This is a genomic window from Pedobacter sp. JY14-1 (assembly GCF_029269825.1).
Classification (GTDB): domain Bacteria; phylum Bacteroidota; class Bacteroidia; order Sphingobacteriales; family Sphingobacteriaceae; genus Pedobacter.
The window spans coordinates 230687-288357 of sequence record NZ_JARJHU010000008.1 but is presented as its reverse complement, the minus strand read 5'-3'; the positions used below and the strand labels follow the sequence as shown (position 1 = coordinate 288357).

Genomic DNA, 57671 nt, shown 5'->3' with positions numbered 1-57671 from the left:
TCCGATGCAGCAGAAACAACTGGACTGGGAGAGTAATGACACCTTTAATCCGGCAGCAACGGTAAAAAACGGTAAGATCTATGTGCTTTACCGTGCAGAAGACAAGTCGGGCGTGGGTATCGGCCACCGGACTTCCAGGATCGGGCTGGCAGAAAGTACCGACGGAATCCATATGAAACGTACGGGAAAGCCCGTTCTTTTTCCAGCAGATGATGACCAGAAGGAGTTTGAGTGGACCGGAGGATGCGAAGATCCGCGCGTGTCGGTTACGGAGGATGGAACTTACCTGATTTTGTATACGCAATGGAACAAAAAGGTCCCCAGACTGGGCGCAGCGACTTCAAAGGACCTGGTGCACTGGAAGAAACATGGACCGATTTTTCAGGACGCATACCACGGTAAGTTCCACAACATCGCATCTAAATCAGCCTCGGTGCTGACTACGCTTAAAAAGGGAAAGCTGGTGATGGTAAAACATAAAGGTAAGTACTGGATGTATTGGGGTGAGCGGCATGTTTACGCAGCTACTTCCGATAACCTCGTTGACTGGGCACCCGTAGTTAACGAGAAGGGCGAGCTTAAGGAACTGGTTTCTCCGAGAAAGGGCTATTTTGACAGCGATCTCACGGAATGCGGGCCTCCGGCGATACTGACTTCAAAAGGTATTGTACTGATGTATAACGGGAAAAACAAAGGTGGAGCAGACCGTGACCCCAGTTATACCGCAAATTCCTATTGCGCCGGGCAAATGTTGTTCAGTGCCCAGGATCCGGGTAAGTTTTTGGATCGCCTGGACAAGCCGTTTCTGGTGCCGACCGCACCGTTTGAGAAAAGCGGCCAGTATCCGGCAGGTACGGTATTTATTGAAGGCCTGGCGTACCATAAAAGCAAATGGTTCCTGTATTATGGCTGTGCCGATTCAAAGGTTGCCGTAGCGGTTTTTGATCCCTCCAGGACCAGATAGGTTAACGGAAAAATTCTGTAGGCGTAAGGATGAGGCCGAAACCAGCATAGTCTGCCTCTGTCTTATGTACGTAGATTTTTGCCTGGACGGCGGCCCATTCTGTGAGGTTGTATTTTAAGCCGGCGGTCCAGTAAGTGTGGTTATTCCTGTAGCTGTTGTAATGCAGGTAATAACCATACTTGATCATCAGGGCAAGCCTGCCCATCCAGATGTCGGGCCCCAGTGCTGCACCTACCCGCCAATGGTCATAAGAGGTGGCAAATGACTGGTAGGTATGGTTAAAATTGGCCGGATCAAAGACAGAGTGGTAATAGACCGCGTCGATACCGGCGCTTGCCGCCAGTATGGAGCTGATCCGGTAGTTGTAGCCGGTATACAGACCTGTCCTGAAATAGCCGTCTTTGCTCTGATAGACGCCTCTTCTTCCAATATTGGCTGCGATATCAATGCTGTGCCGGCCTTGCTGAAAGTTCCTGACCGTACCGGAATCAGGTACAGTCCTGTCGCCTATGGCATGTACGATCCCCATACTGACGTTGAGCAGGTTCATGCCATTATTCGGCACGCGGAAGGCCGCATTTGAGTAATGCAGCACGTCCAGCCCCGCGGCAATGCCTGTTGAGGCGGAAACGGGAACCGATAATTTAATGCCTGCCTTGGAGGTGAAGTTGATGTGGCTGCCGATCAGTGGGTTCTTGTTGGTAAAATAGGTCTTTTGCGCATAGCCGATGCCGAACGCCGGGGTAAAGAGCAGTTCAGCACGGCTTATCTTCAGTAACGCGATGTTTAATCCGGCAAGGGCAGCATAGGTGTCTCCGAACAGGCCTTCCTCCGGATCGCCGGCGAGTTTAATATTGCCCATGTTTTTGTAATCCAGCATGACATCGATGCTTTTCAGGTGCATAGCCCTGACCCACTGTCGCGGTTCGTCGCTGACGTTGATGTGATAGATCAGTTCGCCGCCGAAAGATGTGCCGGTCAGTTTATGGTTGGCGGTGAATACTCCGAGGGATACCTGTGGGGTAAATTCTAGGGAATTGCGGCTGCGTTCCTGTCCGGAAGCCATACCGGAGATCAGTAGAACGGTTAAGAAAAGACTGAAAGATATCTTATACATGGGGCAAGTAAGGTGCCGCAAATGTAATCAGAAATTTGAGGAAGTAACGCGCCTGTTTAGGAAGCAATGGTCTTGGTGGTCCGGCTGATGGCAATTTTCCTGACGGTACTGATAATACCGGCAGTATCATAGCCACAGAGTGCCCAGAGCTCAGGCTGTTCACCGTGCTCAATGAATTCGTCGGGTATCCCCAGACGGATGACCTGTCCCTGGTAATGGTGATCGGCCATGAATTCCAGTATGGCACTGCCCACACCACCCTGAAGACAACCGTCTTCCACGGTAATGATATATTTATACCTGCTGAAGACGTCATGAAGCAGTGCAGCGTCCAGGGGTTTTGCGAAGCGGAGATCGTAATGTGCCGGATGAATGCCTTCGCTGTTCAGCTCTTTGCAGGCTTCCACCGCGAAGTTGCCTACATGACCGATAGTCAGTATTGCTACGTCTTCACCATCACAGATCTTACGGCCTTTTCCGATTTCCATGGCTTTGAACGGGCGCCTCCAGTCGGTGAGCACACCTTGCCCGCGCGGATAGCGGATGACAAAGGGCCCCATATCTTCCTGCTGTGCAGTAAACATCAGGTTGCGCAGCTCTTCTTCATTCATGGGGGCGGAAACCGTCATATTGGGGATACAGCGCATATAGGCAAGGTCATATGCACCATGGTGGGTAGCGCCGTCGGCCCCGGCCAGACCAGCACGGTCGAGGCAGAATATGACATTGAGGTCCTGGATGGCCACATCGTGAATGACCTGATCGTAGGCACGTTGCATGAAGCTGCTGTAGATGTTGCAGAAGGGTACGAGCCCTTGTGTCGCGAGACCAGCGGAAAAAGTAACGGCGTGCTGCTCAGCGATGCCGACGTCGAAGGCACGTTGGGGCATGGCTTTCATCATGATGTTCATGGAAGAGCCCGAAGGCATGGCAGGGGTAACACCGACGATCTTTTTATTGGCTTCGGCCAGCTCGACCAGGGTATGTCCGAATACATCCTGGTATTTGGGTGGCTGAGGCTTTTCGCTTACCGTTTTTTTAATTTCTCCGGTAATCTTGTCGAACAGGCCGGGAGCATGCCATTTGGTCTGGTCCTTTTCTGCAAGTGCGAAGCCCTTTCCCTTAACCGTTACGCAATGGAGCAGCTTTGGGCCGGGAATATCTTTAAGGTCACGGATGATCTGGGTAAGACGTATGACATCATGCCCGTCTACCGGGCCGAAGTAACGGAAGTTGAGTGCTTCAAAGAGGTTGCTTTGCTTGAGCAGGGTCCCTTTGATGCTTTTTTCAATCTTCTTGACGAATTTATGCGCATTGGGCCCAAGTTCGGAGAGCTTGATCAGCACGCTGGAAATGTCGTCCCGGAACCGGTTATAGGATTTTGATGTCGTAATGCTGGTGAGGTATTCCTTCAGCGCACCCACATTCGGATCAATAGACATACAGTTGTCGTTCAGGATGACCAGCAGGTTGGAGTTTTCTATACCGGCATGGTTCAGCCCTTCAAAGGCCAGGCCCGCCGTCATGGCGCCGTCGCCGATGACTGCCACATGCTGACGGTCTTTCTCACCTTTATAATGGGAGGCGACCGCCATACCCAGCGCCGCTGAAATGGAGGTGGAGGAATGGCCTACGCCGAAGGTATCGTATTCACTTTCACTGATTTTCGGGAAGCCGCTGATGCCGTTGAATATCCTGTTCGTATGGAATACAGATTTGCGTCCAGTAAGTATCTTATGCCCGTAGGCCTGGTGGCCCACATCCCAGATCAGCTTGTCGTAAGGAGTATTCAATACATAATGCAGCGCAACGGTAAGTTCCACAACACCCAGGCTGGCCGCAAAATGGCCTCCGTTTACACTAACTACATCAATGATATATTGCCTGAGTTCCTTGCAGATCTGCTCCAGGTCCTGTTCCTTATACTGCTTAAGGTCAGCCGGATAATTGATGCTTGGCAAAAGTTGAGGACCGTTGGTGTCTTCCATGCAGTGAATATAGAATAGAACTGCAAAGAAAGGTATTTTGTTACGTAACTAAGAAGGAAAATCTTAATTTTACAGAATTAAACTTCGATAAATGAATAGAGATACTTTAATTTTTGATCTGATTGACAGGGAATTGGACCGCCAGGAACACGGACTTGAACTGATCGCTTCAGAAAATTTTGTGAGCAAGCAGGTGATGGAGGCAGCAGGCTCTTGTCTGACGAACAAATATGCAGAGGGACTTCCGGGAAAGAGGTACTATGGCGGATGCCAGGTAGTAGACGAGATCGAAACGATCGCGATCGAGCGTGCAAAGCAGTTGTTTGGTGCGGAATGGGTGAACGTGCAGCCGCATTCCGGCGCGCAGGCCAATGCAGCGGTGATGCTGGCGGTGATCCAGCCAGGCGATAAGATCCTTGGGTTTGATCTTTCTCACGGCGGCCACCTCACTCACGGTTCTCCTGTGAATTTTTCAGGAAAGCTGTATCATCCTCTATTTTACGGAGTTAAAAAAGAAACAGGCTATATCGATTACGAAAAGCTGGAAGAGATTGCCCTTGCAGAAAAACCCAAGCTGATCATTGTGGGCGCTTCGGCTTATTCCAGGGAATGGGACTATGCCTTTGTACGCAGTGTCGCGGATAAGATCGGTGCGCTGGTGATGGCGGACATCTCACACCCTGCCGGACTGATCGCGAAGGGCTTGTTGAACAACCCGCTTCCACATTGCCATATTGTAACCACAACGACCCACAAGACCCTGAGAGGCCCCAGAGGCGGCATGATCATGATGGGTAAGGATTTTGAAAATCCGTTTGGATTAAAAACCCCTAAGGGAGAGACCCGCATGATGTCTTCGTTACTGGATATGGCGGTGTTCCCGGGAACACAGGGGGGGCCACTGGAGCACATCATTGCTGCCAAGGCCATTGCTTTCGGCGAGGCGCTGAGTGATGAATATGGTGATTATGTAAAACAGGTACAGGCCAATGCACAGGCAATGGCCAAGGCGTTTGTTTCCAGGGGATATGGAATCATTTCTGGCGGCACTGACAACCACCTGATGCTGATCGATTTGAGGAACAAGAATATTACCGGTAAGCTTGCGGAGGAGTCTTTGGGCAAAGCAGAGATCACTGTAAACAAAAATATGGTTCCTTTTGACGATCGGTCTCCCTTTGTGACTTCAGGCATACGCGTCGGAACTGCCGCCATTACTTCCCGCGGGTTTAAGGAAACGGAAATGGAACAGATCGTATCGCTTATTGACCGCGTGATTACCAATCCGGAAGATGAAGGTAACCTGCAGGCAGTCAGGGAGGAAGTAAAGGCGCTTGTCGGCCGGTTTCCTTTATACAAGTAAAACATACAACAAGCATGTCCGTGCCGCTTAATTCATCGGCTGGTGAAGATGAACGGGTAAGAGCCCTGCGTGATCACCATATCCTGGATACTCCTGCTGAGCATGAGTTTGACAATATTGCCAAATTAGCAGGATTGATCTGCAATGCGCCTATTGCGCTGATCTCCATGGTCGATGAGGCACGGATCTTTGTTAAATCGCTTGTAGGGGCATCTGCTGGTGATGTTCCCAGAGAGATGTCATTCAGCGAACATACCATCCGGGGAGATGACGTACTGGAGGTTGCAGATACTACACTTGATTCCCGCTTTCTTGCACACCCCAGCGTAGCGGGAGAACCTCATATCAGGTTTTATGCGGGAGCACCGCTGATCGACGGAGACGGGTACAAACTTGGGGTGCTTGGTGTTTTTGACACCAAACCCCGAAGGATCAGCCCGGAACAGAAAGAAGGGCTTCAGGTCCTTGCCCGGGAGATCATTACCCATATTGCCCTCCGCAGGAAAAGTGTTGAACTGGAGGCAAAGACGGCCCGTTTTGAGGAAATGCTTAACCTGTCAACGGTTTCCCCGGAAATTCATTGTATCCTGGACAGGCTGGGCAATCTTTTGTTCATTAATGATGCGGTGACCAGTATACTGGGCTATACTGCAGCTGAAGCCACGGGACTTAACATGTGGGGATTCTGTGATCAGGAAGATGTTGCTGTGGTGCTGGCAGAAATCGAAGCCGGATTGCGGGCGGGAAAAAAGCATTTTCAGGCAGAATTCCGGATCAGGAGTAAAACGGGGCAGATCAGCTGGCTGAGCTGGAATATGGTAGCTAAGGGTGACCGCTGGTATGCTTACGGGCGCGACATCACGGAGAACCGGAAGGTACAGGCTGAACTGACGAAGCTTTCGCTTGTGGCCAGCAAGGTAAATAATGCGGTAGTGATCAATAATGCGGATAACCAGGTTACCTGGGTAAATACGGCGTTTGAACAAATTACCGGCTATACACTGGATGACTTGAAAGGAAGGCAGCTGGGTGACCTGATTTCAGGGCCCGGCACGGATTTGCAACTGCTGGAGACGGCACGTGAAATGACCCGGCAGCATAAATCCTTTGCTGTGGACATTCTCGGTTACAGGAAGGATGGTAGTCCTATCTGGTTATCTGTTTATAACACCGTCGTCCTGAATAAGGAGGGTAATGCCGAGTTTGAAGTAGAGATCATTATTGATATTACTGAAAAGAAGGAGGCCGAACGGGAAATGACGGAAGCAAGGGAAAAGGCCATCCAGCTTGGGGAAGCGAAGGAAATGCTGTTGTCGGTAATGAGCCATGAGATCAGGACCCCGCTTAACGCGGTTATCGGAATGACACATTTGCTGCTGGGTAACGACCCTAAACCTTCCCAGCTTGCTGACCTGAATATTTTGCGCTTCTCTGCCGAAAGTCTTTTGGGTATCATCAACGACATTCTTGATTTTACAAAGATCGAGAGTGGGAACATGCAACTGGAAAGTATGCCGTTCTGTTTGCGGGAGCTTGCTATGGATATTGTTGAATCCATGCAACGCGGGGCATCTGAAAAGGGCAATAAGCTGGGACTTTCCTTTGATAACCGTGTGCCGGATACAGTAATGGGTGACAAGACCAGGTTGTACCAGGTCTTAATGAACCTGCTGGGAAATGCGGTTAAGTTTACAACTAATGGAGTGGTCGCGCTGCGGGTGAGGCTGGAAGAGGAAAATGACCAGTATGCCAATATTCATTTCGAGGTTGAGGACAGTGGCATAGGCATTCCGCAGGACAAGTTGTCTTATATCTTTGAAACGTTTACGCAGGCTGATACAGATATTTCGCGTAAATATGGTGGTACAGGCCTTGGCCTGGCCATCACTAAGAAATTACTCGGTCTGTTTGGAACCGAGATTGCCGTGCAGAGCAGGATCGGCGAGGGAACTACATTTTCATTTGATATCCGGTTTAAGAAGGCGGAGACTGAATCCAGGATGATTCCATCCCGTAACGAGGAGCAGATTTTTTCGGGGAGCCGCATCCTGGTAGTTGACGATAACGAGGTGAATATTCTCGTGGTCGTAAGAATGCTCAATAAATGGGGTATTGAAACGGAGTCTGTCAACAGTGGGGAACTCGCGATAGAGAAAGTGAAGCAACAGCATTACGATCTTATTTTTATGGATATATATATGCCTGGGCTTGATGGATTTGAAACCAGCAGTATTGTTCGTGCTATGGAAGGTGAATATTTTCGACGTGTTCCTATCGTTGCCTTAACTGCTTCAGGAATAGATGTTGAAGAACAAAGGTTTAAGGCTTCGGGGATGAATGGCTATATTTTAAAGCCTTTTCGCCCTGCAGAGATCAAGACCCTGATCTCCGGTTACTTATTAAAGTAAAGAGCCGATACTTCATAATGAAAATATCGACTCTTACCATCTAAATTAACGCTCTCAAATACATAAACGCAATTACGGATCAATTGTTTTATTGCAGGTGCATAATTTTTAAAAAGCACATGCAGCGGCAGCTATACTTATTCTCTTTACACCTGCCTGGTGCAATTTTGTAGCGCCGGCGATCAGCGTAGCCCCTGTGGTCACGACGTCGTCTATTAAAAGTACATGGCGTTCCTCCAGAAGGCCGGGGTGATTAACCGAAAATGTATTTTGAAGATCCTGGTAGCGCTTGTACCTGGTTTTAGTGGTCTGGCTTTCAGTGGCCGAGTGCCTGATCAGAAAATCCGTATTGAGGTCAAGACTTAACATGTCGGCGAGGCCCCTGGCGATGCAGGCACTTTGGTTATAGCCTCTCTTGCGAAGCTTATTCCTGTGTAACGGAATAGGAATGATCAGATCGACTCCTGTATGCCAGTCTGTTTTTTTGAATTGCGCTGCCATCATTTTACCCAGTTGAATACCGATGTCCTGCTGTCCCTTGTATTTCAGGGAATGGATCAACTGTTGGGTTTTGCTTCCTGTTCTGAAATAAAGCATCGCCATAGCGGAATGTACCGGCAGGTTGCCCCAGAAGAGCCTGGCGACGATATTGTCCGGATGCTGATGATGGTCTGTATAGGGCAGGTCATAAAGACAATGGGTGCAAATTGTTTGTTCGCCAAGGTTTAACTGCCGGTTACAGCCACCGCAAAGCCTTGGGAACAGCAGGCTGCAGAGGCTTTTAAAAGATTGCGCGAACCTGGGTTTCAAGTTATAGTGCCGCTTGTTCTTTAACCGCCAGTTGCCCGCAGGCAGCATCTATATCCTTCCCTCTGCTGCGCCGGATATTTGTGGTGATTCCCTGACTCTTCAGGTATCCGGAAAAGATATCTATTTTATCAGCCTGTGCATTGATGAAGCTGGCAAACTGTATAGGATTGTATTCAATGAGGTTTACCTTGCAGGGTACATGTTTGCAGAACCGTGCGAGTTCCATGGCATCAGAAATGTCGTCGTTAAAATCATTAAAAACGATATACTCATAGGTTACCGGATTTTTTGTCTTTGAGAAATAATATTTCAGCGCCTCTGCCAGGGCCTTTAGTGAATTTTGTTCATTGATGGGCATGATCTCGTTACGCTTCTGATCGTTTGCCGCGTGCAATGATAATGCTAAGTTGAATTTCACCTGATCATCTCCCAGCTTTTTGATCATTTTAGCGATGCCTGCTGTGGATACTGTAATGCGTTTATAGGACATATTCAGGCCATCCGGTGCAGTGATCCTTTCTATGGAGCGCAACACATTTGCATAGTTCAGCAAAGGTTCTCCCATGCCCATGTATACGATATTGGTGAGTGGCAGTTTGTAGTTCGCCCTGGCCTGTCCGTCTATAAGGACTACCTGATCGTATATCTCATCGGCATTCAGGTTACGCTTCCTGTCCATGTAGCCTGTTGCGCAAAACTTGCAGGTAAGGCTGCAGCCTACCTGGGAACTGACACATGCCGTCATGCGGTCGTCCATGGGAATCAATACCCCTTCCACGATATTGCCATCGTATAAGCGAAATGAACTTTTAATGGTATGGTCGGTGCTGATTTGCGACTGGTTGACCGTTACGGCATTGATGGTGAACTGCTCATCCAGTTTTTTTCTGAGGTCTTTGGACAAATTGCTCATTTCCCCGAAACTGTGTGCCGACTTTTCCCATAACCACTGATAGACTTGTTTAGCACGGTAAGCAGGCTCATTTAACGTCGTAAAGTGTTGCTGCAATTGGGCTAAGTCTAATGACCGGATGTCTTTTTTCTGGTGGGCAGGCATTTTCCGTCAGTTTTTGACTGCAAAGATACCTAAAATATTCTTAACCCCCGGGCATGCGGTTTTTTACGGGTGGCCTTTTGTCGCTGAAAGCTCGTAAAGCGTGTCGGTTTCTGAGGAGGACAGCTGACGCCATGACCCTGCGGAGAGATCATCAAGGTCAATGTTAAAAATGCGAAGGCGCTCGAAGTTTGAGATTTCAAAACCGGATTCTGTAATGACTTTTCTGACTTGTCTGTGAAGCTCCCGCTCCAGTACGAGTTTAAGTCTGTTGCCGGATATATGCGTTAAAGAAACCTTTTGCTTTCCCTCTTTCGCTTCCCGGAGTGCGCAGATCTCTTCTATTTGATTCAGGAGCTTTCTGTCGGGCAACTTGTTTAGCTCCAGTAAAAACTCCTTTGTTGCACCGGTTACAGGTCTGAGGATGTTCCCAGCCAGCTGCCAGTCATTGGTGTACAGCGTAAGGCCGCTTAAAAAGGAGTCGGTTCTGCCTACGGCCCGGACAAGGTCGTGTGCTTGTTCTGCGTCTTCATTTTTGGTTTTGTGATAAGCAAAGACGAGACGGCTTTCGGGCACTGGCGGAAGGACGGGCTTGCCTTCTACGGTTACAAGATCGCCAAATGCAACTGTGGTATTGGGTTTGGCAATCTGCCCGTTGACCAATACCGTTCCTGAGGAAATATACCGGTCGGCAGCGCGTCTTGGATAATTGCCATATTCACTGATGTATTTGTTCAGTCTGTTCTTGGGTTCGGGCATGTGGTATAAAATTAATATTTTACAAAAGAACCAATTTCTTTGCACAATTGCAGTATTGCAGGGCTTTATATCCTGGTTATGGGCAGTTGTGAAAGGCGTAACGCTTGTATCTGAATTTTTGGATAAAAGCTATACATTTTTTTAATTAGTCAGTGAATAATCGATATTTGTGAGACAAGGGAATGACCAGATATAACAGATATAGCGATGAGGAGTTGCTGAAGATGCTCAGGGCGTCGGATCACTACGCCTATACCGAAATTTATAATCGTTATCACTATATGCTGCTTCAGCATGCCTATACGAAACTGGGAGATGAGGAACAGGCCAAAGACGTAGTGCAGGAATTGTTTGTCAACCTGTGGCTCCGCAGAGAAAATGAGATGAACGCTGCAAATCTGGCCGGCTATCTTTATAAGGCGACCCGCAACAAGATACTGGATATCTTTGCACATCAAAAGGTGAGGGAAAATCATGTACAGGCCTCGTTAAATGATTTTGCAAGTAATTATAGCTATGCTGATACTGACCACCGGGTGCTGGAAAAGGAATTGAGCGCTTATATTGAGCGTCAGGTACAGGCCTTACCCAGAAAGATGAGAGAAATATATGAGCTGAGCCGGAAGGGGCATTATTCTCACAGGGAAATTGCTGAAATGCTGAATACTTCTGAGGCCAATGTGAGCAAACAAGTGACCAACGCGATCAGGATACTCAGAAAAAAGACAGATACTTTTATTATTATCTACTTTATTTACAATTCGTTATAATTTCCTGAAAAAAATTAAAATAATTCTTCCTGTTCCGTCCCGCTCAACCGTTTATGTATTGTAGACGATTTGGAGCGTACCCATGCAAAGGCCGGAAATAAAAGATTTGCTAAAAAGATATCTGGCAGGGACATGTACCCTGGCGGAACGGGCTTTGGTAGAACGTTGGTACATGCAGTTCAACGAAGATAGTAAAGACAAAGATATCTCAGAAGAGAGGCTCATTGAGATGGGCAAAGAAATTCGTAATGCGCTTTCATTACAGGAGGCTGTGGTAGGGACAAGAAGACGCTGGCTGGTGCGTACAGCAATTGCTGCAGCGGTTTTCGCGTCCCTGCTCGGCACCATTTTTTTTACTGTGTATTTCCCAGCGGTCAACAGGCAGGCAGCACGGGTTGCGTTGGATACAATAACTCCGATCCACTCGTTACGTCACAACACCTTGATCATAAATGGTCGTTTACAGATAGATTTGGATAGTGCGGGAGAAGGGGTGATTGCTGATGGAAATGGATTTGAAGTGGTTAAACTAGGTCCCGGAAGATTGATGTACCGGCGGAAAGGTAAGGATTTAGGGAAGGGGGAACGGCTTAACCATATGATCTCTACTCCGAAAGGAAGTAATCAATATGAAATAATATTGTCGGATGACACCAAAGTATGGCTTGGCGCCGCATCAACCCTCATTCTTTCCCCTATTGATTTCGCTCTGAAACGGAGCGTTTCTATGAGCGGCGAGGCCTACTTTGAAGTTTTTAAAGATCGGGACCGCCCGTTTTCCGTTCGTGCGGGCAGCCAGCATATCGAAGTGCTGGGTACTCATTTTAATGTAGAATCTTACCATGAACGGCAATGGACGAGAACTACACTTTTAGAGGGCTCGCTTCGTATAAAATCGGTAAAATCTGCGATACTCAGACCTGGGGAACAGGCGGAAAGTGATACACACCACCTTATGGTAAAAAAAGCAGATACGGATGAGGTTACTGCATGGAGAAAAGACGAGTACATTTTCCGGAATGAGCAACTGTCAAATGTGATGCTGAAACTGGAGCGGTGGTATGATATAGATGTGGAGTACCGGACCCCCGATCGTGCTGAAATAATTCTCGGTGGAAGTATTTCCCGCAGGGACAGATTAGAGGATGTTTTGAAGGTGCTGGGACTTACGGGTAATGTTAACTTCCGGCTAGAGGGGAAAAAGGTTATTGTGCGCTGATTTTTTTTCCTGAGTCTGTGGAAATACCTAATTTAGGGGTTATGAATTTCCGCATGAAGTATCTGATCAGTTTTTCTGTTGCGTTGGTATTTCTTTTGAACTCCTGTAAGCGGGACTGGTTGGATGCGAAGCCGGACCGGTTGCTCGTAGTTCCGCAAAAAATTACTGATTTTCAGGCTTTGCTGGATAACTCTACAGCGATATTTAATTTTTTCCAGGCTTCAGGGCTCGGAGAGATTGCTGCTGGTGATTTTTATATCCTTTATAATTCCTGGCTTACACTTTATGGTAATCAGGAACGGTCTGCTTATATCTGGGAGGAGACGGCAAAATTCTATGGAGGGGAGATAAGTAACGATTGGCAATATGCTTATAAACGGATACTTTCTGCAAATGTAGTCTTAAATGGCATTGAAAAAATTAAACCTTCTGAAGACCAGAAGGCGGCATGGTCTAATGTTAAGGGTAGTGCACTTTTTTTTCGCGCTTTTGACTTCTATGGTCTTACCCAGGAGTATTGCAGGGCTTATAGCGGGACTTCTGCTGCAACCGATCCCGGCCTGCCCCTGCGACTTGACTATGATGTCAACTTAAAAGTCTACCGTTCATCGCTCCAGCAGACTTATGATCAGATTATCAATGACCTGAGCGCTTCGGCTGTGCTTCTGCCAGATACCCCTGTTGCGTTGACCCGGCCTTCTAAAAAAGCTGCATATGCGTTGCTTGCAAGGACTTTTCTTGCCATGGAGAACTACCAAAGCGCAGGGCGTTATGCAGACTCGGCATTAAATATTGGTGATGAGCTGCTGAATTATTCATCAATTAATGTTGCTTCCTATCCCTTTAAGAAATTTAATAAGGAAGTGATCTTTCACAGTACGTTTACCTACGGAATTTTCAACGCGTCCCGCCTGCTGGTAGAGCCGGAACTTTATAAGAGCTATACTGAAGATGACTATCGTCGCACGCTGTTTTTTAATACGGTGGCAAATGGAGTTAACTTCAGGGGTAGTTACAGCGGTGACAGGACTTTGTTCGGCGGTTTGACCACAGATGAACTGTTCCTCATCAGAGCTGAATGCAATGCCCGAAACGGTGACGTGTCAAAGGCAATGGAAGATCTGAACCGTTTGCTGAGGACAAGATTTAAGGACGGATATACTGACCTTACGGCCGACAATGCAGAAAAAGCCCTGGAACTGGTATTGAGGGAAAGAAGGAAGGAACTGGTGTTCAGAGGAACGCGGTGGTCTGACCTCAGGCGGTTGAACCGGGACAGCCGTTTTAAGGTAACCCTGAAAAGAACCTTGAACGGAACCGAGTATGTGTTGAAACCGGATGACAAGCGTTATGTGTTTCCGATTGACGATTATGAGGTTGCCAGCGGCATTGTGCAGAATGACCGCTGATACTGAAAATTTTAACCTGATGTTATTTACAGCATGATTTCTTATCTGTCCGCGTCTTATGTTTATCCGGTTAGCAGTCCGCCGTTAAAGAATGGTGTTATCGGAGTAGGAGCGGATGGTCTGATAGCAGAAGTGCTGGATAGTGAGACAGCCCGTGCGCGCGGGTTGAAAGACGTGCACTTTCATGAGGGATTGCTGGTGCCGGGTTTTGTGAATGCTCATTGTCACCTGGAACTCTCCTGCCTGAGAGGAAAGATTGCGAAGCATACCGGACTCATCAGCTTTGTTCAGGAAGTGATGCGGCTCCGGACGGCCGATGAATACGAACTGGATGCCGCCATGCTTCGGGCAGATATTGAGATGCTGGAAAACGGGATCGTTGCGGTGGGTGATATTGCCAACCAGGCAGTGTCCCGCGTCACTAAACGGGGTAGTTTGATTCATTACCATACTTTTGTGGAGATCATGGGTTTTGACCCTGCCATGGCCCGGACGATACTGGACAAGGCTAAGGAGTTAAAACGTAGTTTTGGGCCGTTGCCGGCTTCTGTCACGCCACATGCTCCTTATTCCGTGTCGGAGGAACTTTTTTACGGATTGTCTGGTATGCCGGATGATGAAGGGGGATGTATCAGTATACATAATCAGGAGACTTCAGATGAAAATCTTTTTTTTCAGTACAAGACGGGGGGCTTTACTGAATTATTTGCCAGGTTGGGGCTGGATATAGGGTTTTACCAGGCAAGTGGTAAGACATCTTTACAGACTTACTTGCCATTTATACCTAAGGGAAAACGTCTGCAACTGGTACACAACACCTTCACGAGCAGGGAAGATGTGGTGTTCTCCGGGAAGCTGCACTATAAACTTTACTGGTGCCTTTGTCCTAATGCCAATCTTTACATTGAAAACCGGTTGCCTGATGTTGGAATGATGAGAGCGGAGGGATTAAGGATCACCTTGGGCACGGACAGTCTGGCCAGTAACGACAGCCTGAGTATTTTTTCGGAAATGCAGACGCTGCAGCAGCATTTTAAGGTGCCTGTAGAAGAGCTCCTAACGTGGGCATGCCTGAACGGGGCAGAATTTCTGGGCATTTCGGAGCGTTACGGTAGTTTTGAGCCAGGTAAACGTCCGGGAATTAATTTGCTGAAATTTAACGAACGGAACGGAGGACTGGTACTTGGCGCCTCTATGAGACGTCTGTATTGATTATGGAAAACAGGATAACGTCACTTTTTGGAGTAAAATATCCGGTAGTCCAGGCTGGTATGGTCTGGTGCAGTGGGTGGAGGCTGGCAGCTGCCGTGTCGGAGGCTGGTGGGCTTGGTTTAATCGGAGCCGGTTCCATGTACCCGGAGGTATTGCGCGACCATATCCGGAAATGCAGGGTTGCGACGGACCGGCCTTTTGGTGTCAATGTGCCCTTGTTATATCCGGACATTCAGGAATTGATGAACATCATCGCTGAAGAAAAAGTACTTATCGTTTTTACATCTGCAGGCAATCCTGCTGTCTGGACCGGCTGGCTGAAGGAAAGAGGAATTAAGGTTGCGCATGTTGTGGCCAATTCAAAATTTGCGCTAAAAGCTGAAGCCAGTGGGGTAGATGCAATTGTGGCTGAAGGGTTTGAGGCGGGAGGTCATAACGGGAGGGAGGAGACCACTACTTTTTGCCTGGTTCCGATGATCTGTGACCTGGTGAAGCTGCCGGTAATTGCGGCAGGAGGAATTGGGAGTGGTCGCGCTATGGCGGCGGCAATGGCCCTGGGAGCGGAAGGAGTGCAGGTAGGGTCGGCCTTTGCAGTCGCAGAAGAATCTTCGGCACATGAGCGGTTTAAAGCAAAGATCATTGATGCGTCGGAAGGAGATACCCGGTTGAGTATGAAGAAGCTTGTGCCCGTACGTTTGCTGAAGAATGAATTTTCTGAAGCGATAAAGGGGGCTGAAGCGCGGGGTGCTACCGTGGATGAGCTCAGCAGATTACTGGGGAAGGGAAGGGCCAGGCTTGGCATGTTCGAAGGTGATACCGCGCAGGGGGAACTGGAGATCGGGCAGGTTTCGGCGATGCTGAACAGGATCAGGCCAGCCGGATCTATCCTGGAGGAGATGATTGATGAGTTTAATGGCGTATCGGAAAAGTTGAAACGGTTGTATTTTTAATAAGCAAGCAGGGATATATGGAAACAGTACATCTGGATATTGTGGTAAACGGTAAGGTGCAGGGAGTAAGGTTCAGGGAAACCACCAAATATGTTGCCGACCAGGCGGGGATCAAAGGTTTTATACGGAATGAACCCGATGGTTCTGTATATATAGAGGCTGAGGCAGCCCGCTGGGAACTCGATGCATTTATGGAATGGTGCGGGGACGGACCTGACCGTGCACGGGTGGAATCCTGTACCTTTAAAGCAGGAGAACTGAAGCATTTCAAGGATTTTGTGATCGTTAAACGTTAACATGTCGGTATACAGAAAATTTGCCGGGCAAACGCTGATCTACGGGGTAAGTACGATCCTTTCCAGGATGATCGCATTTGCATTGACACCGGTCTATGCACGTGCGTTGCCGGTAGGTGGGAACGGAATCTTTACGGCGATGTATGGTTATGCCTCCATTATCAATGCCATACTGGCTTTTGGTATGGAAACTACCTTTTTCAGGTATTTGCAGAAACGTGACGATGACAGGGAGACCGTATATAATAATTCCTTTGGAGCAGTCTTTGTTGTTTCTATGGTATTTCTTGCCTTTTCCCTGTTTTTTCTGGACGATGTCATCCGTTTTTTGCTGGCAGGGGATACAGGGGCCTACCGCGATTATAAATTCTATGTGCAGTGTTTTCTGGCGATCCTGGTTACTGATGCGGTATGTGTGATCCCCTTTGCAAGGTTAAGGGCGGAGGGAAGACCGGTTCGGTTTGGTGTGGTCAAATGCCTCAATATCTTTATTGTGGTTTTTTTTAACGTGTTTTTTCTTTTCATCGTCCCTTTCATGATCAGCCGGGGATTGCCGGGAGGAGAATGGATGGCAGTATGGTACCGGCCAAAGTGGGTAGGCTATGTATTCCTGTCAAATTTGTTTGCGAGTGCATTGACGGTATTGCTGCTGTTGCCCGAGCTGCTGAAGTTAAGGTTGCATTTTAACATGCGGATGTTTTTGCAGATGCTGAATTATAGCTGGCCGATACTCATCGCCAATATATCATTCATTATCAACGAGTCGCTGGACAAGGCGATGCTGAAACACATGCTGCCGATTCAGATCGCAGACAGAGATGTCGCCATTTATGGAATGTGTGCAAAAATCGCATTGTTCCTCAATCTGTTTGTCCAGGCCTTCCGGTTAGGTGCGGAACCATTCTTTTTTAGCCAGTCCAAGAATAGTAACGCTGGTGAGACCTATGCCCGTATCATGGATTATTTTGTCATTACGGTTGCAGTAATCAGTGTTGCATTGGTCGCCAATGTAGACTTGCTGGCTAGTGTTATCGTGGGGGCCGAGACCCGGATAGTAAATGGTACGGTAATAAATAATGTCTACTGGGCCGGGCTAAACGTGATTCCGCCGCTCATATTTGGCTATATGAGCTTAGGGATATATATGAACTTATCCGTCTGGTATAAGCTTTCCGATCAAACCCGTTTCGGTCTTTATATCTCGGGTATTGGTGCGTTGGTTACGATCGTACTGAATTGGATTTTTATCCCCGAATATAGTTATCTGGCCTCTGCCTGGGCATCTGTGTCGGCATATGCGATAATGATGATTTTGTCCTATGTTCTCGGACAGCGGCACTATCCTATTCCTTATCATATCAGGAAAAATACAGCTTACATGCTCGCTGCCATTTTGATTGTATTTTTATCTTTCAATATTTTTAACCGGAATATCTACATTGGAAACATGTTGCTGCTGGTGTTTGCCGGTGCTGCTGTTTATCTGGAACGTAAAGGACTGAAAGCGATTTTAAAAGGAAAATGACGATTGGAATAGATAGTTGTAAGTTGTTTTTGCTGGCCCTGTTTTACGGACTTTCGATATTTTTTATGCAGGTTTCCGGGCAGACGGTGAAACCTGCAGCTATGGCAGACAGCAACACGGTCCGCTTGTTGTTTTTTGAAGGGCTTAGGGAAAAGCTGAACGAAAACTATGCAAAAGCTGAAGAATGTTTTAAAAAGATACTGGTTTCCCAGCCAGAGGATGCACCTGCGAATTATGAACTTGCAGTTGTGAGCTTCCGGCAGAATAAATTACTGGATGCCGAGATTGCGATCCGAAAAGCTACCGCTGCCCGCCCCGGCAATATCTGGTTTTTGCGCATGCTTGCAGAACTGTACAAACGTAAGGGAGATATGGATGCACTTGTTAATGTCTTTGACCGTATGATTGCATTAAGCCCGGAAGATGAATCATTTTATTATGACCGTGCCAATGCTTTATTGCTGGGAGGTAAGACAGGGGAGGCGACGAAGGCATACGTGGTGATGGAGCAAAAGTTCGGGCCTTCTGAAGAACTGGAAAAGGCAAGAAAAAGGATAACTGCCGGAAGCACTGTTTCCGATGAAAGCAGTGCCGCTGGAGTTACGCTGACGGCTCCTGAACAATTGCTCGCAGAAGGAGAGGTCTTGTTTAAGGCGGGTGACCTGAAAGGCGCGCTGGAGAAATTTGAGGCGACGGTAAAGCTGACAGACCAGCTGTATATGGCCTGGGAACACCTGATGAGGACTCAGCTTTTGCTGGGAATGTACCAGGAGGCAATTAAATCCGGAGATGAAGCGTTATCTCTATATCCCAGTCAGGCCGCGCTGTATTTTCATCAGGCAGTGGCCTTGTTGAATGCGGGACGTATTGATGATGCACTGCAGCAGATACAAACAGCAATGGGCCTGGACGAAGATAACCCTGCATTGCTGGAGTGCTATGGAGATTTGCTTTTTTTAAAGGGAAAGACCAGTGATGCGGTAGAGCAATGGAAGAAATCGAAGGCAGCAGGTAACCACACAGATAAACTGAAGAGAAAGATCAATGAGGAAAAATATATTAAATAGTACATTACTGCTGGCGGTCATAGGTTGCCTGGCGATGGCGTGCAAAACGAAGAAGGCGCTGGTAAAACCTCCGGAACGGCCGGTTGCAGCCGTCGATACCCGTAGCGCCGAGGTGCTTCGACGGTTACGCGAGAGGGACTTCAGCTACCGGACATTATCACTGAAGGCCAAGGCTTATCTGGATATAAATGGCAACGGGAATAATGTTGCGATGAATATCCGGATGCAGAAGGACGAAAAAATATGGGTAAGTATAACAGCGATTGCAGGGATAGAAGTTGCGCGGGCATTGATCACGCCGGACAGTATCAAGGTGAGGAACAATTTCCAACAGGTATATCTTAAGAAGCCATTTGCCTATATACAGAAATTTGCAAGCCCGGAAGTAGACTTTATGCTGCTTCAGTCCATGCTGACAGGGAACACTGTGGCTGCCTTTACTGATCAGAAGACCATTCCGGATACACTGAATGGAAACTGGGTACTAAAAGGCGTTCAGGGCGGATTGGGCTACCAGGTGTTGTTCAATACTTTGCTCAAGACCTCGGATTTGAACCTGAACGATGTAAAATCCGGAAAGGCACTTAAGGTTCAGTATGGGGAATATCAACTGGTAAATGAATTGTTATTCCCTTCTTCAGCAAAGATAAGCTCGGTTTCGGGCAAACAGACGGTAAAGATTGATCTGGATTTTTCTAAAGTAGAGCGAGACCTTCAACTGGAGTATCCTTTTAGTGTTCCGGCTAAGTTTGAGGTAATCAATTGATTTTTTTATACTTTTGACGCAATGAAGCCATACCATTTACTGTTTTTTCTTGTGTTGTTCCTGATGGGTGTTCCAAGAGCCTTTTCACAAAGCAGCGCGGAGTTGAAGAGAAAGAAGGAAGCGATACAGCGGGAAATAGACCTCTTACAAAAAAATGCAAATAAGGCGGCCAATAATAAAAAATTGACATTAGGGCAGATCAATGCAATAAATGCAAAGATCCGGCTGATGCAGAATAAGATCGGGGTCATCAACTCTGAAATCAAGAACCTCGACAACCAGATACACCAGAACACAAATACCGTAAATAACCTTAAGGGCCAGTTGAGTCAGTTAAAGAAGGAGTATGCGAGTATGATCCGGTTTGCACAGCGTAACCAGAATGCTTATGACAAGATGATGTTCATTTTTGCTGCCCAGGATTTTAACCAGGCCTATAAACGGATCAAATACCTTCAGCAGTTTGGACAGTACCGCAAGAAGCAGGCAGGTTATATTCAAGGGAAGCAAAAGGATTTGAATGCAGAGATCGTGGTATTGGACAAGAACCTGAAGGAAAAGAGCAGCTTACTTCAGGAACAGGAGCAGGAGAAAAGCAAGCTCGGTAAGAATAAATCAGAGCAGTCAGCGGTTTTCAACCGGTACAGCAAGCAGGAAAAGCAGTTGAAGCAGGACATTGCGGCAAGGGTTAGACAGCGTGCCCAGCTGGATCGAAGCATACGTGCTGCAATTGCCAGGGAAATTGAGATTGCGAGGCGAAAGGCAGAGGAAGAAGCCAGAGCGGCGGAACGGGCTGCTGCGGCAAAGGCGAAGGCGGAGAACCGCCCCGTACCTGTAACCGAAGAAAAGCCCAGGTCGAGCGGATCTTACCTGACTGCGACTCCTGAATCGGCACGTTTGTCTTCTCAGTTTGAAGGAAACAGAGGCTCGCTGCCATGGCCTGTGGCCACAGGAACTATCGTTGAAAGTTTTGGGCGGCACATGGAAGGACAGGCAAGTTACACCAATGACGGTGTCAATATTGAAACAACAGAAGGTGCGGCAGTGCGGGCGGTATTCAATGGAGTAGTCAGTGCAGTAGATTCGCAGCTTGGGAGATACTATGTACTGATCAAGCACGGAGAGTATTTTACCGTTTATCAGAACCTGAAATCTGTGAGTGTTTCCCGGGGCGATAATGTGACCACCAAACAGACGATCGGGGTTGTTGCAAATACTGACGGTACACCTCAGCTTCAGTTCCAGATCCGGAGAGGGATAGCCGCGCAAAATCCTGAAGGCTGGATTGCCAAGTAAATTGGGTGTTTAAATTCACTATATTTGTATAAAACCAATTAGATAAACAAGAAACGATGTATAGAGGGACGATTATTGAATTTCTGAATATGGGCGGCGGTGAGATTATGCTGATCCTGGCCGTAGTGCTTTTGTTATTTGGAGGTAAAAAATTACCTGAACTGGCAAGAGGCCTGGGGAAAGGGATCCGTGAGTTTAAGGATGCCTCGGAAGGCGTGAAGCGTGAAATCCAGAGAAACATAAATGCCGTAGGTATTGAAGAAGATGTCAATGCTATCGTAAACGAAGTGAAGGATACATCTCAAAGCAGATATCCGGGCAACGAAGATGTTGTTGCTCAAAACCTGCAGGACAGGGAAGATAAAATAGAAACAGATAAGACTAACCTTTAATTAAAATATCATGTTGAATACAACAATACTGGCTGCATTGGGCACTACGGAAATCGTTCTGATCCTTGTGGTTGTTTTACTGCTCTTCGGCGGCAAGAAGATTCCGGAACTGATGCGTGGCCTTGGCAAAGGAGTGAAAGAGTTTAAGGACGGAAAAGAAGGCGTGGATGACACCAACAAGCCAGCCTAAACAGAAGAAATATCAGTCCCTGGCGGAAATCAGGGCGCTTATCGCACAGAAGACACTTACTGTTCCTGAGCTCCTGGCACACTATCTGGAGCAAATCCGCGAAAATGAATACCTGAATGCCTTTAATGGCGTATTCGAACAGTCTGCAACAGCACAGGCTGAAAAGGTGCAGGCTAAGATTGATGCAGGAACTGCCGGGAAGCTGGCAGGTATGGTGATCGGTATTAAAGATAATATTTGTTACAAAAGCCATGAGGTAACGGCATCTTCAAAAATGCTTGAAGGGTTTGTCTCGCCTTATTCAGCCACCGTCGTTGAGCGTCTGCTTAAGGAGGACGCGGTAATCATTGGCAGGTTAAACTGCGATGAATTTGCAATGGGCGGGTCGAACGAGACCTCTTATTACGGTCCGGTGAGGAATGCGGCCGATACGGAAAGGGTAGCAGGCGGGTCTTCAGGAGGCTCTGCTGTCGCTGTCCAGGCGGGGTTGTGTCTTGCGGCCCTGGGCACAGACACCGGCGGATCAGTGCGTCAGCCTGCTGCGTTCTGCGGATGCCTTGGGCTGAAGCCTACATATGGGCGGATATCCAGGTACGGTGTAATCGCTTATGCCTCATCATTTGACCAGGTGGGCACGATTACGAATTCCGCAACTGATGCAGCGGTATTGCTGGAAGTGCTTGCCGGTGCTGATGACTATGACAGCACGGTATCAAGGTTAGCTGTACCTCCCTATACAGAACATTTGGAGAAAAAAACAGGAAGCAGGCGTATAGCAGTTCTTAAGGAGACTTTGGACAGCGGTGTTCTGGACCATTCTGTAAAGGATGCTGTAGAAGCTGCCCTGGAAAGGTTCAAGGCACAGGGCCATGTTGTAGAGTATGTTTCTTTTGACTTGCTTGACTATCTTGTCCCGGCCTATTATGTTCTGACTACAGCCGAGGCTTCTTCAAATCTTTCCCGGTATGATGGTGTACATTACGGTTTCCGCGATACTGAAGCCAGGAACCTGAATGAACTTTACCGGAAATCCCGGGCAGCAGGTTTCGGTGATGAAGTCAAAAAGAGAATTCTTTTAGGGACCTTTGTGCTGAGCGCCGGTTATTATGATGCCTATTACCAGAAGGCGCAGCAGGTGCGGCAGCTCATCCGTGAGAAGATGGAAGAAATGCTGGAGCATTATGATTTAATTGTTTCACCTGTCGCCCCGACCCCTGCTTTTAAGTTGGGTGAGCATATGGAAGACCCGCTGGTCATGTACATGGCAGACATTTTTACAGTTCTGGCTTCGCTGACAGGTATTCCGGCAATAGCTTTGCCGCTGGACAATAATCAGGAAGGTTTGCCGTTAAGTATTCAGCTGATGGCACGGCATTTTCATGAAGATACCTTACTTGCGTTTGCGCATCAGTTTATGAACGTGTATGTAAACTAAACAAAGACCAAAAGCGCTCTGCCTGCCTATGAACAAAAAAATACTACTGGTATGCTATTGTATCCTGGTGCTGCTAGGCTTTTCTGCGTCTGCCCAACAATCCTTTACCCTGAACGACACCGTTCCGCTGCCTGATGTAGGTGATGTCCCGAAATTCAACGCTTATCACTACGTCTTTAAAAAACGCCTGGATTCTATTCAGACGACGGTACCCTTGTCTTATAATGAATATGTTCAGGAATACATAGACATCTATGCGGGCCGGAAGGAGATGATTGGAAAGATGCTGGGCCTGTCAGACTATTATTTTCCGATTTTCAGCAAGGCACTTAAAAGTTATAATGTTCCTGAGGAGATAAAATATCTTCCTGTAATTGAGTCTGCAATGGATCCGTATGCGGTTTCAAGGGTAGGCGCGACAGGACTCTGGCAATTTATGTTTACAACCGCCAGAGGTTACGGTCTGAGTATAGACCGCTATGTTGACGAACGCAGGGATCCCATACAGGCGAGCTATGCAGCAGCGGCTTATTTCAGGGACGCCTATGAGGAACTGGGTGACTGGTTGCTTGCGATTGCAGCCTATAATTGCGGCATGGGCTGTGTAAAACGGGCTATGGAGCGTGGCAACACCGCAGATTTCTGGGAATTGAGAAACTATCTTCCAAAAGAGACACGTAACTACGTTCCGGCTTTTATCGCCGCTTTATATGTGATGAACTGTGCAGATAAACATGAGATCATCAAGCGCGCCGCTCCTTTCCGCCTGGAGACGGACACTATTCTTGTAAACCGTTTTGTATCTATTCCTGATCTGGCGAAGACGCTGGAGATTAGTGAGGCCGAACTTTGCAGCCTGAACCCTTCTTATAAGAAGAAGCTGGTTAACGGGACGAACGATGCCCCTAAGCGACTTGTCTTACCAAGGACAGGCTTTGAAGCCTTCGCACGTGTTTATGCGATACTGAACAGCGATGAACATCCTGCAGAAGCGAAACTGCTGCTGGCCGCAAACATGGATAGCGAACGCAGGAATCCGTTAAAGCAAAAGCCTGCCTTTATTTTGCACCGGGTATTGAAGGGACAGAACCTGAGCGTAATAGCGGACAAATACCATGTTGAAGTTCAGGATCTGAAGGTCTGGAATGGATTAAGGTCCGCTGCCATCATGCCCGGTCAAAAGCTGAAGATTTACCTCGAGGACAATTTCCGGGGGCGTAAGAGTTAGTGATACCGGACGCTTTTTGGTAAAACCCGAATTAAAAAGAATTGTAAATTTGCTGCTTGACATCTGAATCGCTATGAGTAAAACCAACAGGAAGCAGGATGCCCTGGACTATCATTCCCAGGGAAGACCTGGAAAGATAGAGGTTGTCCCTACAAAGCCCACCAATTCCCAAAGGGATCTTACGCTGGCCTACTCTCCCGGAGTAGCCGAACCTTGCCTTAAGATTGCTGAAAATAAGGAGGATGTGTATAAATATACCGCAAAGGGAAATCTTGTAGCCGTAATCAGCAACGGGACCGCTGTTTTGGGACTTGGTGATATAGGCCCGGAAGGCGGTAAGCCAGTAATGGAAGGCAAGGGGCTTTTGTTTAAGATCTTTGCCGATATCGATGTATTTGATCTGGAGCTGGATGTCCGCAGTGTAGACGATTTTGTAAGGACGGTTAAGGCGCTGGAGCCGACTTTTGGGGGAATAAACCTTGAAGACATCAAGGCGCCGGAATGTTTTGAAATTGAGCGGAGACTGAAGGAGGAAATGAATATTCCGGTCATGCATGATGACCAGCATGGTACAGCGATCATTTCTGCCGCTGCATTGTTAAATGCGTGTGAGCTTCAGAAAAAGAAAATGGACCGGATCAGGATTGTGGTCAACGGAGCGGGGGCCGCCGCGATTTCCTGTACGCGGCTGTATGTGTCCCTTGGGGCAAAAAAGGAGAATATTGTCATGTGTGACCGTTCAGGTGTAATCCGTGCGGACCGGCAAAAGCTCGATACTGTTAAAGCGGAGTTTGCGACCTTAAGGAACCTGCATACCCTGGAAGAGGCGATGAAGGATGCGGATGTTTTCATCGGCTTGTCTTCTGCCAATTGTGTAAATGGTGAAATGCTGAAGTCTATGGCGAAGAACCCGATTGTATTTGCTATGGCAAATCCTGATCCGGAAATTGCTTATGAACTTGCGGTAAACTCACGCAGGGACCTGATCATGGCTACAGGACGTTCGGATTACCCTAATCAGGTAAACAATGTACTGGGCTTTCCTTATATTTTCCGGGGTGCTTTGGATGTTAGGGCTACCGGTATTAATGAGGAAATGAAAATTGCTGCCGTCAGGGCAATTGCAGAACTGGCAAAGAAGCCGGTCCCTGAGGCGGTCAACATGGCTTATAACCAGAATAACATCAAGTTTGGAAAAGATTACATTATTCCAAAGCCGATGGATATCCGGCTGCTGACCAATGTTTCTATGGCGGTGGCGCGGGCAGCGATCGAATCAGGTGTGGCAAGGAAGCAGATTACAGACTGGGATGCTTATCAGGAAGAACTTGAGCGCAGGCTGGACGGGGAGAATGTGATCATGAGGGCCATTACAAACAAGGCAAAATCTGATCCTAAGCGCGTGGTATTTGCGGAAGCGGATAATTATAAAATACTGAGGGCTGCCCAGATTGTCAGGGATGAGCATATTGCGATTCCTATCCTGCTTGGCAACCGCGTTGCAATTGAAAAAATCATCGCTGAAAATGCGCTTGAACTGGAAGGAGTACAGATCGTCGATCCGGCTGAAGATCCGGAAAGGGTAACGAAATATGCAGAGGCACTTTACAGAAAGCGGCAGCGCCGCGGAGTGACCCTCACGGAAGCAGTTAAATTGTTACGTGACCGGAATTATTTCGGTGCTTTTATGGTAGAGTTTGGGGATGCAGATGCCCTGGTCTCCGGGCTTACGAAGAATTACGCCACGACCATTAAGCCTGCCCTGCAGGTTATCGGTACCGAGCCCGGTGTAAACCGTGTAGCGGGTATGTACATGATGATGACTAAAAAGGGGCCTGTTTTTTTTGGCGATACTACAGTCAATGTGAACCCATCTGCGGAAGAACTGGTTGATCTGACCTTGTTGCTGGAAAAGGCAGTCAGACGGTTTAATATACAGCCCCGGATCGCTTTGCTGTCCTATTCAAATTTTGGGTCCAACGACGGGGACATTCCGGAAAAGGTCCGTAAGGCGACCGGCATATTGCATGAGCGCCATCCGGATATTATAGCAGATGGGGAGATGCAGGCGAATTTCGCCATGAACAGTGCGATGATGCAGGATAATTTTCCATTCAGCAGACTTGCAGATGCACCGGCAAATACCCTGGTGTTCCCTAACCTGGAATCTGGTAACATCGCTTACAAGTTATTACAGGAGCTGGGTGAGGCTGAGGCAGTAGGGCCTATCCTGCTGGGACTTAAAAAGCCGGTACATATTGTACAATTGGGAAGTTCGGTAAGAGAAATAGTGAATATGGTCACTATTGCGGTATTGGATGCACAGGGAAAGGAAAGGGACCAGGCACCTGAAAAGAGCGGAAGATTAAAAAAGGATTCTAAGAAGTAGTTATGTTTGAATATATAGATGGCAGGCTCACCTTTAAGTGCCCCACTTACGTTATTGTTGAGGCCGGAGGCATTGGTTATCACATTAACATATCGCTGAACACCTACAGTAACCTCGGTGATGATGAGCGTTGTAAAGTATATACCTGGTTGCATGTGAAGGAAGATGCACACACGCTTTATGGTTTTGCGGATGAGGGAGAAAGGCGACTGTTCCTGCACCTGATCTCTGTTTCCGGGATCGGGCCGGGTACAGGACGGATGATGTTGTCTTCCATTACACCGGTGGAAATACAGTCGGCGATCGTCACCGGAGACCTGCCGCTGATCCAGCGAATCAAAGGCATTGGCGCAAAGACGGCTCAGCGCCTGGTGCTGGAGCTGCAGGACAAACTGAAGAAGGAAGGTCAGGGTTCGCTGATTGCGGCTCCGCTGAGAACAACTGCCCGTGAAGAAGCGCTTTCTGCTTTGATCATGCTTGGTTTTGCGAAACCCGCCTCTGAAAAAGTGCTCGACAATGTAATAAAAACCGGAGGACTTGAACTCCCTGTAGAACAAATGATAAAACTGGCCCTCAAAAATCTATAATTAACTCTACCCTTGAAAAATCTTTTAACGCTGGCCCTCTTCCTCACTCTCTGTTTTTACGGGGCAAGCGCTTATGCCCAGGTCAATCCTGTGAAAGCCCCTAGTGATACGGTGAAAAACCCATTCGGCCTCAGGGAGAAGCAGCGTCTGGGCATCAGGTCGCTGAACAGCCCTTTTTATCCTACACCTGAAAATGTTCGCAGAACGGTAGAGTATGATGCAGTGAACAAGCGATATATCATCAGGACGCTGGTGGGTGACCGGTTATATGGACCACCGCAGTATCTGACGGTAGAAGAGTATCAGCGACTCATCAACAGCGAGATCAAGCGGGAAAACTGGAGGCAATTTTCTGACCGGGAAGTAAATGAGGTGAGACGAACGGGGATAATCCCCAGTTTGCAGGTCAACAGCCGTGCTTTCGAAAGGATATTTGGGGGAACGACCATAGATATACAACCCAGGGGGGAAGCGGAGCTTACTTTTCTGGGACGCATCAACCGGAATGAAAACCCGCTGTTCAATGAACGGCAGCGGGTACAGGGAAATTTTGATTTCAATCAGCGCATACAGATGGATGTGATCGGCAACATCGGTACGAAGATGAAGGTCAATATGAACTACAATACCGAAGCGCAGTTTGACTTCGAAAACCAGATCAAACTGGATTATACCGGCGGTGAAGATGATATTATTAAGAAGATTGAAGCAGGTAATGTGAGCCTCCCGTTAAATACTACGCTGATCAACGGTACGCAGGCGCTCTTCGGTGTCAAGACACAGCTGCAGTTTGGCAAGCTGATGGTAAACTCCGTCTTTACCCAGCAGAAGTCTCAGTCAAGGGAGATAAAGATCAATAATGGGGCGCAGCAGAACGAGTACAGGATGAGCGCAGACAATTACGAGGCGAATAAGCATTATTTCCTGGCCCAGTATTTCAGAGATAACTATAATCGGGCGCTTTCCAATCCGCCGACAATTACCTCAGGGGTGATCATTACAAAAATAGAGGTCTGGATTACCAATAAATCCGGAAGCACCCAGGATTCCAGGGATGTGCTGGGATTTATTGATCTGGGCGAGAACAGACCCTATAATACTGCACAGCTTTCGGGTGCGGGGTATTCTGCACTCCCTTCCGGATTTACAAACCCTACTTTTCCAAGACCATCCAACAACCTGTTGGAACTGCTCCCAGCAGATGCCAGGCAGACCAATTCCAATGCAGTGATCTCATTCTTTCAGGGCAAGGGGGGGACAGATAACTTCGCTAAGCTGACTTATGCAAGAAGGCTGACCGAAAGGGAATTTACTTTTCATCCGAAGCTGGGTTATATTTCACTGAACAACGCATTGAACACGGACGAGGTACTTGCGGTTGCTTATCGCTACACCTATAATGGAGTGGAATACCAGGTGGGAGAATTTTCTACGGATATCCCTTTTGACCAGGCTGCCCCCAAAGTACTGTATGCCAAATTGCTGAAAAACGAAACTACAAAAACGAATCTGCCGACCTGGGACCTGATGATGAAGAATATCTATTCAATCGGCGGATATCAGATCAGTTCGCAGAATTTCAAACTGGATATTTTCCGGATAGATGAGCGGACTGGTATCGAACGCCCCGTAATTACCGAGGGCGAAAAACTGGACAAGGACAGGAAACCACTGAAGGACAAACTCTGGATACAGGTAACGGGACTTGACCGTCTGAACCAGCAGGATGAGGCCAGGCCCGATGGTATCTTTGATTTTAAGGCAGAAAACAGGCCCTTTGGTGAAAATACAAGCACTGCTTTAGGTGCATCGTCCGTAATACCTGGCAGTTTGAATGGCAACAATACGGCTGCGGCTGCAATGACCAATACGGTCAGTGGCTATGTCACGATAGATCCGTTGAACGGCCGGGTCATATTCCCGGTAATAGAACCCTTTGGTAAAGACCTCGCTGACCAGTTCCTGCCGACGGAACAGTCGCTGGCTGACAGATATGCATTTACTGCGTTGTACGATTCTACCAAAGTGATCGCTCAGCAACTTTTTACGAACCAGAACCGTTATATCATAAAAGGCAGTTACCAGTCCGAGGTTTCGTCAGAATTTAGCCTGAATGCAATCAACGTACCTGAAGGATCGGTAAAGGTGTTTGCCGGGACCATTCCATTGCAGGAAGGTACAGACTTTACTGTAGACTACCAGGGTGGAAGGGTGAAGATACTGAATACAGGCGTGCTGATGTCCGGGCAGCCCATCAGGATCTCTACGGAGAATAATGAGCTTTTCGGCCTTCAGCAACGGTCTTTGTTCGGTACGCGTCTTGATTATAAGGTGAATAACAAGCTGAATCTCGGCGGAACTTTTATGAGCCTTTCGGAGAAGCCGCTGACGCCTAAGGTAAACATCGGTGAGGAACCCATTTCCAATACGATCTGGGGTGTTGACCTGAATTACAGCTCTCCTTCCAGATTCCTTACAAGACTGGTGGATAAATTACCACTGATTTCTACCAAGGCTCCTTCGAGCATCGCTTTCTCGGGAGAATTTGCCCAGTTGCTGCCGGGGCATCCGAATGCATTGAATTTTGCCGGCGATAAAGGAGGAACAAGTTACCTGGACGATTTCGAGGCTTCCCGTTCGGTGATCGACCTCAAAAGTGCAGTGCCATGGCAGATATCCGGTACGCCGCAAATGTTCCCTGAATCGCAGGACATCGATAAACTGAGCTACGGATATAACCGGGCCAGGATCGCATTTTATAATATTGACCCGACCTTTTATAACCGCAACGCAAGTACTACTCCTGCAAACATCAGAAATAACAGGGCCGAGCTTTCTAATCATTATGTACGTGAGATCATTGAGCAGGAGGTATTTCCCTTTAAGGAAACCAGTACCGGTCAGGCAATCACCTTACCCACCCTCGATGTCGCTTTTTATCCCACGGTACGCGGACCATATAACTATACGCCTACCGGTTTCGGTGCAAACGGCGCCCTGAACAATCCCCGTTCAAGATGGGGCGGCATGTTCAGAAGGATCGAATCCAACGACTTTGAGGCACTCAACATTGAGTTTATAGAGCTATGGGTAATGGACCCCTTTATCTATAAACCCAATGCTGCGGGTGGGGATCTGTATTTCAACATCGGTAACATTTCAGAAGACATTTTAAAGGATGGCCGTAAATCATTGGAAAATGGTTTGCCTGCAGATGGCGATGTTTCCAAATATGATGAAACTTCCTGGGGCCGGGTACCCAAGCTACAGCCGGTGGTCCAGGCGTTTGACAATGACCCCAATGCGCGGCGGATACAGGATGTGGGCCTTGACGGCTTATCTAACCAGGACGAGCGCGTGAAATTCGCTGCGCAGATCGCTCAGATCAAAGCCCAGCTGAACCCCGACGCTGCCGCAGCCCTGGATAATGACCCCTCTTCCGATGATTATTCTTATTACCGGAGCAGGGAACTCGATGCCGCCAACGCAGGTATCCTGCAACGCTATCAGCGTTATAATGGCACCGAAGGTAATGCCAAGACGCCGCAGCAGAGCCAGGAAGACTTTGGCGTAGAAAATTCTGCTTCTACTTCCCTGCCGGACGGAGAAGACGTGAACAGAGATAATAACATGACCCAAAGCGACGAATACTTCCAGTATAAAGTTTCCATGCGTCCGGGAGACCTCATGGTAGGGCAGAACTTTGTAACGGATAAGGTGACCTCGCAGGTTAAACTGGCCAATGGCACGACGCAGCCGGTGACCTGGTACCAGATCAGGATACCTCTGGCACAATACCAGCAGCGGGTAGGCAATATACAAGACTTTAAATCAATCCGCTTCCTGCGATTGTTCATGACCAATTTCACCGATACCGCTGTACTCCGTTTCGGAAAGATACAGCTGGTGCGCGGCGAATGGCGGCAATACAACGCCGCTAATGATGCCGATAAGGTCATTGCAGACCAGAGCCTGGTCCCGGCCGCTCCCGATAATTCTACCATTGAAGTGGCCACTGTCAATATTGAGGAAAATGGTAAACGTACGCCGATCCCTTACGTATTGCCTCCCGGAATAGAGCGTGAAAGGGATTTTACCAATTACCGTGGTGATACCAGGCAGAATGAGCAGTCGCTTGCAGTGACTGTGAAAAATCTTCGCGACGGTTACGGACGGGCAACGTTCAAGACGGCGATCAATGATTTTCGTTCTTACAAGCGCCTGGAAATGTATGTACACCTGGAGGCACTGGGCAATTCCCCTTTGAATGACAATGATGTACATGCGTTCCTCAGGATAGGGACGGACAACCAGGACAATTATTATGAGTATTCGCAGCCGCTCAAAGTAACCAATCCGGGAACCAGTGACCCGTATGCGATATGGCCCGACCAGAACAAACTGGATATAGCGCTGGAGCTGTTTCAGAAGGCAAAGATTGAAAGGAACAGGGCCTTGCTGAACGGTCAGCCCTGGCCGGTGAATATTCCTTTTGATTACGTGGTGAACGGGAAAAAAATCACCATTAAGGGCCAGCCGGATATGAGTAAGGTCCGGGTGTATATGCTGGGGATCAAGAATCCGCTCCGTAACGGTGCGAGCCCGGTCGGAGATGACGGGCTGGATAAAAACGCGGTGGTATGGTTCAATGAACTCAGGCTGACACACTTCGACGAACGTGGCGGATGGGCCGCTACGGCAAGGATGAACGCACAGCTTGCGGATTTTGCTGACGTTAATGTTTCGGGAAGTAAGTCGACCGTCGGTTTCGGTTCGCTGGAATCCCGGGTAAGCGAACGTAACCGGGCCGACAACGTCTTCTTTGATATTTCTTCCAGTATGGAGCTGGGCATGCTGCTGCCTAAACGGAGCGGGGTAAAGATCCCGATGTTCGTCAGTTATTCAAATCAGGTCAGCACACCGCAGTATGATCCCAGGACGCCGGATATTGAATTGAAGACCGCACTGGAGGGTGCAACCCAGGCACAGAAGAAAGAAATCCTGGATTATGCCCAGGATTATACCAGACGTAACAGCATCAGTTTTACGAATGTGAGAAAGGAGCGGACAGACCCTGATAAAAGACCGAAGCTCTGGGATGTGGAAAACCTCAACGCCAGTTATGCGTATACCAAGTTCTACCATCGGGACTTTATCAACCAGAATAATGTCCAGGAAACTTACCGGGCGTCTCTTGCCTATAATTACGCAGGACAATCGAAAAGCTACCAGCCTTTCAGCAAACTGATCAAGTCCAACCTGATGGCGCTTCTGAAGGACTTTAATTTTACCTTGCTGCCCAACGCCATCAACTTCAGGATTGACGTAGAGCGGTATTTTTCAGAAAACAGCCTGAGGAACAATGACCCCGCAAATTCAATACCCGTCAATACCACGTTCAACAAGAATTTTCTGATCACCAGGGTATATGGCATTTCCTGGAACCTGACGCGGTCGCTGACCCTTGATTTTGACGCGACCAATTACTCCATAGTAGATGAACCTGAAGGCAGGGTAAACGGCTTGAAACGCGATACGGTATGGGAAAACCTGAAGAAGCTCGGGCGTACCACAGACTATAGCCATACCATGAACATTACCTATAACCTGCCGGTCAATAAGATACCGGGTATGGAATGGGTAAATGTGGCCACACGTTACGGAACGAATTTCAACTGGCAGACAGAACCGCTGTCGACGTTGAGGAACCCGGAGATCAACCTGGGCAATACGATCCAGAATTCAAGGATCATACAGGTAAACCCTAATCTGAACTTTGCGAGCCTGTATAACAAATTTGGGTTTATCCGGAAAGCCGGTAAAGATGGCTCGGGGCCCGGATTCTTGCTGGGCCTGTTAACCGGTATCAAGAACATTACAGGAAGCTACGTAGAGAACAAGGGCATTTATCTGCCTGGCTTCCTGCCCAGGAGCAGTTATTTTGGACTGGATGAGGCAACAGGAGCACCGGGACTGGCCTTTGTACTGGGTAGCCAGCGTGACATCAGGGCCGAGGCCCTGGCTGGTGGCTGGATCACCAGGGATAGCTTACAGACCCAGCTTTATGTCAATACCCTGCGCGAAGACCTGGCTTTCACAAGCTTGGTAGAGCCATTAAAGGACCTGACCATCACGCTGACAGCGACTAAGAACAGGACACTTAATTTTTCTTCAAACCTGAGGTATAATTCCGATGCCGCTGCATTCCAGAATCAAAGCCCCTATACCACGGGAGATTACAGTATATCTTTCATTACCCTTCGCACCGCATTTTCGGAAAATTCGGGCAGTACAGTCTCCCGGTTGTTCAATCAGTTCATGGCCAACCGGGAGATCATTTCCCAGCGGCTGGGCACATTAAACCCAAATTCCTCCGGGAGCACCGGAGGTTTTGCCGATGGCTATGATAAGAATGCCCAGGATGTTGTCGTTTCTGCCTTTATTGCGGCCTATACCGGGAAAGATGCTTCATCGGTAAGTTTAAATGCATTCCCCAAGATTCCTTTGCCTAACTGGCGGCTCAATTACCGCGGCCTTACCCGGATCGGGTTCCTGGCCGATCGCTTCTCTTCAATAGACATCAGGCATTCCTATCGTTCCATATACAGTGTAAACAGTTTCAATTCGCTGATCAGGTATGGCGAGACCAATGGATATTCCAGTGTAAGGGATGCTAACGGTAACTTTTTGCCGGTTTATCAATATAGTCAGGTAACCATTGCCGAGCAGTTTGCCCCCTTGGTAGGAATCGATACCCGGTTCAAGAATAACCTGACGGCAAATTTTGAACTGGGCAGGTCGAGGATGCTGGGGCTTAGCCTCGCCAATAGCCAGCTGGCCCAGCTTTCTGAAAACAACCTCGTCTTTGGACTGGGTTACCGCACCAATAAGTTCAGGTTTCCTTTCGGACTTTTCAAGGGACTGAAAATGGACAACAACATGGACTTTAAACTGGATGTAGCGGTGAGGGACAACAAAATGGTAATTTTCAGGCCGGATGTCACGGAGGCCGAGGTATCTTCAGGTTCGCAGAACATTACTTTCAGGCCAAGTGTAGATTATATCCTGAACCAGCGCTTCAATATCCGCCTGTTCTATGATTCCAATATTACCAGGCCTTACACGTCTCAGACATTCAATACTTCTTTCAGCAATTTCGGGTTCAGTTTAAGAATTACGCTGAATTAAGATTGTGAGTGATTATCAGATTATTTACCTTTGGCGCGTGCATAAGTAATTAACTTAACAACATAAAATAAGACAAATGAATTTTCCAGCAGAATTAAAGTATACCAGAGATCATGAGTGGATCAGGGTAGAAGGGAACGAAGCCTACATCGGCATTACAGATTTCGCACAGCGTGAGCTGGGTGATATTGTTTACATCGACATCAATACTGTCGGTGACGAGGTAGGTAAGGATGAAGTTTTCGGTACTGTTGAAGCCGTTAAGACCGTTTCTGACCTTTTCATGCCTGTAACGGCTACGGTACTGGAATTCAATGCTGAGCTTAATGATGATCCTGAACTTGTAAATTCTGATCCCTACGGAAAAGGATGGATGGTAAAGGTCTCGGTTGCCGATCTTGACAGTGTGGATGGCCTGCTGAGCGCAGCGGCTTACCAGGAATTGGTCGGCGCTTAGCGATGAATATGTTGGAACGCATTAAATCCCAGATATGGGCCATTCTCTGGACGGCCGTTATCCTGGTCATGTGCAATATGAAAATGCCTGATACCTCCGGATCAGGCTTTTTTTTTGAGGGATTCGATAAAATGGTGCACCTGGGCTTTTTCTATGTGCTGACCATTTTTCTTTTTTTTGGTAAGATCAGGTACCAGCATAATTATAGTTTCAGGTCGCTGACCATTTTTAAGGTTATCCTCATCGGAGCTGCCCTGGGCGGTTTTATCGAGCTTGTGCAATGGAAGATATTTACCTATCGGTCTGCAGAGTGGTGGGATTTCGGTTGCGACATGGTGGGTGTTTTCATGGGTGTGTTCAGTTTCGTACTTTTACACCTGTTCAATTACGAGAAACGGTAACGACACATGAGAAAATCAGCCATTTTACTTGCCATCCTGTTATCCTCGGCTATGCTGTCCGGTTGCGGGCTGTTCAGACCGGGATGTAAATGCCCTAAGGTAAGCTATCGGCAAATTCCGGCAACAGCTTCAACTCCCGCACGCTGATTATCCGGACTCTTATTTGGAATTATTATAGATAAAGGTTAAATTGCCGCTTTATTTATACCTGATAAAAAGATGAAACTTTCACAGCTAAATCCGGGAGAACGCGCAACCATCGTATCCTTCACTGATCTTGAAATGTCGGTCAAACTGATGGAGATGGGGTGTCTTCCCGGCGAACAGGTGGAAGTGGAGCGGTTTGCGCCTATGGGCTGCCCGATTGCGATCCGGGTATCCGGCTATCAGCTCTGTCTGCGCAAAAGCGAAGCATCTATTATTATAATCGAACAATAAGTTGGCGGATAATTTAAAAATTGCATTAGTCGGAAACCCGAATACCGGGAAATCTACGCTCTTTAACCTGCTTACTGGATTAAACCAGAAAATTGGTAATTTTCCAGGCATTACGGTTGATAAGAAAGTAGGTTATACCCGGCTTGCCGACGGCAGGCAGGCAGAGGTTACCGATCTTCCGGGCACTTATAGCCTTTATCCCAAAAGCGGCGATGAAAAGATCGTGCTGCAGGTGCTGGCCGATCGGAACAGCCCAAATCATCCCGATATTATCGTTGTAGTAGCAGATGCCACTAACCTCAGGAGAAATTTATTGTTGTACACCCAGGTAGCAGATCTGGGCATACCGTTGATATTGGCGCTGAACATGACCGATATGGCCACGAAGGAGGGAATTGACATCAATGTCGATAAACTCTCCGAAAGACTGGGCGTCCGGGTAGTCCCGATATCGGCCAGGAGCAATATCGGCCTCGATCAGTTGAAGCAGGCCATCAGTAACACCAACAAGATCCCTACACAGGCTCCGGGTGCAGACCTTCATACCATTGCTCCGCTTGCTATCGAAGCAGCGAAAAAGATACTGGCTACAGACAATGCCTACCTTGCCCTGCAGTTGCTCCACCAGCACCAGTCATTAAACCTGCTTAGTCCGGAACAGCACGCTGCATTGGAAAAAATCAGGACAGAACATGTGTTTGAATCTTCGGCACTACAGGCCGCTGAGACGATTGCCCGTTACCGGTATCTCGGGTCGGTGCTGAGCGGTGTCATTACAGATACCGGGGCGAAACGTAAATTTGCCACGAGCGACCGGCTGGACACCATACTGACCAACCGCTTCTGGGGCTTCATTATATTTATCGCCATCCTCTTCTTTATCTTCAACTCTATTTTTTCCTGGTCGTCCTATCCAATGGACCTGATCGAATATACGTTTGTATGGCTCACCGAATATGGTCATCGGCACCTTCCGGAAGGTATACTGACAGACCTGCTGCTGGACGGTATTGTAGCCGGCCTGGGGGGTATCGTGATCTTTATTCCGCAGATTGCCATTTTGTTTGCCTTCATTTCGATCCTGGAAGATACGGGCTATATGGCCAGGGTTACCTTTATGATGGATAAGATCATGCGCAAGGTCGGATTAAGCGGTAAATCCGTCGTGCCGATGATCGGTGGTCTGGCCTGTGCCGTGCCTTCTATTATGAGTGCCAGGAACATTGAGAACTGGAAGGACAGAATCATCACCATTATGGTTGTTCCGCTGGTCAGCTGCTCTGCCAGGCTTCCTGTTTATACACTGCTGATCTCGCTGGTGGTCCCGGAGAAAAATGTCTGGGGATTTATTAACCTGCAGGGCCTCACGCTGATGGCTATGTATGTGATCAGTATCCTTGCGGCTGTAGTTGTGGCCTATGTGATGAAGCTGATTGTCAAAGCGAAAGAACGCTCTTATTTTATCATGGAGCTTCCGGTTTACCGTATGCCGAGATGGAGTAATGTATTGCTGACGATGTATGAGAAGTCGAAGACATTTGTTTTTGAAGCCGGAAAGGTTATTATTGCCATATCCATCGTATTATGGGTACTGGCTACGTACGGGCCTTCAGATAGATTTGAAAAAATAGACCGGAAGTATACGGCTATTGAGGCTGGAAAGGACAGCGTGCTGATCAGTACACTGGAAAGGGATAAAGCTGCCGAGCGTCTGGAAAATTCCTATGCAGGCATTCTTGGACACGTGATTGAGCCGGTCATCAGGCCACTCGGTTTTGACTGGAAGATCGGTATCGCACTGATCACTTCATTTGCTGCCAGAGAGGCTTTTGTAGGTACTATGGCAACAATCTATAGCGTAGAGGGCGACGATGCAGTAGATACCATCCGCAATAAAATGCGTGGCGCGCGTGATCCGGATACCGGGCTGCCGGTGTTTACCTTTGCAACGGCTTTCTCACTGATGCTGTTCTACGCATTTGCCATGCAGTGTATGAGTACCGTTGCAATCGTATACCGTGAAACCAAGTCCTGGAAGTGGCCGGTTATTCAGCTGGTCTACATGACAACGCTTGCCTATGTAGCCAGCCTTATTGCTTATCAGCTTTTGAAGTAATTACTTATATTGGCTTCATGGAAAAGAAAGATATCCTGGCGCAGTACATGCCTGCGGGGGCAGCCCCTGTAATCGCACGCTGGATAGATTATTTCCAATGTGAATTTAAGATATCGCGTAACCGGAGAACCAAACTTGGGGACTACAGGCACCCGTTCAGGGGTGAAGGTCATAAGATCTCGGTGAACAATGACCTCAATTCCTATGCGTTCCTGGTTACCACAGTACATGAGTTTGCCCATTTGTTGACATGGAATGAATATAAAAATAAGGTAAAACCACATGGAGACGAATGGAAACGTAATTTCAAACGCATGATGGTACCTTTTCTGAACCAGGATATATTCCCCGAGGATATCCGGGTGGCCATCCATCATTACCTGAATAACCCCGCTGCGGCAAGTTGCACCGACCTGAGGCTTTCACGTGCACTGAAGGCCTACGATTTCGGGAAGGAAGACGCTAAGAGACTTGAAGAGCTGCCTGCAAATGCCATATTCAAAATCAAGGATGGCAGAAGGTTCAGAAAAGGAGAGCGCCTCAGGAAACGCTACCGCTGCGTGTCCCTGGATAACGGGAATACCTATCTTTTTAATCCGCTGGCAGAGGTTTCGCCGGAATTATCGTCTGAGGAACTGTTCCTTTCCGTCCATTGACGCGCAAATGACTTTTCCGCAACGACAGGCATGTCCCTGTATTTGCCCCATTTTCTTTTGAACAGGTACTTCAACAGGAAATTCTTGATCTTGCCGCCCACAGCATCCATTCGCGATCGTTTTTGCATACCCACATTCCATGCTTTCCAGCCAATATCTTCTATTTTGGTGTTTTCATGCGCCTTGACGGCGTCCCGCCTGTTGAGCAGCAGCATCTTGTGGATGTCTATTTTTACCGGGCAGACTTCAGAACATTTCCCACAGAGGCTGGACGCATAACTCAGGTGCTTAAAATCTTTCATCCCCTTAAAATGGGGCGTGATTACTGATCCGATCGGACCGCTGTAAGTGGTGTCATAAGTATGCCCGCCGATGTTTTTATAAACCGGGCATGCATTCAGGCAAGCGCCGCACCTGATGCAATACAAGCCTTGTCGCTGCTCCTTTTGTGCCAGGAGATTCGAGCGGCCGTTGTCCAGCAGGAGCACATACATTTCTTCCGGACCATCCGTCTCTCCAGGCTGTCTCGGGCCACTCAGGATACTGTTGTAAACGGTCAGGTTTTGACCTGTGCCATGACTGGCCAGCAAGGGCCAGAATAAGTCTAGATCAGCTATTGAAGGAATTATCTTTTCTATACCTACAATAGCGATATGTACCTTTGGGAAAGTGGTACACAGCCGGGCATTCCCCTCATTTTCAGTTAAAGCAATACTTCCGGTATCCGCTATCAGAAAATTTCCGCCGCTGATTCCAACATCTGCCCTCAGGTATTTTTCCCTCAGGAGCTCACGTGCCTTTTGTACAAGTTGCTCCGGTGTATAATCCAGGGGAGTGCCGAACTTATCGTGGAATACCTTTGCAATTTCCTCCTTGCTAAGATGCATGGCCGGTGTTACGATATGGTAAGGAGGCTGACCCAAAAGCTGCACAATATATTCCCCGAGGTCACTTTCCAGCGATTCGATACCCTGCTTTTCCAGGAAGTCATTGATGTGTATCTCCTCGGTGGTCATCGATTTTGACTTGATGACGGTCTTGCCGCCAACCCTGTTGATAATGTTCAGGATCTCTTTCTGTGCCTCAGCGGCATCATTAGCCCAGATCACCTTACCACCCCGCCGCTGGAAATTTGCCTCAAATTCCGGCAGGTATTTGTCCAGGTTTTCCATGACCCGCCATTTGATCACATGCGCCTTCTTTTTGGAGTTTTCCAGATTCTCAAATTTAGACAGACCGCGTTCGACAGCCATATTATACCTGCCGATATTATAGTTGATGGTTTTGCGGTGCCCCGCGTCGAAAGCCTTCTCATCCGCCTTTATCAAAAAATCTTCAGCAATCTTCGTCATAGCTCTATTTATTATTCAAAACCCCTATTTCTTAGGACTGCCATCCTCATTCTTATCTACTGCCGGGCGTTTCGCAGCATTCGCAAGTTCCCAGGCGGTAAAATATACCAGCCGGCTCCTTTTTGCAAGCATTGGAAAGTCGATCTTGCTCACCTCGTCTCCAGGCTGGTGATAGTCCTCATGAACCCCGTTGAAATAAAAGATGACCGGAATGCCATGTTTGGCAAAGTTATAATGGTCAGAGCGGTAATAAAACCGGTTAGGATCAGTACGGTTGTTGTATTTCTCGTCCAGTTTAATGTTCACGTAATCCTTATTCGCCTTTTTCCCGATCCGGTCGAGGTCAGAACTCAGCATGTCAGATCCGATAATGTATACGAAGTTATTGTCCTGGGCACGCTCCTTGTCCCCCCGGCCGATCATATCAATATTTAAATTGGTAATGGTTTTTTCCAGTGGAAAGACCGGGTTTTCAGAATACCACTCCGATCCGAGCAATCCTTTTTCCTCGCCGGTCACCGTCATGAACAAAATGCTTCTTTTAGGACCGTACCCCGCTTTTTTTGCCTTTGCAAATGCTTCGGCGATCATCAGTACGCCAGTCGTCCCCGAACCGTCGTCATCGGCACCGTTATTGATCTTATCGTCTCCTTTGGCGTCCGGATTTATACCGATATGGTCATAATGTCCTGTAATGACCAGTACTTCATGTTTTAACTTAGGATCACTGCCTTCCAGGAAGCCCAGAACATTTTCTGCCCTTACTTTATTTTCCTTTTTGCCGGCACAAATGCTCAAAGGCACCCTGACTTCCGTTGCAGCAGTTTTACCTTCAGCCAGCTTTGCCCTCAGGGCCGCGAGCCCAGATCCGGAGACACCAAGAATCTTATCTGCAATGGCACTTCCTATATTGATTACAGGCGTGGGCTGGGTGCTATTCAATGTCTCCAGGTATTCCTTACTCTTCATCACCAGCTGTTCGGACTGCAGGTATCTTTTAAGATTATCCGGCATATCATCCACCTGGGGGTCGACAACAAGGACTGCGGCTGCCTGATGCGCTGCCAGATACTTCAGGCGGGCGTTCAATGCAGGTAAAGCTTCACCACCTTGCTCTCCCGAAGGCCTTGACTTCAGGATCATGACCACTTTTCCGGAAATTTCGTTACCCTGAAAGTCATCATAACCTTCCTTTACGAGCCCATATCCGCCGAAGAGAACTGAAGGGACACTCAGCGTAAAGCCTTTAGGTAAAACGATCTGCGGATTCACATAAAAATCCTTCAGGGGTTCTGCAGGGTCACCATCGACAGTAAGTACCTGGGAAAGTTCAAACTTTGCCATATCCACCGGTTGAAAATATCCACCGCTTACCGGTCCCTTCAGCCCCGCTGCTCTGAAATGCTCCCGGATATAATCGGCTGCTTTCCAGCCTCCGGGAGTACCCGTCTCCCGGCCTTCGTACTCGTCAGAAGCCAGAACAGAAAGGTGCTTATAGGCATTGTCCTTGTTGATCGTCTGACTAAACTTAATCGCGGTTTTATTCTGTGCAACTGCCGTTGCGCTTAGCAACAGTCCGGCAACCGAGTACAAAAGTGCTTTTTTCATCGCTAACAGGATATTTTTCCGACACGGCCCGCATGCCGGCCACCCTCAAAGGCAGTAGTTATAAAAGTATCGGCCATCTGTTTTGCCAGATCTTCTGAAACGAAGCGCGCAGGTATGCACAACACGTTTGCATTGTTATGTTGTCTGGCCAGCGCGGCCAATTCATTGAGCCAACAAATGGCAGCACGGATTTGTTGGTGTTTGTTTGCCGTAATTGCTACGCCATTGGCGCTTCCGCAGACCAGAATACCAAAGGTAAATTCCCCATTCTCCACAGCCGAGGCTACAGGATGGGCAAAGTCGGGGTAATCCACGGAATCCGGCGAATAGGTCCCGAAGTCCTTTACTTCATAATCTGCAAGATACTCACGTAACAGCTCCTTGTATTCAAATCCGGCATGGTCTGCCCCAATGGCAATTTTTATCTTTTCTGTTGACATGTTATTTTAGTGCTTTATTTCTTTTACGTTCTATGTTTGCCGAAATGTAGATACTCATTTCATAAAGCACAAATAACGGCGTGGCTACCACCATCATGGTAAACGGATCAGCGGTAGGAGTTACTACCGCCGCTACGATCAGAATAATTACGATAGCATATCTTCTGCTTGAGCGCATAAATGCCGGAGTCATTATCCCCAGCTTTGAGAGAATAAAGATAATTACCGGCAGCTGGAAGATCACACCAGATCCGAGTGTGAGCGTCATTACAGATGACAGATAGGAATCTATTGTAAACGTATTCTGTATATCCGGGCTTACTGTAAAATTAGTCAGGAAGTTGATCGAAAGCGGACATACGATGTAATAGCCAAAGAGTATACCTACGAAAAATAAAACCGAAGCAAAGGCAACAAAGCCACTGGCAGATTTTCGTTCATTGTCATGCAGCGCTGGTTTCACAAAAAGCCAGAGCTCAAACAGCAGATAGGGGATACCTAGTACGATGCCTACCATCACACATGAGTTTAACTGTAAGGTAAACTGTCCGGCCATTTCGGTATTGATGATCTTTGCATCGATCTTGGTGATACAGAAGTCCGGGCCCAGCTGCGGGAACATTTCCACCAGTTTGCACATCATTCGGTAAGTCCAGAAACCAGGATTTTTAGGCCCCATGATTACTGTGTTAAAAATGAAATCCGTGAAGTAAAAGGCTCCGAGTGTCAGGACAAAGACTACGGCAAGCGCACGGAGCAAATGCTTCCTGAGTACGTCAATATGATCAAAGAAGGACATTTCCGCTTCCAGGTTCTTTCCTTTTTCCTTTATGGCCCCGATCAGGTCTCTTTTATTTGAGTTGCTCATGTATCTTATTTGTAAACAAAAATACCATTCTGTTTTATTTAGAATGGTATTTGCGTTTTAAATGTTAGAATTCGTACCTATTTTGATGCTATTCTGAAAATTCAAAAGTCTCCATAAATTTGGTGGTAAAGTTACCTGCCCTGAAATTCGGGTCCTTCATCAACTTCAGATGGAAAGGGATCGTTGTCTTGATACCTTCTATTACAAACTCACTTAATGCACGCTCCATGGTGCTGATCGCTTCTTCACGCGTCTGCGCTACACAGATCAGTTTGGCAATCATTGAGTCATAGTTAGGCGGAATCTGATAGCCTGAGTATACGTGTGTATCCACACGGACACCATGACCGCCGGGAGAATGGAAGTTGGTGATCTTTCCCGGGCTGGGCCTGAAGCCATTGAACGGGTCCTCTGCATTGATCCTGCATTCGATCGCATGCATATCCGGCATATAATTCTTTCCGGAGATCGGAACACCGGAAGCTACCTTGATCTGCTCTTTGATCAGGTCATAGTTAATCACTTCTTCAGTAACCGGGTGTTCTACCTGAATACGGGTATTCATCTCCATAAAATAGAAATTGCGGTGTTTGTCTACCAGGAACTCGATGGTACCCGCGCCTTCGTACTGAACAGCTATTGCGCCCTTAACAGCAGCTTCACCCATTTTCTCGCGAAGCTCTGGCGTCATGAACGGAGAGGGAGCCTCTTCTACCAGCTTCTGATGCCTGCGTTGTATTGAGCAGTCACGTTCAGATAAGTGACAAGCCTTTCCGTACTGGTCACCGATAATCTGTATTTCAATATGGCGGGGATCTTCGATATATTTCTCAAGGTACAGGCCGTCATTTCCAAATGCAGCTCCAGATTCCTGACGGGCGCTGTCCCATGCATTCTCGAAATCTTCATCCTTCCAGATCACCCGCATGCCGCGGCCGCCACCACCTGCAGTCGCCTTAAGGATTACCGGATAGCCCATTTCATTCGCCAGCTTTATGCCTTCTTTCACACTTTCCAGCAAACCTTCAGAACCCGGAATGGTAGGTACACCGGCTTTTTTCATGGTGTCCTTGGCAGAAGCCTTGTCGCCCATTGCGTTGATCTGCTCCGGTGTAGCACCGATAAACTTAATACCGTAATCACGGCAGACGGAAGAGAACTTTGCATTCTCAGACAGGAACCCGTATCCGGGATGGATCGCATCAGCATTGGTTAATTCCGCGGCAGAGATGATATTAGGAATGCTCAGGTAAGAGTCCTTGCTGGGAGGAGGGCCGATACATACCGCTTCGTCAGCGAAACGGACGTGTAAACTTTCCCTGTCGGCAGTAGAATATACAGCTACCGTCTTAATACCCATTTCCTTACAGGTCCGGATGATACGCAAAGCGATCTCGCCCCTGTTGGCAATTAATATTTTTTTAAACATAGTTTAGTTGATATCGTGCAGTTTGCCTGCGGCAATATTAAATCGGTTCTACTAAAAATAAAGGCTGATCATACTCTACAGGAGAAGCATTATCAACAAGCACCTTTACGATCTTTCCGGACACTTCACTTTCAATCTCATTGAACAGTTTCATCGCCTCGATGATGCAGATTACCTTTCCGGCAGAAACTTCATCGCCTACATTCACAAAAGACGGCTTTTCAGGGCTTGAAGAGCGGTAGAAAGTACCGATCATCGGAGATTTGATGGTGATGTATTTAGAAGTATCTTCAGCTGCCGAAGGGGCTGCAGACTTGGTTTCCGCTGTAGCCGGTACCGCTTGCGGTGCTGCCGCCAGGGCTGCTGCAGGAGGAACCGGAGCCGCAACCGGAACTGTCGCATGAACAACAGTAGGTGTTTGATTGGTCTTTATTGTTATCTTGAAGTCCTGCTGCTCAATAGCCACTTCATTTACTCCCGAACGAGAAACAAATTTAATGAGTTCCTGAATTTGTTTAATATCCATTTTTTGGTGTTATTAAGAAAACAATGTGTTTAGAATCAACGAATGTATGATATAATTATGATAAATGTGACTAATAAGCCCACTTTAAGTAGACAGAGCCCCAGGTAAAGCCACCGCCAAACGCGGCAAGAATAATATTGTCTCCTTTTTTCAGCTGACTCTCCCATTCCCACAGGCAAAGCGGTATCGTACCATTGGTGGTGTTTCCGTAGCGCTGAATATTGATCATCACCTTTTCGGGTCCCACGCCCATTCTGGAAGCCGTCGCATCAATGATCCGTTTGTTTGCCTGGTGTGGCACCAGCCATGCGACATCTTCTGAGACCAGGCCATTGCGGTCCATGATCTCAGCAGCTACATCAGCCATTTTGGTTACCGCAAACTTAAATACAGTCTGGCCTTCCTGGTAAACCGAATGTTCATGGTTATCTACCGTTTCATGAGAGGCGGGCCTTACCGAACCTCCCGCTTTCTGGTGTAGAAACTGCATGCCAGATCCGTCGGTCTTGAGTATGGAATCCATCACCCCGTAGCCTTCCGCATCAGGTTCCAGTAAAACCGCTCCGCAACCGTCCCCGAAAATAATGCAGGTCGTACGGTCATTATAATTTACGATGGAAGACATTTTATCTCCACCTATAACCAGCACCTTTTTATGCTTTCCGGATTCAATGAACTGCGCACCCGTAGCGAGACCAAAGATAAAACCCGAACAGGCTGCCTGCAGGTCATATCCCCAGGCATTCTTCGCACCGACCTTATCTGCCAGGATATTCGCCGTGGCAGGGAAGGGCATATCGGGAGTTGTCGTGCAAAAGATGATGAGTTCTATTTCTTCGGCACCGATGCCGCGTTTCTTCAGAAGGCCGTTCACCGCCTCAACAGCAAGATCAGATGTGCCCAGACCTTCCCCCTTCAGTATCCTGCGCTCTTTTATCCCGGTCCTGGTCGTTATCCACTCGTCGGTCGTATCCACAATAGATTCCAGTTCCTTGTTCGTCAATACATACTCAGGAACATAACCATTAACCGCAGTAATCGCAGCGTGAATTTTACTCATCTTATCTTTTAATTATTAAATGCGGCCTGTATCTTACCCACCAGGCCGGTGGTTACCATATCCCTAGATTGTAGTATGATATTTTTTATGGCCATGGGGCTCGATATGCCGTGGCCAATAACAACCGGTGCATTTACACCAAGAACAGGACTGCCGCCATAGGTTTCATAATTGAAACGGTCAAAGAATTCGTCCTTCAGCCCCCTCTTCAGGGTCAATACATAAAAAGATTCTGCAAGCTTAAGCATCACATTGCCCGTAAAGCCGTCACATACCACAACATCTGCCTTATCATTGAAAAGGTCTCTCCCTTCCACATTTCCCACAAAATTGAAAAGCTTGGTTTCCTTCATCAACGGGAAAGTGGCCATGCTCAGCATATTGCCTTTCTCATCTTCTTCGCCGATATTCATCAGCGCGACTTTAGGATTATTGATGTGCATTACATTTTCTGCATACAGGCTGCCAAGGACGCCAAACTGCAGCAACACATCAGGTTTGCAGTCTGCGTTTGCGCCAACATCCAGCATAAGGCCTATGCCGCCGCTCAGTTTAGGAAGAAAAGTGGTAAGACAGGGTCTGATGATGCCGGGTATCGTTTTTACACTGAATACCGCACCAACAAGCATGGCGCCAGAGTTACCGGCGCTGGCAAAAGAATCCAGTTCGCCGTTTTTCAGCATTTCGAACCCTATTGAAATGCTGGAGTTAGGCTTTTGTACGATAGCCTTGGTCGGATGCTCGCCCATACCGATGACCTCTTCAGTATGAATATACTCGAAAAGGCCGGGATCAAAACCGTTCTCTGATATCAGCGGTTTAATCTGTTTGGTGTCACCGATCAGCACAATCTGCTCATCCGGTGATAACAATGGATGGGCTGCTATTGCTCCCAAAACATTTGCTTTGGGAGCATAGTCCCCGCCCATTATATCGAGACCTATTTTCATAGTAAAAATCAGTTTGCGCAGAGGATTTTGGGCCCTCGTTCAAGTCCCTAAGTTAACCTTTAGATGACTTAAAACACAAACTATTTTTTAGAAAAATTAACCTATAGAGGTGTTTTCAATAACCAGTTTACCGTTGTAATACAGGTTGCCGTCAACGTTATAAGCGCGGTGTGGGACATGGATCGCACCAGTTGTCTGGCATGTTGCCAGAGAAGGGGCATCTGCCTTATAGTGCGTTCTTCTTTTATCTCTTCTGCTCTTAGAAACCTTGCGTTTTGGATGTGCCATTGCTAGTTTATTTAATTATTTTATTTTAATTTCTTTAATGCGTCCCACCTCGGGTCCTCATCTGTTTCCTCTTCTTCCTTTTGTGCGCCCGTTGACAGGCTTTCCAGCCTTGCAATCATTTCCTGATCGCATTGCTGTCCGTCCCCGTTTTCCTCACAGAACTTAACGTAAGGAACGGCAACAGTGATGAACTCGTAGATAAGCCCTGAAATATCAATTTCAGTCTCCTTCTTGTGCAGTACGATGATTTCCAGGTCATCGCTCTGCAGTTCATCCTCGGCAAACTTTACGATCTGCCGCTCACGGATGCTCACCGGTGAATTGAACGCTGCCAGGCACTTGTCGCAATCCAGCACGATCGTTCCGTCTATACGGAACTGCAGGATCAGCATGGTTTCCTGTTTGTCCAGCTCAACCTCAGCTTTCAGGTCGCCCTTTTTTACAAGGGAGTACTCAAAAGCGTCAAAAAAATTGTTATCAATCTCGAAATCAAACTGATGTTTGCCAATTTTTAAGCCGGTAAACGGTATTGAAAATTGTTTTAAAGCTTTCAATTGTAACAAAATTTTAGCCCGCAAATGTAAGGATTAATTTAATAATCCTAAAATGTTATTTAAAAAATGCTAGCTCGCATCGTCCTTAAGGTCGAAGGCCGTTTCCACCACTTTTCCGCCGCCCCTCAGCTGATTGGACAACATCGCTTCCTGTTCCCTCCGGCGTTTCACGATATGTATGGCCGAGTAAACCGCTTCTGCAAAAGAAGAAGGGTTGGCAAGATTTTTACCTGCGATATCATAACCTGTTCCATGGTCAGGTGAGGTGCGTACAAATTTCAGCCCTGCCGTAAAATTTACGCCTGTGCCAAAAGCAATGGTTTTGAACGGGACCAGGCCCTGGTCGTGATACATGGCCAGCACCGCGTCAAACTGCTTATAGGTGCCGTTGCCGAAGAAGCCGTCAGCAGGGTAGGGGCCAAAACAGATCACCCCTTTATCGAAGGCATCCTGTATGGCCGGGATAATTATCTTTTCTTCTTCCGTACCCAGAAGGCCGTTGTCGCCTGCATGAGGGTTCAGCCCAAGTACCGCTATTTTTGGCTTCCCGATCCAGAAGTCCTTCTTCAGGCTTTCGTTCATCATCATCAGCTTTTTCACGATCTTTTCCCTGCTTACGCTCTGGGCCACCTTTTCTACCGGGATATGCCCCGTCACTACGCCTACCTTTAAGTTGTCGGTGATCATGAACATCAGCACATCATTGCCACCGCTTCTTTGCTGCAGGTATTCTGTATGTCCCGGAAACGTGAAAGTTTCCGATTGTATGTTGTTTTTGTTGATCGGAGCAGTTACGAGCGCATCAATATGCCCTTTTACCAGATCGTCCGTTGCCCTCTCCAGTGACAGCAACGCGTACTTTCCACCAGTTTCATTGGCTGTCCCGAGGTCTATCTTCACATCTTCTTCCCAGCAATTGATCAGGTTGGGCTTTTTGGCACTGGCCGCTTCGGCCTCGGTAATGATATTAAAGGTCACATCGTTTATACCCAGTGCCTTGCGGTGATACGAAGCAACTTTAGTGTGCCCGTACACAATGGGTGTACAATATTCCAGTATGCTAGCCTCGGCTAAAGTCTTGAGGATGACCTCCATTCCGATCCCGTTGATATCTCCTGTACTTATCCCGATTTTAATTTTATTGCTCATAATCCGACCAGAAATTTAGCGCAAATTACAGAATTCCACCCTAATGTTGGTCCTATACTGGTAAAACTTTCCTTATTTTGCAGCCATTAACAAATCGGGATATGAGTTTGGTCAAGGCAAAAAAGCATTTAGGGCAGCATTTTCTTACAGATAAGAATATTGCGGCCAGGATCGTCAATGCCCTGGTGCATACCAGCCAGTACAAGCAGGTCCTTGAAGTCGGTCCCGGTATGGGTATCCTTTCCGATTTCCTGCTCGAAAGGACAGAACTGGAAACCCATCTCATCGATATCGACGCAGAGTCCTGTGCCTTTCTGCAACAAAAATATCCGCAACTGGGTACCCGGCTCATCCACGGAGATTTTCTTCAGCTCGACCTGGGCACCATTTTTCCCGGGAAGTTCGCGGTTATCGGAAATTTTCCTTACAACATCTCCTCTCAGATCCTGTTCAAGATACTGGACAACAGGGACAGGGTTGTGGAAATGGTCGGGATGTTCCAGAAGGAAGTTGCTGAACGCTGTGCCTCGAAGCCAGGCACCAAGGAATATGGCATCCTGAGCGTCCTCATTCAGGCCTATTACCATATCGAATACCTATTTACCGTTAAACCGGGCACCTTCAACCCGCCGCCAAAAGTAAACTCAGGCGTCATCAGGCTCAGCCGGAACGAGGTCCATACACTACCCTGTGATGAGAAGCTGTTCTGGCGCACCGTAAAAGCGGGCTTCAACCAGCGCCGTAAAACCTTACGGAATGCCCTGTCGGCGGTGCTCCCTAAAGATAAGATGGACAACCATCCCTTTTTTGAAAAGCGGGCCGAGCAATTGTCTGTTGATGACTTCATCACACTCACTCAGCATCTTACCCAGCTCAATCAATAGCAAATGACCAAAGGAAAAATACTCATCGTAGACGATCTTCACCCTGTATTTAAGGAAAATGCAGCCGCAATGGGCTACCAGGTCGATGACCAGCCACTCATTACCAGGGCCGAAACCCTGGACATTATCGGTGACTATGACGGGATCGCCGTACGGACAAAGTTCCTTATCGACAGGGAACTGATTCTTAAAGCCCAAAAGCTGAAGTTTGTAGCCAGGGCAGGCGCAGGTCTGGACAATATCGACGAGGCCTTTGCCAGGGAAAGGGGTATTGCCCTCATCAACGCACCTGAAGGTAACTGTGATGCCGTCGGCGAGCACTCCCTGGGTATGCTCCTTGCATTGATGAACAATTTTGTCAAGGCAGACCAGGAGATCCGAAACGGGATATGGGACAGGGAAGGCAACCGGGGCTATGAATTAAAAGGCAAAACGGTCGGCATCATCGGCTATGGCCACATGGGGCAGGCCTTTGCGAAAAGACTCGCCGGATTCGGGGTCACCGTACTCGCCTACGATAAGTACAAGACCGGATTCTCAGATAAGTATGCCAGGGAAGCCAGCATGGAAGAAATCGTGAAGCACAGCGATGTGCTTAGTCTTCATATTCCCCTCACCCCCGAAACCCGGCTGATGGTGGATGACGAATACTTCTTTCATTTCCGCAAACCTATCTTTTTTATCAATACCGCGCGCGGGGAGATTGTCAGTGTGCAGGCCGTGCTCAATGCCATTAATAAGGGTAAAATAATCGGAGCGGGCCTGGACGTGCTGCAAACGGAGAAATTTCCGGCGCTGGGCGAACAAGAATGGTACCCTGAACTTATCGGGTCCCGTAAAGTGCTGCTTAGCCCGCATGTCGGCGGCTGGACATTCGATTCCTACCGTAAAATATCCGAAGTCCTTGCCCAAAAGCTGGAAGCGCTCTGAGCGACTTGCGGTTTCCGCTTATTGTTGTTTCCAGCGGTTATCCGCGGGAGTGGCATCCATAAAAATCCCGCCGTCCAGTACAATGGCGCTGACAGGTTTCGAGGCCTTCACCTCAACGGCAATCTGTTTGTCTGCATTTTTCCATACCGAAGCAGTCAAATGCGTGTTTTGTACACTGCCATCCGCGTAAACGACCTTTACGTCAAACGGCGCCGCAAAGCCACCCGTATTGTTTACCTGGACGGTATATGATGTGCCTTTAACGGTCACTTTCCCTACAGACAGGTCAATGTAGTTATTGCTGAAAAACCAGTTATTCCAGAACCAGTTCAGGTTCTGACCGCTGCCCGCGTTCATCGCATAAAAGAAATCCCAGGGAATCGGATGCTTTCCGTTCCAGCGTTCCATATAAGTTTTCAGGGCCTTGCCAAACGCCACATCGCCCAGCATATCCTTCAGTGCCAGGTAGGCCAGCGATGGTTTGCCATACGCATTGTTGCCGTAGCCTGCTCCCGAAACCTGTGTCGACATTGCAATGATCGGCTGGTCCTGTTCCCCGGACGGATCAGAGATCCATTTGCTGATCCTGAACTTCTTATAGTTTTCGGCAGCCCGCTCTTTTCCCAGTTGCTCAATCCCGATCAGGTATTCGAGTGTCGTCGCCCAGCCCTCATCCATAAAGGCATAGCGCGTTTCGTTGGTGCCCATATAAAACGGAAAATAAGTATGCGCGATCTCGTGGTTCAGTACAAACTGTGAGAATTCCAGATCAGGTGTACTGCTGTCGTTGATCATCATCGGGTATTCCATATCGGCAAAACCCTGAAAAGCCGTCATCGTGCTGTAGGGGTAGGGCACGCCCGGCCAATTTTCAGAAAACCATTTCAATGCAGCACGCCCCCATTCCACGGCGTGCGAAAAGTCCTTCGCAGCAGCATCGTACGCAGCTTGCATGCCCGCCCTCCGGCCTGTAGCTTTGTCTACCACTACGCTCGCCGCATCCCAGACATAAGTACTGCTCAGGGAGAAGGTAAAGTCGCAAATGTGCGTCGCGCTAAACTTCCATACATTCCTTCCGGGCTTTACCACTTTACCTGCCTTCATTTCGGCAGCCGAGGCAATATGGAGCACTTCGTCTGCAACCAGTGACTTTTTGTAACGGTCCGCAATTTCAGGCAGCAACACCTCCTCCGGATTCAGCAAGTCGCCCGTGGCCCATACCACATAACCCGCAGGGGCCTTAACTGTTACCGCATAATCGTTGAAATCGCTGTAAAACTCGGTACGGTCCGTATGCGGCACCTGGTCCCAGCCATTGTAGTCATCGTATACCGATATTCTTGGATATCCGTATGCCGCAAAAAAAGTCGTACTGCTGATCTGTCCCTCTCTGCCGCTTAGCTTAGACAAGGGATAGGACCAGGTAATTTCAAACTCCGTTTTCGAACCCGGAAGCAACGGCTGCTCCAGTTTTACATTCGCAACCGTTCCCCAATCTTCCGTATTTACCTTAATCACCGAACCTGCCGCCCTGAAAGAACTGATCTTGAGCCCTGCACTCAGGTAATCTTTTGGTACCTGTCCCGCGCGTGGTGCTTCCGGCTTATGAATGTTGTTCACAAACCGGATAGTTACAGAACTTAAGGTATCCGGGCTGTTATTGGTGTATAAAATGCGTTCACTGCCGCTTACCGTTTTCTGCACCGCATCCACTTCAAAGTCAATCGTATATTTTCCGTGGTTCTGCCAGTAGTTTTTGCCCGGTTTCCCGTCTGCCGAACGGGTGCCATTTTCGTAGGCATGTTTTATATTTCTGGGCATGTAAAGTTCCTGTGCGCGAAGCCCTGGAAGACAGAAAGAAAGCACAGCGAACGTAATGGCAAGCCTGGGTAAAATATCGGTTTTCATCATCATCTGGTTCATCATGTAAAGCTAAGTGAATCCATCCGATTATTTTCGGGTCGGTCCGATTGTTTCCTCACAATAATTTGCTTTTATCGTATTACCCGATTATCTTCGTTAAACTTGAACAAGACTATATGGGTTTATTCCGATGTAGTCTTGTTTGTTTTTTAGAGTAACGATTAAAATTAATTTAGCTATGACAGAGGTAACTTATTATACCCAGGATGGATTAGAAAAACTGAAGGAAGAGCTGCAGCATTTAAAAACCGTAGGAAGGCAGCAAATGTCAAATGCCATTGCTGAAGCAAGAGATAAGGGCGATCTTTCAGAAAATGCGGAGTATGACGCAGCTAAAGAAGCACAAGGCCTTCATGAGGCCAAAATAGCCAAGCTGGAGGCTACACTGGCTACAGCGAGGCTTATCGACGAGTCCAAACTCGACCTTTCCAAGGTGCTGGCACTTTCTATCGTCAAGATCAAAAATGTCAAGAACGGTGCTACCATGACCTACCAGCTGGTCGCAGAGTCGGAAGCCGACCTGAAGACCGGCAAAATTTCCGTAAAATCTCCCATTGCACAAGGCCTTCTGGGTAAGTCGGTAGGAGATAAGGCCGAGATCCAGGTACCGGCAGGAAAGATTGAATTTGAGATACTGGAAATCAGCAGATAAAATAACCTAACTGATTAAAAACAATGGCAAGCATCTTTTCAAAAATCGTCAGCGGGGAAATACCGGCACATGTCGTTGCCGAGACTGCCGAATTCCTGGCCTTCCTCGATGTCAATCCACTGGTGATGGGCCATGTACTGGTCATCCCGAAAAAGGAAACGGATTATCTGTTCGATATGGATGAGGAAGAATATGTGGGCCTCAACCTGTTCAGCAGAATTGTGGCAAAAGGCGTAAAAGAGGCATTTCCATGTGTAAAGGTGGGAGTTGCCGTTATTGGTCTTGAAGTCCCCCATGTGCACATTCACCTCATTCCCATGAACAATGTCAGCGACATGAACTTCAGCCGTGAAAAACTAAAACCAAGCCATGAAGAGCTTCATGAAGCTGCGGTAAAGATCAGGGCTGTACTCGCCAGAGGTTAACATTTACATCCACAATAAAAGGGCAGTTCAACTGCCCTTTTCTGTTTAAACGCTTATTTCAGTTTCTCGTTATTCCGGTGCCGCTCGGCATCCCTGATGTTCTTTTTCTCCAGGTTCTTTTGCAGTGCCTCCGTCAGGTCGATCCCTGTCTGGTTGGCCAGGCATACCAGAACAAAGAACACATCGGCCATTTCATCTCCAAGGTCAACCGCCTCGTCACTCTTCTTAAACGACTGTTCACCGTATCTTCGCGCCATGATGCGTGCCACCTCGCCTACTTCCTCCATCAGGATCGCCGTATTCGTCAGTTCATTGAAATAACGTATCCCGGTGGTCTTGATCCAGTTGTCTACCGTTTCCTGTGCTTCCTTAATCGTCATAGTACTTTTATTCCCTGTTCTTTGTGTCTATTAAAATCGTTACCGGGCCGTCATTGATCAGCGATAGCTTCATGTCGGCGCCGAAAATGCCCGCCTCCACCTTGCGGCCCAGCAAGGCAGTCAACCTTTCCTTCATCGCCTCATACAGGGGTATCGCCTTTTCCGGCCTCGCTGCACGGGTAAAACCCGGCCTGTTGCCTTTTTTTGTCGAGGCAAATAAGGTAAACTGGCTGATCAGTAAAATATCGCCACCAATATCGGCAAGCGCCTTATTCATCATGCCCTGCTCATCAGCAAACACCCGCATGGAGAAGATTTTCCCGGCGAGCCATTCCATATCCTCTTCCGTATCCGCGTCTTCAATGCCCAGCAGTACCATGAAGCCCAGCCCTATTTCGCCTGTTACTTCATCTGCTACGCGGCAACTTGCTCCTGAAACCCTTTGTATGACTGCTCTCATGTTTTACGGTGATTATGCCCTGGTATCGTGACCATAATAAATGCTCACATAACTTTCATACCGGCTTGGCGCAATTTCCCCTTCTTCCACTGCTTCCAGCACCGCACAGCCCGGCTCGTTAATGTGCCTGCAATTGTTAAACCTGCAGTCGCCCATGCGCTCCCTGATTTCCCGGAAATAATGCCCCAGCTCATCCTTACCAATGTCGAAGACTCCAAGCTCCCGTATGCCCGGCGTATCGATCAGGTAGCCCCCGAAAGGCAGTTCGTGCATCTCTGCAAAAGTTGTCGTGTGCTGCCCCTTGTCCGTCGCTTCAGAAACATGGCCGGTTTTCAGGTCCATTCCCGGCATCAGCGCATTGATCAGGCTCGATTTCCCCACCCCCGAATGCCCTGAAAACAGCGTTACCTTGTCTTTAAGCAGTTCAGCGATCAGCTGTACATTTGCACCATTCAGTGCAGAAACAGAATAACAGGGGTAACCGATGTGTTCGTAGATCTCCTGGTACTCCGCCAGTATTTCCAGCCCTTCCTCGCTGAACAGGTCGAGCTTGTTAAAAACAAGCACCGCCGGAATGTCATAAGCTTCTGCCGTGGCCAGGAACCGGTCGATAAAGCCCAGTGAAGTGCGGGGTGAGGCCAGCGTGACCACCAGGAAGGCCTGGTCCATGTTTGCCGCAATGATCTGTGCCTGTTTGGATAAGTTGATCGACTTCCGGATAATGTAGTTCCTCCGGTCACGCAGGCGGTCTATTACACCTTTATCCGAATTCGGTTCCAGTTCAAAATCGACGATATCGCCCACCGCGACCGGATTGGTCGTCTGTATGCCCTTTATCCTGAACTTGCCCTTTATCCTGCAGTCGTAATCTACACCTTCCTCCGTACGCACCTGGTACCAGCTGCCTGTCGATTTGATAACTAATCCTTGCATATATTTGGGTAAAGGTAAGAAATAGCGAAAAATATTTGTGAAAACAAAAATTATAGCTTTACTTTGAACCGCACACAGATCGTGTACAAAATACAATGTATAACCCATCACTTATTACCATTACCACCACCACAACCACCGGCAAGTCCGGAGGAAGGTAAGCTAATGGCATAACTGAAAAAAGATAAAGAACCATGAAAGCACCTTCCTCCAAAACGGGAAGGTGCTTTTTTTTTAACCACAGACTATGAACATACTAAAATTCGGGGGCACATCAGTAGGATCGGCGGAAAGCATCAGCACCCTTATCCGGATCCTCAGGTCAGAGCGGGAAAGGGAAAACCCCGTCGTTGTCCTTTCTGCCATGGGTGGCGTCACCAATATCCTGCTGGAAATGGCCGAGCAGGCGCGTAACCTGCAGGATTACAGCGTCCGGCTGAAGGAGGTCGAAGAAAGGCATTTCAGTGTCATCCGCACTTTACTGCCGGCCGGCGCGCAAAATCCGGTACTTACCCGGCTGAAGATCTATTTTAATGAGCTTGAAGACATTCTGCAGTCCGTTTATAACCTCCGCGAGCTGAGTCCGCAGACCAGGGACCTTATCCTGAGCTATGGCGAGCGCTGCTCTACCTTTATGGTCAGCCACATCGCCCGCCAGCAATTTGCCGATGCCCTTTTTGTAGACGGTGCCCAGCTCATCAAGACCGATAACAATTTCGGACAGGCCAAAGTCAACAGCAACCTTACCGAAATGCTCATCCGCGATTTCTATGAAGCACACGAAGGCCAGCTGTTGTTCGTCACCGGCTTTATTGCCAGTAATGACGAGGGACGGACCACCACGCTGGGCAGGGGAGGAAGCGACTATACTGCCGCCATCTGGGGTGCAGCACTCAATGCCGGCGAGATACAGATCTGGACAGACGTTGACGGAATGCTTACTGCCGATCCGAGAATCGTCAAAAAGGCATTCTCCCTTCCCGAACTGAGCTATACAGAAGCCATGGAGCTGTCTTATTTCGGGGCAAAGGTCATTTATCCGCCTACCATGATCCCGGCATTTCTGAAGAAGATACCCATCGTCATCAGGAACACCTTTCACCTTGATTTCCCGGGTTCCTGTATCCGGCACAATACCAGTCCTTCAAATCTCCCGATCAAGGGGATCTCTTCTATCGATGAGATCAGTGTCCTCAATCTGTCGGGCAGCGGCATGGTCGGCAAGGCAGGTTTCAGCGGGCGGCTGTTTTCCATGCTTTCCAGGGAACAGGTCAACGTTGTGCTCATTACCCAGTCCTCATCAGAACACAGCATCACCTTTGCCGTAAAGCCTTCCGACTCGCTGAAGGCCCTTTCGCTCATCAATAAGGAATTTGAGCTTGAACTGCAGGCCAAAAAGCTGGAATATCCCGAAGTAGAGAACGGACTTTCTGTACTGGCCATTGTCGGGGAAAATATGAAACGTACACCGGGCATAGCAGGGAAGCTGTTCAGCGCGCTGGGACGCAACGGGGTCAATGTCCGTGCCATCGCGCAGGGTTCCTCTGAATACAATATCTCGGTCATCATCTCCAGGGCAGATCTGTCCAAGGCTGTAAACGCCGTTCACGATGCCTTCTATGAAGACCTGAAAAAGACCCTGCATATCTTCTGCCTGGGCACCGGGAACATCGGCAAGACCCTGTTCAGCCAGTTGCTGGAGCAAACCCCTTTCCTGGCAGAAAACAACGATCTGCAGGTAAAGGTTGTCGGCATCAGCAATACCCGGAAAATGCATATCGATCCCGAAGGCATCGACCTGAATAACTGGCAGGAAGCGCTGGAAAGCCAGGACATCAAGGCCAGCCTGCCAGACTTCATTAAAAAGATGAAGACGCTCAACCTGCCCAACTGTGTCTTCGTAGACAATACCGCAAGCCATAACCCGGTAGAATATTACCTGGATATCCTGCAATCCAGCATCTCAGTGGTTACCTGTAACAAGCTGGGCAACTCTTCCGATTATGAGCAATATGCTGCATTCAAACAGGCTGCCCGCAGCTATGGCGTAGATTTCCTTTATGAAACCAATGTCGGTGCCGGCCTTCCCATCATCCGCACGCTCAAAGACCTGATGCTCAGCGGAGACAAGATCAGGAAGATCGAAGCCATCCTTTCCGGTACCATTTCCTTTATCTTCAACAACTTCAAAGACGACAAGCGTTTTCATGAAGTGGTGAAGCAGGCCCAGGAAATGGGCTATACCGAACCCGATCCCCGCGATGACCTCAACGGCAGGGATTTTATGCGTAAAATGCTCATCCTGGCACGCGATGCGGGGTACCCGCTGGAAGAAAATGATATCGAACTTCAAAACATGCTGCCTGCTGCTTGCATGGCCGCCGAAAGCGTAGATGACTTCTACCGGGAA

The 57671-nt window shown here is 48.0% G+C and carries 50 protein-coding genes (2 of these 50 running past the window's edge); 30 read left to right on the top strand and 20 right to left on the bottom strand.

Annotated features, from left to right (window positions below):
• Window positions 1-964, top strand: the 3' portion of a protein-coding gene (locus P2W84_RS14815; protein WP_276090932.1) for a glycoside hydrolase family 130 protein. Its footprint begins 164 nt before the window's first position; the window shows 964 of its 1128 coding nt (coding positions 165-1128); its start codon lies beyond the left edge, outside the window; its stop codon occupies window positions 962-964.
• 1 nt (window position 965) lies between these two features.
• On the opposite strand, the gene P2W84_RS14810 is transcribed toward P2W84_RS14815, so the two are convergent.
• On the bottom strand, window positions 966-2081 hold the full coding sequence (locus P2W84_RS14810; RefSeq protein WP_276090931.1) for an acyloxyacyl hydrolase: 1116 nt from the start codon (window positions 2079-2081) through the stop codon (window positions 966-968).
• Window positions 2082-2137: 56 nt separating this feature from the next.
• Window positions 2138-4069, bottom strand: coding sequence for a 1-deoxy-D-xylulose-5-phosphate synthase (dxs, locus tag P2W84_RS14805; protein WP_276090930.1), 1932 nt, complete (start codon window positions 4067-4069; stop codon window positions 2138-2140).
• 91 nt (window positions 4070-4160) lie between these two features.
• On the opposite strand from dxs, the gene glyA reads away from it, so the two are divergent.
• Entirely contained in the window at window positions 4161-5432 is a 1272-nt protein-coding gene (glyA, locus tag P2W84_RS14800) for a serine hydroxymethyltransferase (RefSeq protein WP_276090929.1), read from the top strand.
• A 14-nt stretch (window positions 5433-5446) separates the two neighbouring features.
• Window positions 5447-7840 (top strand): PAS domain S-box protein, encoded by a 2394-nt coding sequence (locus P2W84_RS14795; protein WP_276090928.1) that lies wholly within the window; start codon window positions 5447-5449, stop codon window positions 7838-7840.
• A gap of 108 nt (window positions 7841-7948) precedes the next feature.
• Here P2W84_RS14795 and P2W84_RS14790 read toward each other — a convergent pair whose 3' ends face one another.
• From P2W84_RS14790 to P2W84_RS14780, 3 genes are all read right to left on the bottom strand, one after another.
• A complete protein-coding gene (locus tag P2W84_RS14790; protein ID WP_276090927.1) occupies window positions 7949-8650 on the bottom strand; it encodes a ComF family protein in 702 nt (233 codons plus the stop codon).
• A 1-nt stretch (window position 8651) separates the two neighbouring features.
• Window positions 8652-9707 (bottom strand): 23S rRNA (adenine(2503)-C(2))-methyltransferase RlmN, encoded by a 1056-nt coding sequence (rlmN, locus tag P2W84_RS14785; RefSeq protein WP_276090926.1) that lies wholly within the window; start codon window positions 9705-9707, stop codon window positions 8652-8654.
• A gap of 63 nt (window positions 9708-9770) precedes the next feature.
• Window positions 9771-10463 carry a S4 domain-containing protein gene (locus tag P2W84_RS14780; RefSeq protein ID WP_276090925.1) on the bottom strand — a complete coding sequence of 231 codons (693 nt, stop codon included), beginning with the start codon at window positions 10461-10463 and terminating at the stop codon, window positions 9771-9773.
• Window positions 10464-10645: 182 nt separating this feature from the next.
• Between P2W84_RS14780 and P2W84_RS14775 the strand changes: the two genes are divergently transcribed.
• The 22 genes from P2W84_RS14775 (at window position 10646) to P2W84_RS14670 (ending at window position 38450) form a co-directional block, all read left to right on the top strand.
• On the top strand, window positions 10646-11233 hold the full coding sequence (locus tag P2W84_RS14775; RefSeq protein ID WP_276090924.1) for an RNA polymerase sigma-70 factor: 588 nt from the start codon (window positions 10646-10648) through the stop codon (window positions 11231-11233).
• Window positions 11234-11339: 106 nt separating this feature from the next.
• Entirely contained in the window at window positions 11340-12452 is a 1113-nt protein-coding gene (locus P2W84_RS14770; protein ID WP_276090923.1) for a FecR family protein, read from the top strand.
• Between the two features lie 41 nt (window positions 12453-12493).
• Window positions 12494-13861: a RagB/SusD family nutrient uptake outer membrane protein gene (locus tag P2W84_RS14765; protein WP_276090922.1), complete on the top strand. Its 1368-nt coding sequence runs from the start codon at window positions 12494-12496 to the stop codon at window positions 13859-13861.
• Window positions 13862-13894: 33 nt separating this feature from the next.
• The gene (locus P2W84_RS14760) at window positions 13895-15073 is read left to right on the top strand and encodes an amidohydrolase family protein (RefSeq protein ID WP_276090921.1); all 1179 of its coding nucleotides are present in this window, start codon (window positions 13895-13897) and stop codon (window positions 15071-15073) included.
• A gap of 2 nt (window positions 15074-15075) precedes the next feature.
• The gene (locus P2W84_RS14755) at window positions 15076-16023 is read left to right on the top strand and encodes a nitronate monooxygenase (protein WP_276090920.1); all 948 of its coding nucleotides are present in this window, start codon (window positions 15076-15078) and stop codon (window positions 16021-16023) included.
• A gap of 17 nt (window positions 16024-16040) precedes the next feature.
• Entirely contained in the window at window positions 16041-16319 is a 279-nt protein-coding gene (locus P2W84_RS14750) for an acylphosphatase (protein ID WP_276090919.1), read from the top strand.
• A 1-nt stretch (window position 16320) separates the two neighbouring features.
• Entirely contained in the window at window positions 16321-17844 is a 1524-nt protein-coding gene (locus tag P2W84_RS14745) for an oligosaccharide flippase family protein (protein ID WP_276090918.1), read from the top strand.
• Window positions 17841-18911: a tetratricopeptide repeat protein gene (locus P2W84_RS14740; protein WP_276090917.1), complete on the top strand. Its 1071-nt coding sequence runs from the start codon at window positions 17841-17843 to the stop codon at window positions 18909-18911. The genes P2W84_RS14745 and P2W84_RS14740 overlap by 4 nt, the downstream gene beginning before the upstream one ends.
• Window positions 18889-19677, top strand: coding sequence for a DUF4292 domain-containing protein (locus P2W84_RS14735; protein ID WP_276090916.1), 789 nt, complete (start codon window positions 18889-18891; stop codon window positions 19675-19677). Before P2W84_RS14740 ends, P2W84_RS14735 begins: the two co-directional genes overlap by 23 nt.
• A gap of 21 nt (window positions 19678-19698) precedes the next feature.
• Entirely contained in the window at window positions 19699-20973 is a 1275-nt protein-coding gene (locus tag P2W84_RS14730) for a peptidoglycan DD-metalloendopeptidase family protein (protein ID WP_276090915.1), read from the top strand.
• 56 nt (window positions 20974-21029) lie between these two features.
• Window positions 21030-21365: a twin-arginine translocase TatA/TatE family subunit gene (locus P2W84_RS14725; RefSeq protein ID WP_276090914.1), complete on the top strand. Its 336-nt coding sequence runs from the start codon at window positions 21030-21032 to the stop codon at window positions 21363-21365.
• A 10-nt stretch (window positions 21366-21375) separates the two neighbouring features.
• A complete protein-coding gene (tatA, locus tag P2W84_RS14720; protein ID WP_276090913.1) occupies window positions 21376-21555 on the top strand; it encodes a twin-arginine translocase TatA/TatE family subunit in 180 nt (59 codons plus the stop codon).
• The gene (gene gatA, locus P2W84_RS14715; RefSeq protein WP_276090912.1) at window positions 21533-22990 is read left to right on the top strand and encodes an Asp-tRNA(Asn)/Glu-tRNA(Gln) amidotransferase subunit GatA; all 1458 of its coding nucleotides are present in this window, start codon (window positions 21533-21535) and stop codon (window positions 22988-22990) included. The genes tatA and gatA overlap by 23 nt, the downstream gene beginning before the upstream one ends.
• A gap of 28 nt (window positions 22991-23018) precedes the next feature.
• Window positions 23019-24218, top strand: coding sequence for a lytic transglycosylase domain-containing protein (locus P2W84_RS14710; protein ID WP_276090911.1), 1200 nt, complete (start codon window positions 23019-23021; stop codon window positions 24216-24218).
• A gap of 73 nt (window positions 24219-24291) precedes the next feature.
• Complete coding sequence (locus P2W84_RS14705) at window positions 24292-26607, top strand: NADP-dependent malic enzyme (protein ID WP_276090910.1); 2316 nt, start codon at window positions 24292-24294, stop codon at window positions 26605-26607.
• Window positions 26608-26609: 2 nt separating this feature from the next.
• Entirely contained in the window at window positions 26610-27194 is a 585-nt protein-coding gene (gene ruvA / locus P2W84_RS14700; protein WP_276090909.1) for a Holliday junction branch migration protein RuvA, read from the top strand.
• Between the two features lie 12 nt (window positions 27195-27206).
• Window positions 27207-34382, top strand: coding sequence for a cell surface protein SprA (gene sprA, locus P2W84_RS14695; protein WP_276090908.1), 7176 nt, complete (start codon window positions 27207-27209; stop codon window positions 34380-34382).
• 76 nt (window positions 34383-34458) lie between these two features.
• A complete protein-coding gene (gene gcvH / locus P2W84_RS14690) occupies window positions 34459-34839 on the top strand; it encodes a glycine cleavage system protein GcvH (RefSeq protein ID WP_276090907.1) in 381 nt (126 codons plus the stop codon).
• A gap of 8 nt (window positions 34840-34847) precedes the next feature.
• Window positions 34848-35240, top strand: coding sequence for a glycine cleavage system protein H (locus P2W84_RS14685; protein ID WP_276090906.1), 393 nt, complete (start codon window positions 34848-34850; stop codon window positions 35238-35240).
• A 219-nt stretch (window positions 35241-35459) separates the two neighbouring features.
• Window positions 35460-35678, top strand: coding sequence for a FeoA family protein (locus P2W84_RS14680; RefSeq protein WP_276090905.1), 219 nt, complete (start codon window positions 35460-35462; stop codon window positions 35676-35678).
• Between the two features lies 1 nt (window position 35679).
• A complete protein-coding gene (gene feoB, locus P2W84_RS14675) occupies window positions 35680-37794 on the top strand; it encodes a ferrous iron transport protein B (RefSeq protein ID WP_276090904.1) in 2115 nt (704 codons plus the stop codon).
• A 17-nt stretch (window positions 37795-37811) separates the two neighbouring features.
• Entirely contained in the window at window positions 37812-38450 is a 639-nt protein-coding gene (locus P2W84_RS14670; protein WP_276090903.1) for a SprT-like domain-containing protein, read from the top strand.
• Here the strand turns inward: P2W84_RS14670 and P2W84_RS14665 are convergent.
• The 11 genes from P2W84_RS14665 to pdxA form a co-directional block, all read right to left on the bottom strand.
• The gene (locus P2W84_RS14665; RefSeq protein ID WP_276090902.1) at window positions 38378-39802 is read right to left on the bottom strand and encodes a LutB/LldF family L-lactate oxidation iron-sulfur protein; all 1425 of its coding nucleotides are present in this window, start codon (window positions 39800-39802) and stop codon (window positions 38378-38380) included. The two genes, P2W84_RS14670 and P2W84_RS14665, sit on opposite strands and share 73 nt — an antisense overlap.
• A gap of 24 nt (window positions 39803-39826) precedes the next feature.
• Complete coding sequence (locus P2W84_RS14660; RefSeq protein ID WP_276090901.1) at window positions 39827-41410, bottom strand: M28 family peptidase; 1584 nt, start codon at window positions 41408-41410, stop codon at window positions 39827-39829.
• A 2-nt stretch (window positions 41411-41412) separates the two neighbouring features.
• Window positions 41413-41850 carry a ribose 5-phosphate isomerase B gene (gene rpiB, locus P2W84_RS14655; RefSeq protein ID WP_276090900.1) on the bottom strand — a complete coding sequence of 146 codons (438 nt, stop codon included), beginning with the start codon at window positions 41848-41850 and terminating at the stop codon, window positions 41413-41415.
• A gap of 1 nt (window position 41851) precedes the next feature.
• Window positions 41852-42718 carry a twin-arginine translocase subunit TatC gene (tatC, locus tag P2W84_RS14650; protein ID WP_276090899.1) on the bottom strand — a complete coding sequence of 289 codons (867 nt, stop codon included), beginning with the start codon at window positions 42716-42718 and terminating at the stop codon, window positions 41852-41854.
• A gap of 88 nt (window positions 42719-42806) precedes the next feature.
• A complete protein-coding gene (accC, locus tag P2W84_RS14645) occupies window positions 42807-44147 on the bottom strand; it encodes an acetyl-CoA carboxylase biotin carboxylase subunit (RefSeq protein ID WP_276090898.1) in 1341 nt (446 codons plus the stop codon).
• 37 nt (window positions 44148-44184) lie between these two features.
• The gene (gene accB / locus P2W84_RS14640; RefSeq protein ID WP_276090897.1) at window positions 44185-44673 is read right to left on the bottom strand and encodes an acetyl-CoA carboxylase biotin carboxyl carrier protein; all 489 of its coding nucleotides are present in this window, start codon (window positions 44671-44673) and stop codon (window positions 44185-44187) included.
• 70 nt (window positions 44674-44743) lie between these two features.
• A complete protein-coding gene (locus tag P2W84_RS14635) occupies window positions 44744-45733 on the bottom strand; it encodes a beta-ketoacyl-ACP synthase III (RefSeq protein WP_276090896.1) in 990 nt (329 codons plus the stop codon).
• Window positions 45734-45741: 8 nt separating this feature from the next.
• Window positions 45742-46683, bottom strand: coding sequence for a phosphate acyltransferase PlsX (gene plsX / locus P2W84_RS14630; protein ID WP_276090895.1), 942 nt, complete (start codon window positions 46681-46683; stop codon window positions 45742-45744).
• Window positions 46684-46779: 96 nt separating this feature from the next.
• A complete protein-coding gene (rpmF, locus tag P2W84_RS14625) occupies window positions 46780-46971 on the bottom strand; it encodes a 50S ribosomal protein L32 (protein ID WP_276090894.1) in 192 nt (63 codons plus the stop codon).
• Between the two features lie 20 nt (window positions 46972-46991).
• The gene (locus P2W84_RS14620) at window positions 46992-47525 is read right to left on the bottom strand and encodes a DUF177 domain-containing protein (RefSeq protein WP_276090893.1); all 534 of its coding nucleotides are present in this window, start codon (window positions 47523-47525) and stop codon (window positions 46992-46994) included.
• Between the two features lie 69 nt (window positions 47526-47594).
• Window positions 47595-48674: a 4-hydroxythreonine-4-phosphate dehydrogenase PdxA gene (gene pdxA, locus P2W84_RS14615; protein ID WP_276090892.1), complete on the bottom strand. Its 1080-nt coding sequence runs from the start codon at window positions 48672-48674 to the stop codon at window positions 47595-47597.
• A 101-nt stretch (window positions 48675-48775) separates the two neighbouring features.
• On the opposite strand from pdxA, the gene rsmA reads away from it, so the two are divergent.
• A complete protein-coding gene (gene rsmA, locus P2W84_RS14610) occupies window positions 48776-49558 on the top strand; it encodes a 16S rRNA (adenine(1518)-N(6)/adenine(1519)-N(6))-dimethyltransferase RsmA (RefSeq protein WP_276090891.1) in 783 nt (260 codons plus the stop codon).
• Between the two features lie 3 nt (window positions 49559-49561).
• Window positions 49562-50488 carry a 2-hydroxyacid dehydrogenase gene (locus tag P2W84_RS14605; protein ID WP_276090890.1) on the top strand — a complete coding sequence of 309 codons (927 nt, stop codon included), beginning with the start codon at window positions 49562-49564 and terminating at the stop codon, window positions 50486-50488.
• 18 nt (window positions 50489-50506) lie between these two features.
• Here the strand turns inward: P2W84_RS14605 and P2W84_RS14600 are convergent, their stop codons facing one another.
• Entirely contained in the window at window positions 50507-52396 is a 1890-nt protein-coding gene (locus tag P2W84_RS14600; RefSeq protein ID WP_276090889.1) for a M1 family metallopeptidase, read from the bottom strand.
• 193 nt (window positions 52397-52589) lie between these two features.
• On the opposite strand from P2W84_RS14600, the gene greA reads away from it, so the two are divergent.
• On the top strand, window positions 52590-53063 hold the full coding sequence (greA, locus tag P2W84_RS14595; protein ID WP_276090888.1) for a transcription elongation factor GreA: 474 nt from the start codon (window positions 52590-52592) through the stop codon (window positions 53061-53063).
• Window positions 53064-53086: 23 nt separating this feature from the next.
• A complete protein-coding gene (locus tag P2W84_RS14590; protein ID WP_276090887.1) occupies window positions 53087-53488 on the top strand; it encodes an HIT family protein in 402 nt (133 codons plus the stop codon).
• A gap of 53 nt (window positions 53489-53541) precedes the next feature.
• Here P2W84_RS14590 and P2W84_RS14585 read toward each other — a convergent pair whose 3' ends face one another.
• The 3 genes from P2W84_RS14585 to rsgA are packed head-to-tail and all read right to left on the bottom strand — an operon-like array spanning window position 53542 to window position 55261.
• Window positions 53542-53868 carry a nucleotide pyrophosphohydrolase gene (locus P2W84_RS14585; RefSeq protein ID WP_276090886.1) on the bottom strand — a complete coding sequence of 109 codons (327 nt, stop codon included), beginning with the start codon at window positions 53866-53868 and terminating at the stop codon, window positions 53542-53544.
• A gap of 7 nt (window positions 53869-53875) precedes the next feature.
• Window positions 53876-54328: a D-aminoacyl-tRNA deacylase gene (gene dtd / locus P2W84_RS14580; RefSeq protein WP_276090885.1), complete on the bottom strand. Its 453-nt coding sequence runs from the start codon at window positions 54326-54328 to the stop codon at window positions 53876-53878.
• A 12-nt stretch (window positions 54329-54340) separates the two neighbouring features.
• Window positions 54341-55261, bottom strand: a complete 921-nt coding sequence (rsgA, locus tag P2W84_RS14575; protein WP_276090884.1) for a ribosome small subunit-dependent GTPase A — start codon at window positions 55259-55261, stop codon at window positions 54341-54343.
• A gap of 247 nt (window positions 55262-55508) precedes the next feature.
• On the opposite strand from rsgA, the gene thrA reads away from it, so the two are divergent.
• Window positions 55509-57671 carry the 5' portion of a bifunctional aspartate kinase/homoserine dehydrogenase I gene (gene thrA / locus P2W84_RS14570; protein WP_276090883.1) on the top strand. The gene runs 285 nt beyond the window's last position, so only the first 2163 of its 2448 coding nucleotides appear in the window; its start codon is at window positions 55509-55511; its stop codon lies beyond the right edge, outside the window.

Bases quoted from the DNA above. Each gene is read 5' to 3' on its own strand.
- accC (WP_276090898.1), bottom strand. From the start codon at position 44,147: ATGTTTAAAAAAATATTAATTGCCAACAGGGGCGAGATCGCTTTGCGT.
- P2W84_RS14670 (WP_276090903.1), top strand. From the start codon at position 37,812: ATGGAAAAGAAAGATATCCTGGCGCAGTACATGCCTGCGGGGGCAGCC.
- ruvA (WP_276090909.1), top strand. From the start codon at position 26,610: ATGTTTGAATATATAGATGGCAGGCTCACCTTTAAGTGCCCCACTTAC.
- pdxA (WP_276090892.1), bottom strand. From the start codon at position 48,674: ATGAGCAATAAAATTAAAATCGGGATAAGTACAGGAGATATCAACGGG.
- P2W84_RS14795 (WP_276090928.1), top strand. From the start codon at position 5,447: ATGTCCGTGCCGCTTAATTCATCGGCTGGTGAAGATGAACGGGTAAGA.
- P2W84_RS14585 (WP_276090886.1), bottom strand. From the start codon at position 53,868: ATGACGATTAAGGAAGCACAGGAAACGGTAGACAACTGGATCAAGACC.
- gatA (WP_276090912.1), top strand. From the start codon at position 21,533: ATGACACCAACAAGCCAGCCTAAACAGAAGAAATATCAGTCCCTGGCG.
- plsX (WP_276090895.1), bottom strand. From the start codon at position 46,683: ATGAAAATAGGTCTCGATATAATGGGCGGGGACTATGCTCCCAAAGCA.
- rpiB (WP_276090900.1), bottom strand. From the start codon at position 41,850: ATGTCAACAGAAAAGATAAAAATTGCCATTGGGGCAGACCATGCCGGA.
- dtd (WP_276090885.1), bottom strand. From the start codon at position 54,328: ATGAGAGCAGTCATACAAAGGGTTTCAGGAGCAAGTTGCCGCGTAGCA.
- P2W84_RS14725 (WP_276090914.1), top strand. From the start codon at position 21,030: ATGTATAGAGGGACGATTATTGAATTTCTGAATATGGGCGGCGGTGAG.
- gcvH (WP_276090907.1), top strand. From the start codon at position 34,459: ATGAATTTTCCAGCAGAATTAAAGTATACCAGAGATCATGAGTGGATC.
- P2W84_RS14730 (WP_276090915.1), top strand. From the start codon at position 19,699: ATGAAGCCATACCATTTACTGTTTTTTCTTGTGTTGTTCCTGATGGGT.
- P2W84_RS14590 (WP_276090887.1), top strand. From the start codon at position 53,087: ATGGCAAGCATCTTTTCAAAAATCGTCAGCGGGGAAATACCGGCACAT.
- dxs (WP_276090930.1), bottom strand. From the start codon at position 4,069: ATGGAAGACACCAACGGTCCTCAACTTTTGCCAAGCATCAATTATCCG.
- tatC (WP_276090899.1), bottom strand. From the start codon at position 42,718: ATGAGCAACTCAAATAAAAGAGACCTGATCGGGGCCATAAAGGAAAAA.
- tatA (WP_276090913.1), top strand. From the start codon at position 21,376: ATGTTGAATACAACAATACTGGCTGCATTGGGCACTACGGAAATCGTT.
- P2W84_RS14710 (WP_276090911.1), top strand. From the start codon at position 23,019: ATGAACAAAAAAATACTACTGGTATGCTATTGTATCCTGGTGCTGCTA.
- P2W84_RS14750 (WP_276090919.1), top strand. From the start codon at position 16,041: ATGGAAACAGTACATCTGGATATTGTGGTAAACGGTAAGGTGCAGGGA.
- P2W84_RS14705 (WP_276090910.1), top strand. From the start codon at position 24,292: ATGAGTAAAACCAACAGGAAGCAGGATGCCCTGGACTATCATTCCCAG.
- rsmA (WP_276090891.1), top strand. From the start codon at position 48,776: ATGAGTTTGGTCAAGGCAAAAAAGCATTTAGGGCAGCATTTTCTTACA.
- P2W84_RS14635 (WP_276090896.1), bottom strand. From the start codon at position 45,733: ATGAGTAAAATTCACGCTGCGATTACTGCGGTTAATGGTTATGTTCCT.
- P2W84_RS14600 (WP_276090889.1), bottom strand. From the start codon at position 52,396: ATGAAAACCGATATTTTACCCAGGCTTGCCATTACGTTCGCTGTGCTT.
- P2W84_RS14810 (WP_276090931.1), bottom strand. From the start codon at position 2,081: ATGTATAAGATATCTTTCAGTCTTTTCTTAACCGTTCTACTGATCTCC.
- P2W84_RS14660 (WP_276090901.1), bottom strand. From the start codon at position 41,410: ATGAAAAAAGCACTTTTGTACTCGGTTGCCGGACTGTTGCTAAGCGCA.
- P2W84_RS14745 (WP_276090918.1), top strand. From the start codon at position 16,321: ATGTCGGTATACAGAAAATTTGCCGGGCAAACGCTGATCTACGGGGTA.
- P2W84_RS14605 (WP_276090890.1), top strand. From the start codon at position 49,562: ATGACCAAAGGAAAAATACTCATCGTAGACGATCTTCACCCTGTATTT.
- P2W84_RS14765 (WP_276090922.1), top strand. From the start codon at position 12,494: ATGAATTTCCGCATGAAGTATCTGATCAGTTTTTCTGTTGCGTTGGTA.
- P2W84_RS14755 (WP_276090920.1), top strand. From the start codon at position 15,076: ATGGAAAACAGGATAACGTCACTTTTTGGAGTAAAATATCCGGTAGTC.
- rpmF (WP_276090894.1), bottom strand. From the start codon at position 46,971: ATGGCACATCCAAAACGCAAGGTTTCTAAGAGCAGAAGAGATAAAAGA.
- rlmN (WP_276090926.1), bottom strand. From the start codon at position 9,707: ATGCCTGCCCACCAGAAAAAAGACATCCGGTCATTAGACTTAGCCCAA.
- glyA (WP_276090929.1), top strand. From the start codon at position 4,161: ATGAATAGAGATACTTTAATTTTTGATCTGATTGACAGGGAATTGGAC.
- P2W84_RS14780 (WP_276090925.1), bottom strand. From the start codon at position 10,463: ATGCCCGAACCCAAGAACAGACTGAACAAATACATCAGTGAATATGGC.
- rsgA (WP_276090884.1), bottom strand. From the start codon at position 55,261: ATGCAAGGATTAGTTATCAAATCGACAGGCAGCTGGTACCAGGTGCGT.
- P2W84_RS14685 (WP_276090906.1), top strand. From the start codon at position 34,848: ATGTTGGAACGCATTAAATCCCAGATATGGGCCATTCTCTGGACGGCC.
- P2W84_RS14760 (WP_276090921.1), top strand. From the start codon at position 13,895: ATGATTTCTTATCTGTCCGCGTCTTATGTTTATCCGGTTAGCAGTCCG.
- P2W84_RS14775 (WP_276090924.1), top strand. From the start codon at position 10,646: ATGACCAGATATAACAGATATAGCGATGAGGAGTTGCTGAAGATGCTC.
- P2W84_RS14665 (WP_276090902.1), bottom strand. From the start codon at position 39,802: ATGACGAAGATTGCTGAAGATTTTTTGATAAAGGCGGATGAGAAGGCT.
- P2W84_RS14740 (WP_276090917.1), top strand. From the start codon at position 17,841: ATGACGATTGGAATAGATAGTTGTAAGTTGTTTTTGCTGGCCCTGTTT.
- P2W84_RS14735 (WP_276090916.1), top strand. From the start codon at position 18,889: ATGAGGAAAAATATATTAAATAGTACATTACTGCTGGCGGTCATAGGT.
- P2W84_RS14680 (WP_276090905.1), top strand. From the start codon at position 35,460: ATGAAACTTTCACAGCTAAATCCGGGAGAACGCGCAACCATCGTATCC.
- greA (WP_276090888.1), top strand. From the start codon at position 52,590: ATGACAGAGGTAACTTATTATACCCAGGATGGATTAGAAAAACTGAAG.
- accB (WP_276090897.1), bottom strand. From the start codon at position 44,673: ATGGATATTAAACAAATTCAGGAACTCATTAAATTTGTTTCTCGTTCG.